The 41,655-nt window shown below is 68.4% G+C and carries 34 protein-coding genes and 1 pseudogene; 13 read left to right on the top strand and 22 right to left on the bottom strand.

All coding sequences use genetic code 11. The features are described from left to right. Positions 1 to 230: pseudogene (locus KDK95_RS21390) on the top strand (IS5/IS1182 family transposase); the annotation flags it as partial. Positions 231 to 253: 23 nt separating this feature from the next. On the opposite strand, the gene KDK95_RS21385 reads toward KDK95_RS21390, so the two are convergent. From KDK95_RS21385 to KDK95_RS21360, 6 genes are all read right to left on the bottom strand, one after another. Then, on the bottom strand, positions 254 to 640 hold the full coding sequence (locus KDK95_RS21385; RefSeq protein ID WP_212520015.1) for a 2Fe-2S iron-sulfur cluster-binding protein: 387 nt from the start codon (positions 638 to 640) through the stop codon (positions 254 to 256). 424 nt (positions 641 to 1,064) lie between these two features. Then, positions 1,065 to 2,261 (bottom strand): hypothetical protein, encoded by a 1,197-nt coding sequence (locus KDK95_RS21380; protein WP_212520014.1) that lies wholly within the window; start codon positions 2,259 to 2,261, stop codon positions 1,065 to 1,067. Further along, positions 2,209 to 3,681, bottom strand: coding sequence for a serine/threonine-protein kinase (locus KDK95_RS21375; RefSeq protein ID WP_212520013.1), 1,473 nt, complete (start codon positions 3,679 to 3,681; stop codon positions 2,209 to 2,211). Before KDK95_RS21375 ends, KDK95_RS21380 begins: the two co-directional genes overlap by 53 nt. Before the next feature lies 1 nt (position 3,682). Then, the gene (locus KDK95_RS21370; RefSeq protein WP_212520012.1) at positions 3,683 to 4,060 is read right to left on the bottom strand and encodes a DUF6375 family protein; all 378 of its coding nucleotides are present in this window, start codon (positions 4,058 to 4,060) and stop codon (positions 3,683 to 3,685) included. A 32-nt stretch (positions 4,061 to 4,092) separates the two neighbouring features. Continuing rightward, positions 4,093 to 5,088 (bottom strand): radical SAM protein, encoded by a 996-nt coding sequence (locus KDK95_RS21365; protein WP_212520011.1) that lies wholly within the window; start codon positions 5,086 to 5,088, stop codon positions 4,093 to 4,095. 308 nt (positions 5,089 to 5,396) lie between these two features. Beyond that, a complete protein-coding gene (locus KDK95_RS21360; protein WP_212520010.1) occupies positions 5,397 to 5,597 on the bottom strand; it encodes a hypothetical protein in 201 nt (66 codons plus the stop codon). 133 nt (positions 5,598 to 5,730) lie between these two features. Between KDK95_RS21360 and KDK95_RS21355 the strand changes: the two genes are divergently transcribed. The 3 genes from KDK95_RS21355 (at position 5,731) to KDK95_RS21345 (ending at position 7,894) form a co-directional block, all read left to right on the top strand. Continuing rightward, the gene (locus KDK95_RS21355) at positions 5,731 to 6,615 is read left to right on the top strand and encodes a hypothetical protein (protein WP_212520009.1); all 885 of its coding nucleotides are present in this window, start codon (positions 5,731 to 5,733) and stop codon (positions 6,613 to 6,615) included. Positions 6,616 to 6,840: 225 nt separating this feature from the next. Further along, positions 6,841 to 7,443, top strand: coding sequence for a site-specific integrase (locus KDK95_RS21350; RefSeq protein ID WP_212520008.1), 603 nt, complete (start codon positions 6,841 to 6,843; stop codon positions 7,441 to 7,443). Next, on the top strand, positions 7,364 to 7,894 hold the full coding sequence (locus KDK95_RS21345) for a site-specific integrase (RefSeq protein ID WP_212520007.1): 531 nt from the start codon (positions 7,364 to 7,366) through the stop codon (positions 7,892 to 7,894). The genes KDK95_RS21350 and KDK95_RS21345 overlap by 80 nt, the downstream gene beginning before the upstream one ends. A 292-nt stretch (positions 7,895 to 8,186) precedes the next feature. On the opposite strand, the gene KDK95_RS21340 is transcribed toward KDK95_RS21345, so the two are convergent. Continuing rightward, positions 8,187 to 9,734 carry a carboxylesterase/lipase family protein gene (locus KDK95_RS21340; protein ID WP_212520006.1) on the bottom strand — a complete coding sequence of 516 codons (1,548 nt, stop codon included), beginning with the start codon at positions 9,732 to 9,734 and terminating at the stop codon, positions 8,187 to 8,189. Between the two features lie 50 nt (positions 9,735 to 9,784). Next, the gene (locus KDK95_RS21335) at positions 9,785 to 10,306 is read right to left on the bottom strand and encodes a TetR family transcriptional regulator (RefSeq protein WP_212520005.1); all 522 of its coding nucleotides are present in this window, start codon (positions 10,304 to 10,306) and stop codon (positions 9,785 to 9,787) included. A gap of 897 nt (positions 10,307 to 11,203) precedes the next feature. On the opposite strand from KDK95_RS21335, the gene KDK95_RS37455 reads away from it, so the two are divergent. Together KDK95_RS37455 and KDK95_RS37790 are read left to right on the top strand one after the other, a co-directional pair. Next, positions 11,204 to 14,722, top strand: coding sequence for an Ig domain-containing protein (locus tag KDK95_RS37455; RefSeq protein WP_212520004.1), 3,519 nt, complete (start codon positions 11,204 to 11,206; stop codon positions 14,720 to 14,722). Between the two features lie 59 nt (positions 14,723 to 14,781). Next, a complete protein-coding gene (locus KDK95_RS37790) occupies positions 14,782 to 15,873 on the top strand; it encodes a LacI family DNA-binding transcriptional regulator (RefSeq protein ID WP_307844534.1) in 1,092 nt (363 codons plus the stop codon). Positions 15,874 to 15,916: 43 nt separating this feature from the next. On the opposite strand, the gene KDK95_RS21320 is transcribed toward KDK95_RS37790, so the two are convergent. The 3 genes from KDK95_RS21320 to KDK95_RS21310 form a co-directional block, all read right to left on the bottom strand. Continuing rightward, a complete protein-coding gene (locus tag KDK95_RS21320) occupies positions 15,917 to 17,617 on the bottom strand; it encodes an RICIN domain-containing protein (protein WP_212520002.1) in 1,701 nt (566 codons plus the stop codon). A 750-nt stretch (positions 17,618 to 18,367) separates the two neighbouring features. Beyond that, a complete protein-coding gene (locus KDK95_RS21315; protein WP_212520001.1) occupies positions 18,368 to 18,616 on the bottom strand; it encodes a hypothetical protein in 249 nt (82 codons plus the stop codon). After that, positions 18,617 to 20,581, bottom strand: coding sequence for a glycoside hydrolase family 36 protein (locus KDK95_RS21310; RefSeq protein WP_212520000.1), 1,965 nt, complete (start codon positions 20,579 to 20,581; stop codon positions 18,617 to 18,619). A gap of 100 nt (positions 20,582 to 20,681) precedes the next feature. Here KDK95_RS21310 and KDK95_RS21305 point away from each other — a divergent pair, with 100 nt between their 5' ends. Continuing rightward, positions 20,682 to 21,761 (top strand): LacI family DNA-binding transcriptional regulator, encoded by a 1,080-nt coding sequence (locus tag KDK95_RS21305; RefSeq protein ID WP_212519999.1) that lies wholly within the window; start codon positions 20,682 to 20,684, stop codon positions 21,759 to 21,761. A gap of 17 nt (positions 21,762 to 21,778) precedes the next feature. On the opposite strand, the gene KDK95_RS21300 is transcribed toward KDK95_RS21305, so the two are convergent. The 4 genes from KDK95_RS21300 to KDK95_RS21285 all read right to left on the bottom strand — a co-directional run bounded on the left by KDK95_RS21300 (position 21,779) and on the right by KDK95_RS21285 (position 27,593). Next, a complete protein-coding gene (locus KDK95_RS21300; protein WP_307844532.1) occupies positions 21,779 to 22,834 on the bottom strand; it encodes a LacI family DNA-binding transcriptional regulator in 1,056 nt (351 codons plus the stop codon). A gap of 122 nt (positions 22,835 to 22,956) precedes the next feature. Further along, a complete protein-coding gene (locus tag KDK95_RS21295; RefSeq protein WP_212519998.1) occupies positions 22,957 to 25,386 on the bottom strand; it encodes a glycoside hydrolase family 2 TIM barrel-domain containing protein in 2,430 nt (809 codons plus the stop codon). A gap of 25 nt (positions 25,387 to 25,411) precedes the next feature. Next, entirely contained in the window at positions 25,412 to 26,488 is a 1,077-nt protein-coding gene (locus KDK95_RS21290; RefSeq protein ID WP_212519997.1) for a LacI family DNA-binding transcriptional regulator, read from the bottom strand. A 112-nt stretch (positions 26,489 to 26,600) separates the two neighbouring features. Beyond that, positions 26,601 to 27,593, bottom strand: coding sequence for a hydroxyacid dehydrogenase (locus tag KDK95_RS21285; RefSeq protein ID WP_212519996.1), 993 nt, complete (start codon positions 27,591 to 27,593; stop codon positions 26,601 to 26,603). Between the two features lie 289 nt (positions 27,594 to 27,882). Here KDK95_RS21285 and KDK95_RS21280 point away from each other — a divergent pair, with 289 nt between their 5' ends. The 6 genes from KDK95_RS21280 to KDK95_RS21255 all read left to right on the top strand — a co-directional run bounded on the left by KDK95_RS21280 (position 27,883) and on the right by KDK95_RS21255 (position 35,135). Beyond that, complete coding sequence (locus KDK95_RS21280; protein WP_212519995.1) at positions 27,883 to 29,211, top strand: ABC transporter substrate-binding protein; 1,329 nt, start codon at positions 27,883 to 27,885, stop codon at positions 29,209 to 29,211. A gap of 5 nt (positions 29,212 to 29,216) precedes the next feature. Then, positions 29,217 to 30,101, top strand: a complete 885-nt coding sequence (locus KDK95_RS36030) for a carbohydrate ABC transporter permease (RefSeq protein WP_212519994.1) — start codon at positions 29,217 to 29,219, stop codon at positions 30,099 to 30,101. Next, complete coding sequence (locus tag KDK95_RS21270) at positions 30,101 to 31,024, top strand: carbohydrate ABC transporter permease (protein WP_212519993.1); 924 nt, start codon at positions 30,101 to 30,103, stop codon at positions 31,022 to 31,024. The genes KDK95_RS36030 and KDK95_RS21270 overlap by 1 nt, the downstream gene beginning before the upstream one ends. Next, entirely contained in the window at positions 31,021 to 32,655 is a 1,635-nt protein-coding gene (locus KDK95_RS21265; RefSeq protein ID WP_212519992.1) for a glycoside hydrolase family 43 protein, read from the top strand. The genes KDK95_RS21270 and KDK95_RS21265 overlap by 4 nt, the downstream gene beginning before the upstream one ends. A gap of 139 nt (positions 32,656 to 32,794) precedes the next feature. Next, positions 32,795 to 34,441 carry a subtype B tannase gene (locus KDK95_RS21260; RefSeq protein ID WP_212519991.1) on the top strand — a complete coding sequence of 549 codons (1,647 nt, stop codon included), beginning with the start codon at positions 32,795 to 32,797 and terminating at the stop codon, positions 34,439 to 34,441. 199 nt (positions 34,442 to 34,640) lie between these two features. Beyond that, complete coding sequence (locus KDK95_RS21255) at positions 34,641 to 35,135, top strand: hypothetical protein (RefSeq protein ID WP_212519990.1); 495 nt, start codon at positions 34,641 to 34,643, stop codon at positions 35,133 to 35,135. On the opposite strand, the gene KDK95_RS21250 is transcribed toward KDK95_RS21255, so the two are convergent. The 7 genes from KDK95_RS21250 to KDK95_RS21220 all read right to left on the bottom strand — a co-directional run bounded on the left by KDK95_RS21250 (position 35,132) and on the right by KDK95_RS21220 (position 41,445). Further along, entirely contained in the window at positions 35,132 to 35,416 is a 285-nt protein-coding gene (locus KDK95_RS21250) for a TMEM175 family protein (RefSeq protein ID WP_212519989.1), read from the bottom strand. The two genes, KDK95_RS21255 and KDK95_RS21250, sit on opposite strands and share 4 nt — an antisense overlap. Positions 35,417 to 35,468: 52 nt before the next feature. Next, positions 35,469 to 36,215: a sigma factor-like helix-turn-helix DNA-binding protein gene (locus KDK95_RS21245; RefSeq protein ID WP_212519988.1), complete on the bottom strand. Its 747-nt coding sequence runs from the start codon at positions 36,213 to 36,215 to the stop codon at positions 35,469 to 35,471. A gap of 1,528 nt (positions 36,216 to 37,743) precedes the next feature. Continuing rightward, positions 37,744 to 38,001: a hypothetical protein gene (locus KDK95_RS21240; protein ID WP_212519987.1), complete on the bottom strand. Its 258-nt coding sequence runs from the start codon at positions 37,999 to 38,001 to the stop codon at positions 37,744 to 37,746. Then, complete coding sequence (locus KDK95_RS21235) at positions 37,998 to 38,288, bottom strand: hypothetical protein (protein ID WP_212519986.1); 291 nt, start codon at positions 38,286 to 38,288, stop codon at positions 37,998 to 38,000. The genes KDK95_RS21240 and KDK95_RS21235 overlap by 4 nt, the downstream gene beginning before the upstream one ends. Before the next feature lie 142 nt (positions 38,289 to 38,430). After that, on the bottom strand, positions 38,431 to 39,594 hold the full coding sequence (locus KDK95_RS21230; RefSeq protein WP_212519985.1) for a PucR family transcriptional regulator: 1,164 nt from the start codon (positions 39,592 to 39,594) through the stop codon (positions 38,431 to 38,433). Positions 39,595 to 39,619: 25 nt separating this feature from the next. Beyond that, positions 39,620 to 40,591, bottom strand: a complete 972-nt coding sequence (locus KDK95_RS21225) for an alpha/beta hydrolase (protein ID WP_212519984.1) — start codon at positions 40,589 to 40,591, stop codon at positions 39,620 to 39,622. 35 nt (positions 40,592 to 40,626) lie between these two features. Further along, positions 40,627 to 41,445 (bottom strand): alpha/beta hydrolase, encoded by an 819-nt coding sequence (locus KDK95_RS21220; RefSeq protein WP_212519983.1) that lies wholly within the window; start codon positions 41,443 to 41,445, stop codon positions 40,627 to 40,629. Positions 41,446 to 41,655: the final 210 nt, after the last annotated feature.

Genomic DNA, 41,655 nt, shown 5'->3' with positions numbered 1-41,655 from the left:
AGGCCGACCAGCAGGCGAACCGGAAGAAGAAGGGCTCGAAGGGCGGACGGCCGATCTCCTACGACACCCGACGCTACAAGCAGCGCAACACCGTCGAACGCTGCTTCCAGAAGATCAAGACCTGGCGGGGCCTTGCCACCCGATACGACAAGAGCCCGGAAAGCTACGAAGCCGGACTCCACCTGCGAGGATCGATCATGTGGCTGAAGGCCCTCAACCCAGCCACATGATCCGAACTACGAACCGCTGGCGGCTAGGCGCGCCGCGGCAGGTCGATGCTGACCGAGCCGCCGGCGACGCGGGAGACGCAGAGCGCCATCGCATCATCCAGGCTCTTCTGCCGTCGGCTGAGGAAGACGTCACGATGGTCGAGCCGACCGTCGAGGGCCAGCACGGGAACGACGCAGAGTCCGCAGTCGCCGCGCAGGCAGTCGGTCATCACCTCCGCGCCGATCCTTTCGAGCGCTTCGACGGCACTGACGTCAGGGCCTACTACGGTTTGCAGGCCGAGCCGCGGCACCCGCAGCTCGAAGGGCAGAGAAGGCAGGCTGCCGCCGCTTCCGAAGCTTTCGAAGCGCAGCAGGCCCGCAGGTCGTCCTTGCTCGGTCCACCGCAAGGACGCGATATCCAAACTGGCCAAGCACACCTACCTGCTGGAGAGTTTGTCCGCTCCGGGGCAGGTACTCATCGACAGTGGCCCGACCCGGCTGCCCTATCCGGAATCTGCCGGCGGCGCGAACGACCTCCTCCGGGGATCACCGGCACCCGCCTCGCATTATGCTGCGATCCCGTGCGGTTCTCTGCAGATCTCTGCCATGTGCTGCCGGGTTTTGCGTCGGATCTTCCCCAGATTTTCCCCACTTCAGAGGTCTGATACACGGCACGCGGGCGATGCCGCCACCTGGGAAGTCGAGGGCGGCGCAGGGAGCTGATGCGGACTGTCCGCTGCAGCCCCGGCGCCTTCGACCTGTCCGCGGAACTTCCGCAGAGGGTTGGACGCAAGGCGTCCCTGCGGCCCACGGCTTGAGCTTGCTCGTATCAGGTGCGGTGACGGTCGGCTCGATCTACGCGGGGCGGGCAGGTTGGTCGAGCGTGTTGAGGCTGCGCCAGATGTGCTCGTAGCTCTCTTGCGCGGAGCGAACCCATGCGGGCACTGCGTTCCACTGGACGGTTACCTCCCGCTCACCCCAAGCGACCTGCACGACTCTACGATCTCCGGCGAATTCGAGTACGTGGGCGCGGCGTAGGAACAGCAGGTTTCCGCGCCAAGGTTCGTCCACGCGAAACGTGGCCGAGACCCGGCTGCCGTCCAGTCCGACAAGATCCAGCGTGCCAGGCAGTTGGCGAAGCCCGAACTGGTCGGCAAACTCATACGAAGGCACTGAGAATGCTTGATCGAGCTCTGTCTGCCCCTCGACCGGATAAAAATCAACGCCCAGTTGGGCGACGCTGATCCCCTCGTCGCGCCAGTTGCGGCGCAGAGCAGGGCGGGGCTGGAAGTCCGGATTTTCGTCGTCGTACTTCACCTCGAAGCGCGCGCTCCAGGGCATCTCGCCGGCGAACACGTCCCGGACTGCTGGCAGTTCGGGAAAGAAGTGGTTTCCGGGGTAGTTGATTTCCCCGGCCAGGTCCACAGCTCGCGCAAGATCGCCCGGGTCGAGCAGGATCGTGCGGAAGAACCCGAACACCTTCCTTCCGTCGAGACGGTGCTGCAGGTATCCCTCGACGAGCAGCCATCCGCCGGGGACGCCGTGAATCTCCTCGGGAGCCCAAAGATCAGCCGGGATGTTCACGGAGCCCGTCCGCAGCCAGGTTTGTTCGTTCACCTGACCCGCGGGTGCCCACTCCGGGAGCGGGAAGGGCGGTACAGGCGGGGCCTGGGGAAATGTCGGGTCGATGTCGGGCGAGATGTGTCGCCCCGCGGCGACCCACCAGGCGGGGAGGTTCCCGGCGTCGGCGAGGCGGCCGAGCAGTTCGTGGTAGCCGATCCATCCGTATTTCTTGCCGTAGCGCTCGACCCTTGCGCGTGTCGACGAGAGTTCGCCGCGTTCGGCAATTTGGCGGTCGACGCCGCCGAGGCTCGCCGCGCGCCAGCCGAGGTCCCAGACCCGTGCCATGACTTCGCCGCGGGCGCGGCGGTAGCCCTCGTGTTCGAAGTCGTAGTTGTCTCTGTCCGCGACAGCGAGTCCGATCACGTAGTTCTCGAAGTCAATACCGAAGGTGCTGGCGCACTCCGCGGCGTTCGGATCGTCGTCGTCCATCACCGGCGCGGACGAAGTAGCTTCGAAGGTGAGGGAGAAGGGATCCACGGTTTCCGGTACGGCGCCGGGGTGGTTGGTTCCGGCGAATTCGTAGGCGGACCGGATGTAGCTGCGCAGCATTTCGTGCGACGTAGGGCTGGATCCGGCGGCGAGGTACCGGTCGTGTAGCGCTTCCAGCCAGCCGGACAATGCTTGCTCGAACGCCGATGACGACCGGGATTCGAGAATTTGAACGGATACCAGCTGAGTTCAGCGCCTCGAGCAGGTCCTCGAATCGTTCGACCCTCGTCCCGGGGACTCGCCGCGCCAGATCATCGAGGGTGCCCCCGACGCGCAGCCAACCACCTGGAATGAACACTCCCGAAGTCGGCTCGCCCACCGCCGCCGTTAGCTGAGCGGCAAGGTGCGTCTTGCCCTGCCCGGCCGCAGCGACGATCGCCGTCAACGGAGCTTGCGCATTCGTCTTCGCATCCTCCAACCATTCGAGGATGTCGCGGATGTTCGCTCCGATACCGGTAGCTGCGGGAGCGGCCGAGAGGGCTCGCTTTCTAAGGCTCAAAACGACGGAGCGCAGCACGCGTGGCGTCGTGGCGGGAGGTCGCTGGTCGACGATGCGCTCGAGGGCCTCGATCGGCCTGCGGCTCTTGCCAGCATCCACGATCGCCGCCAGCGCATCGACGAACTGCTCCAGGTCATCGGCGACTGCACCGGCGGTCGCGCGCGCAACCTCATCATCGATCTCTCCGAGGGAGTCACGCAACGCAGCGGCGCGGGTCGCGACGATGCGCACCTGTTCGTCTAGGGCTTCAAACGATGCCGGCCGCAGCAGCGCACGATCGATGCGCTGTTCCACGTGATTCGAGGTGTGCAGCGAGGGTTCCCACCGCGCCTTGACCGGCGCCACAGACCGCTCGTGGACCTTGGCGAGAACGTTCGGTGTGAGCACGAGCTCGCCGAAGAAGGTGGAGCGCAGCTCATCGTGCCCCGCGAGCTGCTCGTCGAAATTCTCCGACGCCCACAGCCTGGTCGTGACGCCTGCTGCCTTGCCGAGGTCATTGATCCACTGCTCGTCGTTCTTCGCGGGACGCATTGGAAGACATAGCACGAAGTCGGTCAGCCCATCGACATTCTCGATCGCCTTGGCGAGAGACTCCTCGATCAGCGTGCGCTGCTTTGCGAAGAACTCGTTCTTGTTGTTGAGGACGAACCACTTGCACGACCATCCCCACACGCGTCCCGCGTCCCCGAGCTCACCGCGATGCTCGACACGGAGGTAGAACTCGACGCCCGGCTGGTTGCGCCGCTCGCGCAGGGCACCGAGCTTGCCGTAGCGGCGAGATACAACTGCTCGCGTGAGTGCCTCGAGGTTGGCGTCGGCGGCGCCCGGGAGCTGTTCCAAGCGAGTGAGATCCAAGGCCATCTCAGCTATCGGCTCCCGTGCGCGGCGTGCCGTCCTCGTTCCACTCGTGACGCGAGAACACTTGAACCCGCGCACCGAGCTGGAGCATTACCTTCAGGAAGCCCTGGATTTCGCTCTCCTCGGTAGCGATGCGAACAATCGTCGCATCGCGTTCAACCGAGTGCTCGAACGCGTAGTTGTCGACGTCGTAGCGACCCATGGTGGGAAGGTTCAATTTGATCAGCTCGTCGACGATTGCCTCGGGCATCCGTTCGACGCTGCTGTGCCAGGCGTCGTCGGACCACTCGGCTTCGGCGAGGGTCTTGAGAGCCTTCATCCGCTCTTCCGCCGCCTCCGCGCCTGAGGCGGTTTCGAACGTGCCGATCAGAACCAGATCCATCGAGTGCTCCGAGCCGTGGCTGTGCCAGATTCTCATACCAACTCCCGTAGGGCTTGCACGGCGTTCAATATGGAGCCCTCGATCAGTGTTCCCGCGCGCGCGTACGCATGAGGACGAAGGACTCCGGTAGCATCGACATGCATGTGAGCATCCAGCGGCAACTCACCCGGAATGGCGTTAGCCACCGGTACCTCAGATTCGAGCCCCGAACGCGAGATCGCGAGCCGCACCGGACACCGGGTGTCGCGCAGCCAGGCCAGCAGGCGCTGCGCGTCCGCGTCGGAGATGCCCGACGTGGCCTTGGTCGGCTGTTCCGGCAGCAGCAACAGCTCAGAGGCCCCGACGCCAACTGCGAACTCGGCCAAGTCATCGAGGTCGCCGACCGTGTCGCCGTTGACGACCACGTTGATGCCGATCGGAGTAATCGATCGCAGCAGATTGGCCGCCAAGACCACGGAGTCGAACGGCCGATGCCGCAGGCGCTCGTACGTTGCCCCGATCCCGTCGACTGACAGGCGCGCGAAGTGGACAGATCCGCGAAGCGCCTCGACCATCCCAGGGGTGAGCCGGTGGCCATGGGTAGTGAAGGTGACCGCCATCGAAGTCGATCTCGCAACGCTGGTGCAGAGCTCGACGAACTGACGGTGCGCGGTCGGCTCACCGCCGCCGAAGCCGATGCCGAGACAGCCCGCGCCGTCCAGTTCGGTCGACCACGCGATAACGCGACCGACGTCGAGAGCGGCGGCAGACTTCGGTGCGTAGCAGTAGGAGCATCGAAGCTCGCAGGCATTGGTCAACGCGATCGAGAGGTATCGAGGCGCCAGGGAGTACCGCTGCGGGGGCACGTCCACCTCATCAAGCAGGACGTTGAGCCCGGATCGACGGTCGAACAGATGTACGCCCGCCTCGGACAAACGAACTTTGCACGTCACTGGCATTATCATGCCACTTCTGTAGCTGGCGCGTGGCGCGATGCGGTGAAGCGGAGCCGCCCATTCGATGGCCTGCCAGGGCACCAGGAACTGCATGTGGCCTGAGTATGAGCGGGCGACAGCCCGCTGCGAACCCCCGCTCTCCCTTAGCGTCATTGGCCGCACTGCCGAACGCATAATGGCCAGATCCGGTGTCGTCTCCGCACCGATGCCGCACGCCGGCTCGCGGTCGGAAGCCCGGCAGCTACCGCACGGACGAGGGAAACCAGGGCACAGAAACCGACCTCGTGCCTCGTGCCGCATTAACTGGTGACCACGGATCAACCGGTGGCCTTACGCGAGCCGCGGGTGGAGGGCGGCCCGCTTCGTGGGCGGGCCGCCTCTCGCGGAGCCCGGGGCCCCACCTATCCGGCCAGCCCCAGATCCTTGATGAGGACTCCCTCGGCGACCACCACCCTGATCAGGTTCGCCATGCTCGGATTCGCGCCGAGGCGGCGCAGGTTCTTCAGGTAGGCCTCGGCGTCGGCCGCGAACGTGCACGCGTGGTACACGGCCGCGAGGAAGACCAGCACGGACGGGTTGATCATCGGAGACTTACCAGCCATCTTCATGCTCCCTCTGCTAGACCGGGCTCAGCCGGATCTGGACCGGGTGAGTGTCTTGTCTAACCCAGGGTCTTCCCAGTTCACACCCGGGCGCAACGGTTTAAGAACTCCAATCAGGTGTAATCTCCATAGCGTGGAGGACATCACCGGGCCGGGAACGATCGACCAGCTCGTCGCCGACGCCCGAACTCGCCAGCACGAGGCGAACCCCCGGCTGATCCGGGACTGGACCCAGGCAGGGCTGCTCGACTACCCCACCCGCCGGCCGGCGGGCAAAGGCCACGGCTCACTTCCCGCGCTCTATGCCGAGGAGCAGCGCAAACTCTTCCTCACCCTGCTCCACCACCGGCCGACCACCCGCATCCGGGGCCTGGCGAAGATCCCCGTCGGCCTGTGGCTCTACTTCGGCGACTCCTACGTCCCGCTGCGCCAGGCTCGGCTGGCGATGACAACCTGGCTCGGCGACAGCCGAACGAGCCTGCGCGGGGCGAGGGAGACCGCGCAGGAAATGCTCCTATCCCTCGACAATCCCGCAGCCAGCGAGGCGGCCCGCCGCCACCTGCGCACGGTGATCAGCGACTCCGCCTACACCGGGAAGGTCGACTTCAGGGAACTGGAGGCCGCCACCCGCGCGGTATTCGAACCCGGCCACCACCGGGTGCGCCGCGCCGTCGGGCACCCGGCCGCACCCCTCCTGGTCGACTCGGTCATCCAGAGCATCAAGGCCCGCGTACACGCCGTGAAGAAGCTCAACGCCGGCGAGATCAGCGACGAGCAGTTCAACCTCGCCCGCCACACCCACCTGGTGAGCTTCGCCGACTACATAGTCCTCCAACCGTTCCTCGCCGCCCAAGCCCCGGCAACCAACCCCGACATGTACGAGCCCGCCACCGCGGAGGCCACGCTCAACCGCGCCTGCGGAGACCTGCTGACCTCACTCGGCCTCGTGAGCATGTTCCCGCAGCGCGCCGCCGAGATCGCCAAGGCGCCCATCCCCAGTTTCAACTGGGCGACGTGATCCCCGCATAGGGGGACCACCGTCACGGCCGCCTCACCCGCCGTCGCCCCACCCCGGACCAAGCCGCGTAGAAATCCAGTTCAGGCACGGGCACTGCATGGCTAGACATCTACCTATTTCCAGATCACTATGAAAGCTCAGGCACGAAAAAAGGCTTTGAGCAGGTGTGATATGGCGATCGCTTCTGGCCAAACAGGACCCCGTAGGACTCGTGGTCTGCCGGGTATGACGGTGGGGCAGTGGTGGGCGCGGTGGTTCCCGGCAGTGGATCTGGCGCCGGGCACGCTGGAGTCGTACGCGCAGCAGTACCGGCGGCATGTCGGTCCGCGTTTCGCGCGGGTGCGGCTGGACGAGGTCGGCGCGCTGGACCTGTCGCAGTTCGCCCGGGGCCTGCGGGAGCGGGGTCTGGCGCCGTCGAGTGTGGGGGTCGTTCGGCGGCGGCGCGCCGGCCAGGGGCAGCCGGTGCGGGCGGGGATCGCCGTGGACCTTCGCACGGTGATGGCGGTGGCGCGGCGGCTGCCTGCGCAGGAGTCGCTGATGGTGGTCGTGGCGGGGTTCACCGGGATGCGGTGGGGGGAGGTGTGCGGGATGCGCACGGGATACCTGCGCCTGCAGCCGGCAGGGCTCGGCGTCGGCGGGGGAGTCTACGAGGTCGATGCGCGGTTTGGCGCGGTGCACGAGGACGTGCACGCCCGCAGGTACTTCGGTCCCCCCCAAGAACGGGTGCGGCCGGACTATCGACCTTCCGGTGTTCCTCGCCGACCTTCTGTCCGAGAGGGTCGAGGCGGTTGGCGGGCGGCCGCTGCTGTTCGCGAACCGGTGTGGTGAGCCGATCCGGCACAGCGACTTCTGGCATGCGTGGCGGGCGGCGTGCGACGGCAGGCTGCCGCGCTACGCCCGCGACGGGAGCCTGCGCGAGCCGGGAACTGGGCCGGTCTACCGCGGGCTGCGCTTCCAGGACCTGCGCCACACGCACAAGACGATTCTGACGGAACTCGCCGTCCCGGAGATCTTGCAAGACGAGCGGCTCGGACACCGCCCGCCCGGCATGCGCCGCGTCTACGACCACACCACCCTGCCGATGCGCGAAGCCATGGCTGACGGGCTTCAGACACTGTGGGAGTCACGACCTGATGCGCGGGACGGGCTTTCCCAGCGGCAAGCTCTGTCCGATCCTTGCCCGGCTCGAGGCGGCCGGGTGGTTGATCAAAGAGTTCGAGCAGGTGGATCCCGCGAGCATCGGATGCCCGGTTCGCGGCAACTATTGGCTGATCGGTAAGGGTGCGAAGGCGGCCCGCGGGAAACTCGCCCTTGTCAACGCCCAGCTACCACCCCACGCCAAGGGCAGTGCCGCCCAGCGACCGGTGGCAGGTCATGACGTGGCCGTGGAGGTCGTTTCCCTCCACGGTGAGATCCATTAGCACGGGGATCGTCTTCGCGGTCGAAGGCTTTTCGCCTTGCCCGGGGAGGAGGGCCGCTCTGACGAGGAAAATTTCGCATCCGCCCCGTGATCGCCACGATCTCAGGCAGCGCTGTCACCGCTGTCAGGCCGTCACGCTGCACGGCTGTGCCTAGCGGGTGAGTAGCGGGAGCGCGGAGAAGGTGTGGTGCTGCCAGATGAGACGGGATGCGTCCTCGGGGTAGGCGGTGGCGACTGGTTCGTCGTCGAAGACCTGGGTGGTGCGTCGGTCGGCGTTGTAGGGCGGCCAGCCGGGATCGCCGGTGGCGGCGAACGCGGTCCACGCGTGGCGCATCCGTTCGCCCAGGACTACCGCCTGTCCGGTGGGTTCGGGACCGAGCAGCATCGGGCCGAGGTGGGCTTCGAAGGTTCCGAAGAGCAGCGGGCCGTCCAGGCCGTGCGGCGCGCCGAAGATGCCGCCGCTGCCGGGCGTGGCCCACGTCAGTTCGTAGAGGTGGGCCCGGCCGCCGCCTGCGGCCTGGGCTTCGGCCAGGTGCAATGTGGGCATGCGGAAGAGCCAGTCCGTCTGCACGAGTTCGTAGAGATCACCGGGTGTGGCGTTCGGGAAGGCCTTGCGGTACGCGTCAGCTCCGTGCGGCTGCGGGGCGAAGGCCTCGAGCGCGGCTTCGGCGTCCTGCTCGCCGATCTTGCCCAGCTGCCCGGCCATGGCGATGAACAGGCGGTATTCGTCCTTCGTATGACCGACGATCAGATCCACATCACGGCCTGCGCCCGCGGAGAGCGCCTGCCACGGATCGGTCGGCAGGATCTCGCCGTCGACGACCGGAGAGAACGGGGTGATCGTGCGAGCGAAGATGCCCCACCGGTGCTCATGGCGCGCCATCGTCGCGGCTGCGGCAGCTCCCGCATCGGGCAACCGCAACGGGTCGATCGCCGCCAGGTCGGCGGCGGTGGGGCGGGTCCCGGCCTCGGCGGCGATGACGGCCGCTACGTCCACGGCGAGTTCGTCCGACAGGAACGTGCCCGGCACGCTCTGCAGGATCGCGCGATGGAACAGGCCCCTGGCGCTCGGCATGGCCAGCAGGGCGGCGATCGAACCGGCTCCGGCCGATTCGCCGAACACGGTGACCTGGTCCGGGTCCCCGCCGAAGGCCGCGATGTTCTCCTGAACCCAGGTGAGGGCTGCCACCTGGTCCAGGAGCCCGCGGTTGGCCGGTGCGCCCTCGATGCGGGCGAAGCCCTCGACACCCAGGCGGTAGTTGAGGCTGACCACCACGACGTTCCCGGCGGACGCGATCCGGCGGGCGTCGTATCCGGGGCTGCCGGAGTAGCCGAGCTTGTAGGCGCCGCCGTGGATCCCGACCATGACCGGCCAGCGGGCGCCCGGATCCGGTTCAGGGCTCCAGACGTTGACCGTCAGCCACTCGTCGCCCTCGGGGAAGGCGGCCGCCGAGTGCTGTGCGCCAGGCGGCAGTTCCTGCGGGCAGGGCGGTCCGAAACAGTATGCCGGCCTGACTCCGTTCCAGGCGCGCGCGGGGTGGGGAGCGGCGAACCGCCTCTCGCCGACCGGCGGCTCGGCGAACGGGATGCCGCGGAAGACGGCGAGACCGTCCTCGCTGCGTCCGCGTACCAGGCCGGCGGTCGTGCGCACCTCGGGCTCGGTCGGATCGGCGAGAGTGGGAGAAGACGGCGTCGTCATGGATCGGAACCTCCCGGATGAAAAACGGACTTGTCGGCTGCGACGGATGGTCAGGGAAGTTGGAGTAGCACCTGAGCGGTGCGCAGAACCCGGTCGGTGTAATCCTGCGGATCGAGCGGGTCCGGCGCCTCGATCAGCCAGTCCTGCAGAAGGCTGCCCCATCCGCCGGTCAGCACCCTGGCGATGTCGTCGGCGGCGCGCTCGTCCAGGCCGTCGCCGTACCTCTCGCGGACTGCGGCCAGGTTGACCGGAAGGAACAGGCTGTGCAGCGCTTTGCTCAGCTCGTACGCGCACGGGCTCAGGAGTAACGCGCGGTAGAAGACCCGGTGCTCGGCCATGTGCCGGGCCACCGCCAACGCCCTGACACGCCCCGAGGCAACGGCGCCGCTGTCCGCGATCTGCGGCAGAACCTCGCGCCGCGCGAGATCGAGCGCCGCCTCCAGCAGCAGCGTCTCGCGGTCCGCGTACTGCTGGTAGACCAGACGCCGACTCACGTCGGCCACCTCGGCGATCTCAGAGACCGGTACGTCGGCCGTGCCCCGCGCGGTGACCACCGCGATCGCGGCACCCATGAGCGCTGCGCGGGACCGGCGAACCCGCCGATCACGGGCCGGGGCCACCGTTGTCGATTCGAACATCACGCCGCCACTTTTGCACGAGTGAGAAATAACGGTCAAGTGTTACTTGGCCTCGAGGCGGGCGCGCCTCGGCTGCCGGCGATCGGGGACCGGCTCGCCAGGTGGAAACTTATTGACACGGCAGCCGAGCGGGTGGATCTTCTTGACCTGCCCGCGGCGATCGCCTGGCGCCGTTCGCGAGTTTCGGCGTCCGGCGCCCGGCCCGGAAAGGCAAGCCGCCGGCCCGTTAGACACTGAGGAGCCCGCACCGTCGACCGCCCGAGCAGAAGGGCCGCGCGTTGGCGGAGTCGGCCACGCGGCCACGCTTTGAGGAGGCATTTGTGAATACGGTTTCTTCTCCACCAGTGCCATGATGCCCCGTGGGCGCCGCCAACTGCTCGGGGCCGGGCCGGATGGAAGTTGAGGTGGATGCCCACGTCCGCGTCGCTTCGGGGCGCGCATGGCCGATGATCAGTGGATGCGCGGCCGGTTCGCCGTATTGAGTCCGTGTTACCTCTTGCGCAACCGAACGCTCTGGTCCTAGCTTGCCTTGTAACCGTTTTCGAAAAGCTCATGCGATGGAGGTCGTGCTGCCGCCGCTCACGTTCGGCGGCCGGAACCGCGTCCCGTTCGTCCTCGGGCTCTACTCCCGGAGAGAGGCGGTCCCGCTTTCGGGACGCGGCCGCTCTCGCCATCACCGGCCCTGCTGCTGCCGGTGAGCCTGCCGCCTGTCCGCGCGGGTGCGCCGCCGCTCCGGCCGGCGAACTCGCGTTGGGCGCCGTCGAGCAACTCCCGCCCCCGGATCGGCCCGGGGACGGCTAAGTAAATGTATTGTTTTCGAGAGGATAGACAGTGACGTCTGCATCTTCGCCTGCCGCAAAGTCGCAGGAGAACAACATCCCGCGGTCGTTCAGCCGCCGGCACATACTGCTCGGCACCGCGGCGGCCACCGTCGCGGGTCTGACCTGGCGGGCCGCACCGGCTCGCGCCGCCACCGCCTCGGCCAGCGGCTATGCGGCGCCCACCCTGACCAGGTCGACCTCGAGCGCCGGGTTCGTTCACCCCGGCCTGTCCGTCAGCGCGGACTCGCTGGAGAACGCGCGCACGCAGGTGCTCGCGGGGGTCGAGCCGTGGGCGTCCTACTACGCGGCCATGACCAGCACCAAGTACGCCTCCCAGACCTTCAGCTCGCAGAACCAGGGCTCGACCCTGGACACGCCCAAGTACTCCGCGTTCAACTCGTCGGGCGTGCAGTCGGAGTTCATCGACGACGCGTTCCGGGCGTACACCCAGGCGATCATGTACTTCGTGACCGGCAACCCCGTCTACCGCGAGAACGCCATGAAGCTGATCCGGATCTGGAGCAACATGGATCCGAACGGCTACGTGGTCTACGCGGACGCGCACATCCACACCGGCGTGCCGCTGATGCGGATGCTGGCGGCCGCCGAGATCATGCGCTATTCGAGCGTGAACGCGGGCACGGACAGCTACGACCTCACGTGGGAGGACGCCGACACGACCAAACTCTCGGACAACCTGGTCGTGCCGCTGACGAACACGTTCCTGTACAGCAACACGTTCTTCATGAACCAGCACAACTACGCGCTCGTCGGCGCGCTCGCCGGCTACATCTTCACCGACAACGCGACGCGCTACCAGGAGGCGGTCGAGTGGTTCTCGGTCAACTCCACCAACACGGACGACGCCACCAACGGCGCGCTCATCAAGATCATGCCGTTGATCGCCAAGAACGACCCGCTCAACACCTTCAAGAAGTCGTTCGTCCAGGTGAACGAGATGTGGCGCGACCAGGCACATGCCTGGGACGACGTCAGCCAGCTCAGCCAGCTGGCGCGCCTGATCGACGTGCAGGGCACGCTCCTGGACCCGGTCAAGGGAACCGTGTCCACCGCGAGCAACGCCGTCTCGCCGTACCGGTTCGGCGACGACCGGCTGCTGCACGGCTCGGAGCAGTTCTTCTCCTACATGCTGGGCAAGGAAATCCCCTGGATCGACGTCACCGGACACGGAGGGGTGCCAGTCCAGGCCTTCCGGGGCCGGATCTTCGACCCGACCAATGAGCTGTACGACGTGTACAAGTACCGGTTCGGTCTCGGCGTCGAAGGGCTCGCGCCGAGCATCACCCAGGTGGCGACGACGCAGGACGACGGCCCGCAGTTCTACTGGGGCACCACCGCGTACAACTTCTGGAACAGCAACCCCGACTGGACCCCGGACGCATGGCTGTCGTTCCCGGCCGCCCTGGCTGGAACGACCCCGCCGACGCAGAGCAGCGCGCTGATCCAGGCCGCCACGCGGTCCGCCGCGATCACCGGCGGGATCTCGATCGGGCAGGACAGCGGCACCAGCTACGTACGGATGACGGCGTGCCCCAAGGGCGTCACGCTCGCGATCCGCACGCTGCTCTACCCGAGCCAGTCCGGCTACAGCCCGGTCGGCGTGCTGCTGCGCACCAACGGCACGGCCACGCTGCAGATCCGCAAGACGATGTCCAGCCAGCCCTACTACTCGCTCACCCTGCCCGACACCCAAGGCGCCTGGCGGTACATCACCTACGACGTGGACAACACCAAGATCCGCGGCGGCTTGGGCAACATCGACATCGCGTACTACACGGTCGTCGGCTCGGGCGGCGTCTACGTGGACATCGAGGCCGTCAACCTCGACGCCGTCAACGAGCTCACGCCCCCGCAGTTCCCCGCGGGAAGCGACACCACCCTGATCGCGATCGTCGGAGAATCCCTCTCGGCCGATCTCGCGGCGACGTACTCCGGAAGCGGCACGGTGACCTACAGCGCGGGCCTCGGCCTGCCGCAGGGGGTCACCCTCGACGCGAGTACCGGCGCGCTCACCTGGACTCCGACCGCAAGCCAGGTAGGAACCAGCCACACTTACGTCGTGGCCTCGGACGGCACGACCGACACGGTGCTGCGCGTCGCGCTCGTGGCCGCCGCCAACCGCACGGACGCCGTGAACGCGGCGCTGGCGGGCTACGACCCGAGCACCGTGTACGTCAGCGCCACGGCGACCGCGGTCAAGACCAAGCAGGCGGCGGCCACGGCCGACATCGCCTCCGCCGACTCCGCCACCTTCGCCGCCGACCTCGTCGCGCTGCAGGAGGCCGTCGCCGGGCTGCAATTGCTCAACCCGCGGCTGGCCGACGGATCCTTCGACTACTGGGGCCTGGCGACCTCCGCGCAGTGGTCGCAGGTCGACATGGCCGCCCTGACCGACGGCGACAACAACACCAACGCCGGCGGCTCGGTCACCACTCCCGACGTCTTCGACTTCGGCATCGGTTTCCGGGTGCAGGCCGACGCGTTCGGGCTCCAGGCGTACTACGACTTCGCCAACCGTTCCCAGGGAGCGAATGTCTACGGAGCCGAGGACGGCAGGAACTGGACGCTGCTGACGTCCCGGGAGACCACGGACACCACGGACGAGGGCTTCGCCATGGAGAAGATCCCGGTGCTGTCCTCGGTACAGGGCAAGGCGTACCGGTTCCTGAAGATCCAGGTCGACAACCCCGGTACTGCGACCGACCCGAACTACCCCGGCATCACGAGCTTTGGCGAGTTCCACATCTACGGCCAGCGCGTCGAGATGTCCACGGCCATGAACTCGGTGTCCGTCTCCTCGAACGACAGCAACTCCGCCATGGCCGAGAACGGCGACACCGTCACCCTCACCATGAGCGCCACCGAAGCCCTGCAGTCCGTCACCGCCACGATCGAGGGGGTCACCGCGCAGGTGACCAGCACCGACAGCGAGCACTGGACAGCCTCGGTGGTGCTGCCCGCCGACGTCGCCTACGGGCGCGCCCTGCAGTTCGAGATCGACTACACGACCGCCGCCGGCGCCACCGGAGGCACGATCATCGCCACGACGGACGGCTCCTCGCTGCAGCTGTGGAACACGAACGCGACGCAGCTGACCATCGAGGAGAGCTGGGTGACCGCGTCCACGCCGCAATACCCCGGAACGGGCACGGCCGCGGCCAACGGGTGGCGCATGTTCGACGGCGACACCACCACCTTCACCGACACGACGACCGCCAACGGATGGGTCACCGTCACGCCCCCGAGCGGAACGGATCTGACGTTCGACGTCGTGCGCATCCGCCCCCGGGCCAACCTGCCCCTGCGCGGCAACGGCGACCTGATCCAGGGGTCCAGCGACGGCGGCAGCACCTGGACGACGCTGGTCACGATCAGCGGCATCACCGTCGGCACGCAGTGGTACGCGTTCGCCCTCGGCTCGTCGACGACACAGCCGATGATCCGGGTCTACGACGGACACGGCGGCCACACCAACCTCGCTGAGGTGCAGCTGTACTCGCTCGGCTAGTCGGAGCGACACACCGGTGATCGGCCCGGCGCGTTGCCCGGCCGATCACCGCGGCGAAGGTGCGGCGAGGAGGCACCGGCCGCGTATTCAACGCCCTCTGCAAGGTGATCGAAGTGGCACAGAGCACAAGTCGGCCTCCGACGCTCGGAGCGGTAGCCCGCATCGCCGGGGTCTCCATCTCGACCGTGTCGAAGGTGCTCAACGGGCGACCCGATGTCGCCCCGGACACGCGGGTGCGCGTGGCCGCGCTGCTGGGCCGAGCGGGATATCCCATCGCGGACGGCCAGGCGGTTCGGCGCCGAGAGACGGGAGGCCTGGTCGAGGTCGTCGCGAACCGGCTCGACGGCCCGACGACGTCGAGGCTTCTGCGAGCCGTGTGCCTGGAGGCGTGCGCCCGCGGGTTCGGCGTCGTCGTGACCGACGTCGAACCAGACGGCGGGCCGTCGGGCCGTCGGCCTCCGCGCCGATGGCTCGAGGCCATGAGCGCCCGAAGCGCCGGTGCGGTCATCAGTCTTCTGCTGGAGTTCTCAGACGCGCAGCTGGCTTACTTCGACGCCCACGCCATCGCGGCGTGTGCCGTTGGGGCCGGGCGGCCGCAGGCTCGGGAGTGCGCGGTGCTCGTGGACGAGCGGACCCGTGGCCATACCGCGGTGCGCCACCTCCTCGACCTCGGCCACACGCGGATCGCCGTGGTCGCCGGACCCGCGAACGTACCGGGGCAGCAGCGGCTGGTCGACGGCTGCATCGATGCGCTGCAGGCCGCTGAGGTCCGGACTGACGACGAGTACGTGCTGCGTATCGGCCGAACCGCCGAGGACTACAGCCGGGCCGCGCTCGGCTTGCTTTCGCTGCGCACCCCGCCCACCGCGATCGCGTTCGCGGACCATTGCGCCGCGCTCGGCGCCTGTGCGGCATTCGCGTCCAAGGGCTTACGCATCCCCGGTGACATATCGGTGATCTGCTGCGATGGGCTGCAGTACGAGCGTGCGAACGCGACCGATCCGCCGCTCACGAGGCTGGTACAGCCGCTCGACGAGATGGCCCGGGCCGCGATGGACCTGATGTCGGCGCACCGGGCGGCCGCGGTCCTCGACGTGCCGGCGCGGCTGGTGGTGCGCGGGTCGACGGCGGCGCCCGGCCGGGCGGCGTAATGCCGACCGGCCGGAGGTGCCGCGTCGCTGATCGGATCTGCGCTCAATATCCGGACTCGAACGGTCCGACCCAGGTTGGCAGCCAGTTCTGAGAACTGGCTCCGTCGATGGTCCACTGCACGACGGTGCTGCCGCTGGTGGTCACGCTGTCGTTGTCCAGGTTCTTCCCGCTCAGGTGGTTCGTCAGCGTGAAGTAACCGTCGCCCGCGGCCGCCGCTTTCCACTGCTGTGCGGTGTCCCCGTTGGCGGTCCACTGCACGACGGCGTGGCCGTTGGTGGTCGAGCTGTCGCTGTCCAGGTTCTTGCCGCTCATCTGGTTGGTCAACGTGTAGTTCCCGCCGCTCAGCGGTATCGCAGCCCACTGTTGCGAGCTGTCGCCGTTGGCGGTCCACTGCACGACGTCGCTGCCGTCGGCGGTCGCGCTGTCGTTGTCCAGATTCAGGCCGCTCATCTGGTTCGTCAGCGTGTATATCCCGTGCGGTAGCGGCCCGGAGTCCAGGGTGTAGGCCAGCGTGCCGAAGCCGAGCTGGTCGAAGCCGCCGCTCGTGCTGCCGTAGTCGCCACCGCCACCCTCGGGGCCGACGAGGGTGGCGTAGGCCGCGGTGTAGGGCGCGGACAGGCCCTTGAGCGCGACGTAGTGGTTGTAGATCAGGGCCCAGCACGGGCGGATGTTCCCGCGGCCGCTGGAGGAGATCGTCGTCTGCGAGTTCAACGTGGCGCAGTCGGTGCCGTCGTACCAGCTGTAGGTGGTGTAGGACACGTCGTTGCCGAGGTTGTACTTGGCCACGTACTCGCACATCTGCAGAACCCGGTTGCTCTCATAGCCGAACAGATCGACGCCCTGGTTCCACGCCATCTGGCAGAACGCGCCGACCAGGGCGACGTCCAGCATGGTGTGCGCCTGGTCGCGCCCGCTCTCCTGGCACTGCGCCAGCCCGCCCGAGTAGGTGAAAGGCGTCAGGTTGTTGATCGATCCGTTGCCGGCGCCGCTGTAGAAGTAGTCGATCGCCTGGTTGACCTTCGCGCTGTCATCGCAGAGTATCCCGATCGCCAGGATCGAGCACATGTTGCACAGGTCCCAGTTCGCCCAGTAGTGGTGAACGCATGCGTCGTTGTGGTTGACGAGGAATTCGTAGTTCACCGGATAGAAGACGTTGAGCATCATGTCCTGGAACGCGGCCAGGTCGAACCCGGAGTAGTCGCGCATGATCTCGGCCGCGTTGGCGAACTGGTAGCCGTACAGGCCGGCCGCCAGGTACCCGTCGGAGCTGCACAGGCTGATGGACTCCAGCGTGGACGCCCAGCCGTTGAGGATGGCTGCCGCGGTGTCCGCGTGCGCGGTGTCGCCGGTGACCTTCCAGTACAGGGCGTTCTGATAGGCCGCGGCGATGTCGTTGTAGGCGGTGCCGTAGTTTTCGCTGCAGCCCGAGCCGCGGACGATGGAGGTCTGCGGGCTCGCCGTCCAGCTACTGGAGGCGTGGGAGTTGCGCGCCAGTCGGTCCCATCCGGCTTTCCACGGTTGGGCCCCGGCGCTGACCTGGGTGGCCATCCGGTCGAAGTCGGCCTGCGTGTGCAGCAGACCGGGGTGGGCGTACGTGGTGGCAGCGGCCGCGGTCGCGCCGACGCGGACAAAGGCCGGGGCGGCGGCCGCAGCGGCGGAGGCGATACCCAGGCCGAGCGTGGCGAGCACGGCGCGTCTGCTGACCGGGGTGGTGGAGGCGGGATCCTCGTGTGGAGGCGTCATCGTTGATCGATCTCCATTCGGATGTGCGTCGGGCCGCCCGGCGCGTGACAGCGATGTCAGCACCTGTAGTCGGGATGGCCCGTTGAAAACGTTTGCTCAATGGTCGAGGTGAGCGCGGTGTTGCGCAATAATCACACGCCCGGCGAAATTTTCGACGATCGTCAGGCAAGCGACCACGCGTGACGGCCGCTTATCTGTATTCATCAGCAGTGAAGCCACAAGCTCGGCATACAGGCGCTGTCGTTCCGGCCCTTGCGCAACCGGCCGCGCACGCCCGAACGTGTGTGTAACCGTTTTCGAAAAGAAGACGGCCGTGAGCCGCCAGAGGGGTATCGGAAGCCCTTGACCGGTACTCCCTGGCGCGGGGGACGGTGAGGGAGGTTTGGGTGGCCTCGCGCACCCGGAGAGCGCTTCAGGCGGCGGTTTCAGTGACTGTGCCCCACTGGCTCCGCTCGCGCGCGGGTACGCGCGCACGCTCCGGGCCCGACCGTCATCGGCTCCGGGGGCCGCGGGGATTTGGAGCACCCCGCGGCCCCCGGAGCCGCCCGATCAGAACCTTCCAGGAGCGCGCTGTCCGGGGTGGTGCCCGCCGATCGTCGGCGGGCACCACCCCGGACGCGTTCGGCGACCCGGACGGGGGCGCCGCACGCTACGCGCGGGCGTGCGGACCAGCGCGTAGCGGTCACTGCGCGCACCTGGGGAGGGGGAGTGCGCGCGAGCTTCGATGCAGCGGTCAGGCTCGTCTGCGGCTCAGGCGACGGGCCTGTACTGCGCAGGCACCGCACCGGAGACGTCGACGCGGCGGGACAGGCGCACCAGTACCGAGTCGAGCTTGCCCAGGTCCATCTCGAGTACGCCGTCCTGCACGTCCCACGCGGGTCTCGGGTCCGCGGCGTCGCCGGCGAACAGGACCTCAACGTGCGCGGGTCCCAGGTCCGGCAGCGGAATCGCGATCCGGTGCACGCCGCCGATCCGCTCCTCCCGGCGCCAGGTGAGCACTTACCAGTCACCGTCGGCGGCCTCAAGGGCGAGGCAGACGAGTCCGTCGTCCCAGGCGGGCAGCCCGAGCGGCCAGCGAGGGATCGCGGTGGGCAGGACGTGCCGGTAGGACTTGTAGACATCCATCGCGCGCTTGACCAGTGCCGCCCGCGCGGGGTCGAGCAGGTCGATTCGGCCGCTCAGGTGCACCCTGCCAAGCAGCGCGCTGGCAAGGGTGAACGTGTTCTCCGCGTCGGTGAACTCAGGCTGCGGATACGCCCACACCGCGCCCTGTTCCGGCGGCACGGCCAAGGGCGCGGCGGCGGCGATCGGGGGCATGAGCCGGTGGTCCTGCTGGTCGGTGAGCGACTGGATCGGCAGCCGTGAGAGCAGCGCCTGGTCCGTGCGGCTGCCGCCGGCCGCGCAGTTCTCGATCGTCAAACCGGGGTGGCGTTCGAGGAGCTTCTCAAGCCACACCAGGTACGCGCGGTTGTGCGAGAGCAGTCCGTCTCCCGCGCTGTCGGAGTTCAGGTCGGTGCCGATGCCCGCGTCGATGTTGTAGTCGAATTTCAGGTATCCGAGGCCGTACCGCGCGATCAGCTCGTCGATCCGCTCGTCCACGAACGCCCGCGCGCTCGCGTTGCCGAAGTCGAGCTGATGCCGGCCCCATTCGGAAACGCGCCGCCAGTCGCGGTGGAAGAACGCCGCCGAGGGCAGCGCGTCCGCGGTCGGGCTGTGCACGCCCACGCACTCCGGTTCCAGCCACAGACCCGGCACCATCCCGAGATCCCGGATCCGGTCGATCACCTCGGCCAGGCCCCGTTCGCCGGGGAAGCGCTTCGCGGACTCGCGCCATGCGCCGATCGAGTCCCACCAGCCCGGCACGCCGCCGGGTCCGGGCTCTGATCCGGGATCGTCGTCGAACCAGCCGGCGTCGATGCAGAACACCTCGGCGCCGGCCGCAGCCGCGGCCTCGACCAGGGGTAGCAGTTTCTCCGTGTCCGGGTCGGCCATCAGGCAGTTCATGAAGTCGTTGAAGACCACCGGCAGCGTCTCGTGGTCCTGATGCGGACGCCGCAGTGCTCTGCGGTGCGCGGTGGCCTGCGCCGCCGCGCCCTCGATCCCGGTGTCGCTGAGCACGACAGTCACCGGCACGGTCGCGAAGGTCTCACCGGGCCCGAGGTAGTGGTGCCACTGGTGTTCGGGATCGCTCGGGCCCGCGACGCTCAGGTAGAGTCCGCCGACCCGGTCGCCGATCTCGAACTGCCAGGCGCCGTTGTGCTCGACCTCCCACAGCAGCACGCGCTCGCCCTCGCCGTACTCGAGCGCGCCCATGGGCAGGTATTCGGAGCTCGACCAGGCGCCCGCCGAGCCGATCGCGATCCGGTTCTTCGTGCCGCGCTGGCCGTAGCGGTGCATGCCGGAGTCGTGCAGGCCGTACCCGGACAGCGGGGCCGCGCGCCAGCGGTGCTCCGCGCTCCACGGGTTGGCCGCCGTCCACAGGCGCGCATCGCTCGTCCACGGCAGTCCCGCGAGCGCGAACGAGGATATGTAGGCGAGCGGCGTCGGCTGCTTCGCGGCCGCGTCCAACGTGAGCTCGTGCCGGAAGCGGAACGCGTCGATCCCGTCGCGGTGCTCGATGATGCTGCGTACGCTCAGCCCGGCCTCGTCGTCCGCCTGCTCGATTTCGAGGCGGTGCACGTCGCCACTTGCGGACTGCCGGTGTGAGCGATAGCGCAGACGCTGGCCCGCGACGCCGTCGACGTGCCGCTTGCCGGCCGTGCCGACCTTCCCGCCGCCGAGCGTCTCGATCCCGACCAGCGCGACGCACCGCTCCTCGCCCTCGCCGCCACCGGCGAAGCTCGAGCGGCCGACGCCCAATTCAGCGATGCGCACCGGCGCGTCGGCAGGCGCCTGCCAATCGATCCAGGCCCGCGTCCCGGCCAGGCGCGTGGTCCGCTCGGCGGCGGGGGCGATCGGATGCACGGGAGGCTCCTTCTTGTGTGTAACCGTTTTCGAAAACATACTATGTGTTGCGCGGCGACGCCAGATGCTCCGCCCGCGGTGAGACTGAGAGGATGGAGCGGTGACAGGTGACCGGAACCACGAGGCGAACGGCGCGAAAGCCCGGCGCAGCACCATCCGTGACGTCGCGGCCCAGGCGGGGGTGTCGGTGGCCACCGTCTCCCGGGTGCTGGCCGGCAGCCATCCTGTCTCCGAGCAGTTGCGCGCCAAGGTGCTGCGGGTGGTGCGGGAGGTGGACTACGTCACCAACGCGCACGCCAAGTCGCTGGCCGGGGCCGGCCAGTTGTCGATCGCGATGCTGATCGGCGACATCACCGGCGCATCGTTCGCGCACGCGGCCAAGGGCGTGGAGCAGGAGGCCGCCTCCCGCGGCAGCCTCACCCTGGTGGGAAGCACGGATCTCGATCCGGCACGGGAGGCGGCCATGGTCAACCTGATGCGCGAGCAGGGCGCGGGCGCGGTAATCCTCATCGGCGGCGCCTCCGACCTCGCCGAACACCAGCAGCGGATGGCCCGCTACGCCAAGTCCCTCAACGCGGCGGGCTCGCACCTGGTCCTCTGCGGGCGCCCGCCGCTGCCTCCCGAGGTTCCGGCGATCACGGTCGACTACGACAACGAGGGCGGCGCCTTCGCGATGACCAGCCACCTGCTCTCGGCCGGGCATCGCAGGATCCTGATCTTGCCGGGCGTCGAGGGCTACACCACCGCCTCGATCCGGCTGGCCGGATACACGCGGGCGCTCGAGGCTTACGGTATGAGCGTCGAGCCGGACCTGGTCGTGCACACCACCTACGAATACGGCGAGGGCGCGCGCGCGGTACGCCAGGCGCTCGAGCGCGGGGTCGAGTTCACTGCGGTCTTCGCCGGCTCGGACGTGGTCGCCGCCGGCGCGCTCGAGGCGCTGCGGTCCGCCGGGCTGCGCGTGCCCGAGGACGTCTCCCTCGCCGGCTACGACGACATCCCGCTCGCGCGGGACCTGACGCCGAAGCTGACCACGGTGCATGTGCCCTACGAGGAGATCGGCCGGTCCGCCGCGCGGCTCGCCCTGGAACGTGAGCCGGGTGTGCGCGGGGAGCACAAGCACGTCGTTCTGGGTACGCACGTGGTCGTGCGGCAGTCGGTGGCCCCGCCGCCGCGCTGACCGAAGCGCCCCCGCCGCTACAACGCGTGCGGTGCGGCGACCGAGGCACGCACCTTCAGGTGCGTGCCGAGCACCACACGATCCTCGGCGCCGGCGCCGAACCGTTCTAGGGCCAGGCGCACCGCCGTGCGCCCCATCTGCTCGTAGGGCACGTGGACCGTCGTCAGCTTGGGGAAGACCGCCCCGGCTGCGGGGACATCGTCGTATCCGACGATCGAGAGGCGGTCGGGCAGGCTGGTCCCGGCCTCGCGCGCGACGTCCATCAGGCCGAGCGCGACCTCGTCGGAGCCGGCGAACACGGCGGTCACCTCCGGGTGTTCGGCCAGCAGTCGCCGCGCCGCCTGCTCGCCGGAGGCGCGCGTGTAGTCCCCGCGGATCACGAGCTTGGGGTCGAACCCGACGCCGTGCGCCTCCAGGGCCCTGCGGTACCCGGCCAGCCGTCCCTCGGCGGTCGAGTAGTGCTCGGCGCCGGGCAGCGCCAGGATCTTGCGGTGCCCGGCGGACAGCAGGTGGCTGACGGCGGCGAAGGCCCCGTTCTCGTTGTCGTACTCGACGACGGTGGCCGGAATCCCCTCCTCCAGAGGCGGTCGCCCGCACAGCACCAGGCGCGAGCCGACTGAGTCGAGCGAGCGGGCGTACCGGGCCGTGCGCACCCGGTAGTACTCCGAGTCCTGGGCCGCGCCGACCAGGATGACGGCGGCCGCGTGCTGGCGGTGCATCAGATCCACCATCCGCAGTTCCTGCTCCGGGTCGCCGTGTGTGGCGCAGATCAGGCTCAGGCGCCCGCGGGCGGCCGCCTCCTGCTCCACGCCGCGCGCCACCGCTGCGAACGAGGGCCCGGTGATGTCCTCGAGGACGATCGCCACCATCTCGATAGCCGTCCCGGACAGCGATCGCGCGTGCGAGTTGACGACGTAGTCGAGGTCGTCGACGGCGCGCAGCACCCGCGCGCGCCGGTCGGCGGAGACCGGCTGGCTGCCGGTCATCACCCGGGAGACCGTCGCCATCGACACCCCCGCCCGGTCCGCAACGTCGCGGATCGTCGCCTGAACCGCCTCCTGGCCGTCCGCCACGCCGCCCTCCTCACGGTGAGCGGGCGCCGGGGCCCGACTCGATCATCGCCTTCATGAAGCGTACCGTGTGACAGTAGCGTCTGAAAACGTTTACTACCGCAAAGGTTCGGGGGCGGCCGTGCTCAGATGGCGCTCAACCGCACCAGGACCGGCTCCTGACCGTCGGTTTCGACGCTCACGGTGATCGATCCTGCTCCGGTCGGTCGCACGACGGCGAGGGCGCGGCCGTGGAACGTGGTGTGTTCCGCGCTGTCGTAGCGTTCGGTGTTGTCCGGGCGCGCGCTGCCGAGGCCCTGGAGGATTCCGGCGCCCTCGACCGTGACGCGGACCCGGCGGTCGTCGCAGGTGACCAGGGTGCCGTTCGCGTCGCGCAGTTCGATGGCGATGTAGGCGAGGTCGGAGTCGGAGGCTTCCAGCGCGGCCCGCTCCGCAGTCGCCGTCAGCCGGGTCGCGCCGTCGGCGGAGCGCAGCGCGCGCCGGCCGGTCTCGCGCCCGTCGCGGTAGGCGACGGCGGCCAGTTCGCCGGGCTGGTACGCGATATCGAACAGCGCGGTCAGCGCCTCCTTCTCGCCGACCGGGCGTCGAGCGATGATCTCGCCGTCCAGGAGCAGTTCGATCTCGTCGGCGTCGCTGTAGACCTCGACGCGGATCGGGGTGCCGGGCTTGGCCGCCCAGGTCCAGCTCGCGATCGACTCGCTCCACGACCACGGCGCGTCCGTCCGGGTCCGCTCGAAGCTGTCCGGGTCCTGCACGGCGATGTACGGCTCGGTGCTCAGGCCGAAGACGATCTCGCGGAAGTACGAGGCGGGCCGGCGGTATCCGGTGATGTCGAGGTCGCCGCACCACGCGGTGATCCAGGGGAACGAGGCCTCGAAGCGGTGCGGGGTGTCGGTGTACTGGGCGCGCCCGACGCCGACCTCGCCGAGGTAGTCGAGCCCCGTCCACGTGAAGTCGCCGATCACGTGGGGGTTGGCGAGCACGATCGGCCAGGCCTCGGCTATGCGGCGCGGGAAGGTCTCGGAGCCGACGATGACGCGGTTGGGGAACAGCTTCTTGTCGAGTTCGTAGCGCGAGTCGCCGTAGTTGATGCCGGCGATGTCCAGGACACTGAAGGATTCGGCAGTGCGGTCGGTGACCACCTGGGACATGTTGTGCTCATGCTGCATCTGCCGCTCCGCGGCCATGAGTTCGTTGACGCCCGCGTCGGGGTTGGCATCGTTCGCGCGGCGGGTCTCCCGCACGAGTTTCGCGACTTCATCGAAGGTCGAGACCATGCCGTTGATGCCGTTGGTGACGAACCGGGTCGAGTCGAGCGATCGGATCTTCTCGGCGAGGCGTCGGCCGAGTTCGGCTCCGAGCCGGTCGCCGGTCTCGGGTATCTCGTTGCCGATCGAGTACATGATGACGCTGGGGTGGTTGAGGTCCTTGGCGACCATCGCCTCGATGTCGCGCTCCCACCATTCGGGGAAGGCAAGCGTGTAGTCGTTCTGCGACTTCGGCACGGTCCACACGTCGAACGCCTCGTCCATCACGAGCATCCCGACGCGGTCGCAGGCTTCGAGCATCGCGTCACTCAGCGGGTTGTGCGCTGAGCGGATCGCGTTGAAGCCGGCCTGCTTGAGCAGTTCGACTTTGCGCTGCTCGGCCCGCCCGATCGCGGCCGCGCCGAGGATGCCGTTGTCGTGGTGGACGCAGGCTCCGCGCAGCTTCACGCTTTCGCCATTGATACGCAGTCCGTGGCGCGGGTCGACCTGCAGCGTGCGCACGCCGAATCCGGTGCGCCGCGTGTCGATCGGGATCTCGCCCGCCCGCAGAGTCGCGGTGGCCGTGTAGAGGTGCGGTGTGTCGGGGCTCCACAGCTTCGGCTCGTAGACATAGGTGCGCACGCGGGCCGTCGTCGAGTGCCCGGCCCGCGTGGTCACCGGGGCCGATCCGGCCGCCACCACGGCGCCGGTCTCGTCGCTGATCTGCACCGTCAGCTCGACGGTTTCGGTGCTCAGCCCGTCGTTGCGCACCTCGACGGCCGTTTCGACCACGGCGCGTTCGGCGTCGATGTCCGGCGTGGTCACCCGCAGACCGTGGGAGGCAATGTGGACGAGTTCGCAGACGATCAGGCGTGTGTCGCGGTAAATGCCCGCGCCGGTGTACCAGCGCGAGTCCAAGTGCGATCGCGCCTCGACCCGGATCGTATTCGTCTGGCCGTAGCGCAGGTAGGGGTCGAGCTCGACCTGGAACCAGGAGTAGCCGTACGGACGGTGGTAGGCGGCAACGTCGTTGACGAAGACGGCTGCGTCGCGGTACACGCCCTGGAACTCGACCGCGACGCGCTTGGTGCGCCATTCTTCCGGCGCCTCGAACGCCTTCTCGTACAGGAAGCAGCCGCTGGGGAAGAAGGCGCGGCCCGGCCCGTTCTCCGGTGCACGCTCCTGGGAGATCAGCGCGTCGTGCGGCAGGGTGACGGGCGGCGGCTCGACGCTGGGGCCCGCGACCTGCTCGAAGACGCTCGCTTGCGTCCGGACGGTCCAGCCGGTGTTGAACGACTCGATGGTCATCGAGTTGACTCTCTTCCGCGTGTGGTCATCCGCGGCTCGGGCCGGGCGCCGGTCCGGCCGAGCCGCGGATGACGATATGGGTGCCCAGCACGAGGTGCTGGGGCTCTTCGGGGTGCAGGGCCAGGCGCACCGCGGCGCGCCCGAGCTCCTCGGTCGGCACGTGCACGGTGGTCAGCGGCGGCCAGAGGTCGAGTGCCAGGGGGATGTCGTCGTATCCGACGAGGGAGACGTCCTCGGGTACCCGCAGGCCGGCCTCGCGCAGCACGGCGAGCACCCCGGCGGCGACCATGTCGGTGGCGGCGAACACGGCGGTGAACTCCCGGCCCGTGGCCAGCAGCCGCTTGGTGGCGCGCGCGCCCATCTCGCGGGTGAACTCCGACGGCACGACGAGCTCGGGGTCGTGCTCGACGCCGTGCGCCTCGTGCGCGCGCACGAAGCCGCCGAGGCGCCCGGCCTTGGTGGTACTCGGCGCCTCGTCCGGGCGGTCGGCGCCGACGAAGGCGATGCGGCGGTGTCCGAGGGAGAGCAGGTAGCTGGAGATGGCGTAGGCGCCGCCGGTGTTGTCGTATTCGACGACCGTCGCCGGCACGTCGGGGCCCAACTGGGGCTGGCCGGCCAGCACCAGGCGGGATCCGGACTTGTCCAGGGCGTGCGCGAAGGAGACGAGCCTGGACCGGTGCGCCTCGTCGAGCCAGCCGCTGCCGACGAGGATGACCGCGTCGGCGCTGTGCTCGCGCATCGTTTCCAGGATCGCCAGTTCGCGGGCCGGGTCGCCGTGGGTGGTGCAGACCATGCACAGTCTTCCCTCGGCTGCGGCCTGCTCCTCGACGGCCTTGGCGACATAGGCGAACGACGGGCCGGTGATGTCGTCCACCAGGAACGCGACCGTCTTGGTTCCGCCCTTGGCCAGGGCACGGGCCTGCGCGTTCGGCACGTAGTCGAGCTCGCGCATCGCCCGCTGGACCTTCGCGCGGGTCGCCGCGGCGACCGGATAGTCGCCGGCGACGACGCGGGCGGCGGTCGCCGGCGAGACTCCGGCCCGCGCGGCGACATCGCGGATCGTCGCGCGCTCGGTCTCGGTGCTGCTCACTCTTCTGGCCACGTTGGATCTTCCTCGCCGCTGCTCGTCCCCGGGAACGCAATGGCCTGCGTCTGACGCGGCAAACTTAGCGCGCGCGTTGCGCGGGCCCCAACGCCCGCGCCGGTCGGAGGGGTCACGCGGCCCGCCCGAGCGTCTCGAGGTCTACCCGGTGCGCCAGGGGCAGGTTCGCGGCCAGCCGCTCGACCTCGTCGACCGCCGCGGTGCCGAGCCGGGCCAGTTCGTTGCCCTGCGACCCGGCGATGTGCGGGGTCAGGAACACGTTCGGCAGGTCGAACAGGACCGAGTCGGCCGGCAGCGGCTCGGGATGGGTCACATCCAGCAGCGCCGAGATGCGGCCGGTCTCAAGCTGCGCGATGAGCGCTACGGTGTCCACCAGTTCGCCGCGTGCCGTGTTGATCAGGACGGCGCCGTCGCGGATCCGGGCGAGCTCGTCCGCGCCGATCATGTGCCGGGTCTCGGCGGTCAGCGGCGCGTGCAGGCTGACCACGTCGCAGGTCTCGAGCAGCTCGCCCAACGAGACCTGCCGGACGTCGTCGAGTTGGACGTAGGGATCGTAGACGCACACCTCGAGGTCGTGCGGTCGGAGCAGTTCGATCACCCGGCGGCCGATGCGCGAGGCGCCGACGATGCCCACGCGCCGCCCGTAGTTGCCCACGCCCGGCTCGACCTGCGCGATGACGAACCCGCGGTTGCGCGCGTAGCTCTCCCTCAGTTCGAAGGCGCCCTTGCCGGCCAGCAGGATCGCTCCGAGCGTGTACTCGGCGACCGGGACGGCGTTGGCGTCCGCGGCTGAGGAGATGGCCAGGTTCCGCTCGCGCGCGGCGAGGTTGGCCAGGTACTTCACGGAGCCGGCGGCGTGCACGAGCGTGGTGAGCCTCGGCGCTCTGGCCAGCACGTCGGCTTCGAGCGGCGGGCAGCCCCAGCTGGTGATCAGCACATCGGCGTCGGCGAGCGCGGCGGCGGACGCGGCGTCGGCGAAGGAGTGGGCGACCAGGCCCGGGTCTATGTCCACCAGAGAGGTCAGGCGCGCCATCACCGGCTCGGGGAAGAGCAGGGGGAGGTGCTCCGGGCTCATGGCGAACAACGCCTTCAGGCGTGCAGGCATCGACAGTCCTTCAATCCGACGACACAAAAAGAAACCGGTCTCTACCGTAAGGAGCACTCCCGGGCGCGGTCAAGAGCCTCGGCCTCTCATGAAAAAGGCCACCAAAGGCTCCCGGCTGACACCTTTGGTAACGCATCCGTAACGGCGTCTTGTGGCGCACGCCACTCATCTTCTACCTTCGCAGAGACCGGTCTCTATCGCTTTCCTGGGCTCAACCTGTTGCCGCCGAACGCGTCGGCCGCTCTGGAGACGCCTGGGCCCTCTTCTTCCTACAGACAGGATTCCGAGCATGATCCCTAAGACATGCCGCACGGCAGCAGCGTTGCTCGCGGTCGGCATCGGGCTGATCAGCGGGTGCAGCAGCACATCGAGCCCGTCGAGCAGCCAGACGGGCTCCGCGGCGAAGCCCGCCGTGCTGAACTTCTGGGGTTGGGCCAACGGCCAGCCGGCCGTGGTCGCCGCGTTCAACGCGAGCCACAAGAACATCCAGGTCAAGTACACGACGGTCACCTCCGCCGCGTACCTGCAGCAGCTGAGCAACGCCGTTAAGGCCGGCAACGCCCCGTGCCTCGTGCAGAGCACCGCCGAGAACCTGACGACGCTGGTCTCCCAGGGCGAAGTCCAGGACATCAGCCAGTACGTGGCCTCCCACCAGTCCGAGTTCAACGCCGGCGCGTGGGCCGGGGCGAACGTCGGCGGCAAGGTCTACGGCGTGCCGACCAGTTCGGCGCCCGCGTTCACGATCTACCGTACCGACGTGTTCGCGAAGTACGGGCTGACCCCGCCGACCACGTGGGACCAGTTCATCGCCGACGGCGAGGTGCTCAAGGCGCACGGGATCTACATCACCAACTACGCCGGCGAGGACCCGAGCACGCTGGAGACTCTCGCCATGCAGGCCGGCGGGCACTGGTACAGCATCGACGGCAACTCCTGGAAGGTGAACTTCCAGGACGCCGGCACCGAGAAGGCGGCCGCGGTCATCCAGAAGATCGTCGACGACGGCCTCGACTCACAGCTCTCCTTCGCGGACTACGCGGCGGTGCAGCGCAACTTCGACAACGGCGGCACGGTCACCCGGCAGATCTCCACCTGGCAGATGGGCGGGATGGTCAAGAACTTCACGAAGTCCGACGGGCAGTGGGCGCTGTCGGTGTGGCCGGAGTTCGCCGGTGAGGGCGCGAAGACCCCGGCGGGCACCAACTCGAGCGGCGGGCTGACCCTCGTCACCTCCGGGTGCAAGGACGCCGCCGACGCCGCCACCTTCGCGCTGTACCTGTCGACCGACACCAGCGCCGTGAACACGATGGCCAGCCCGACCACCGGCGACGCCCTGATGCCCGCGCTCGCAGGCACCGCCTCGCTGGTCGGCGAGACCATCTCGCAGAAGCTGCTCGGCACGAACTACGACGCCGCCAAGACCGTGGTGGTCAACAGCCTCTCCACCGTGACCACCGACTGGACCTTCGGCCCAGACTGGACGGCGATGTACGCCGAGCTCGCCGACGGGTGGGCGAAGGTGCTGACCAAGCAGGAGACCCTCACCGCCCTGCTCGCGCACATGCAGCAGTGGACGGTAGCGGACCTGAAGTCCCGCGGAATCAACGTCGAAGGCTAAAACCAGTGACCCGCTCACTCCGCTGGAAGGGCGCGGCCTTCTCCGCGCCCTTCCTGGTCGGCTTCATCTTCCTGTTCCTGATCCCGATCGGCTACGCCGTCTACCAGTCCCTGTACTCGGTGCAGCAGTCCGGGCTCGGCCTCGGCGGCTCCACGACCGAGTTCGTGGGCCTGCGCAACTACGGCCAAGGCCTGACCGATCCGGACTTCCGCAGCGCGCTCATCCGGGTGTTCCTGTTCGCCTGCATCCAGATCCCGCTGATGCTCGCCGTCGCCCTGCTGATGGCGCTGCTGCTGGACGCGGCCAGCGCCCGGGTCGCCGCCCGGTTCCGGCCGATGCTGCTGGTGCCCTACATGATCCCCGGCATCGTGGCCGCCATCGTCTGGGTCAACCTCTACAGCCCCGACGTCGGCCCCCTCACCCCGTTCGGGCGCCTGTTCGGCTTCGCCTGGAACTTCTTCTCGCCCGCGATGGTCTGGCCGTCCATCGGCAACCTGCTGACCTGGCACGGCATCGGCTACAATATGCTGATCATCTACGCCGCCCTGCAAGGCGTGCCGCGCGAACTGTTCGACGCCGCGCGCGTGGACGGCGCCGGAGAGCTGCGCCTGGCGACGAAGATCAAGATTCCGGCGGTGCGTCCGGCCCTCGTGCTGACCGGCATGCTCTCGATCATCGGGATGCTGCAGATCTTCAACGAGCCCATGATCTTCCGCGAGGTCACGCCGCAGACCGTCACCAGCGCCTTCACGCCCATCATGGCCATCTACAACGAGGCGTTCAACGCGGGCAACTACAACTACGCCGCCGCCCTGTCCGTCATCCTTGCGCTGATCCTCGGCGTGGCCTCGTTCCTGTTTTACAAGCTCACGTCCAGGGAGGTCGCCTGATGCCGACGAACACCGCGGCGCGGCCCAAGGGTCCGGTGATCCGCAAGGCCGCCCCGGCCCCAGCCCAGACGCGCCCGCCGAGCCGGAGCAACCGGAAGCGCTCGGACCGGTTCGTGCTCGCCGGTCTTGCGCTGTTCGCGCTCTACAGCGTCTTCCCGGTCTGGTGGCTGATCGTCGCCTCGACCAAGGACGAGGCCGGGCTGTACCAGACCAACGGCCTGTGGTTCTCCGGCATGCACCTGTGGCAGAACGTGCACATCCTGTTCACCTATGACGGCGGAATCTTCCTGCGCTGGATGGCGAACTCGTTCCTCTACGCGGGCGTCGGATCCCTCGGCGGCACCATCGTGGCGATGGCGGCCGGATACTCGCTCGCGCGGTTCGAGTTCCCCGGCAAGAAGGCGGTGTTCGCGTGCGTGGTCGGCTCGTTCCTGGTGCCGTCCGCGATGCTCGCCCTCCCGCTCTACCTGCTGTTCTCCTCCTGGGGGCTGGTCGACACCCCGTGGGCGATACTTCTGCCGTGCCTGGTCAACCCGTTCAGCGTCTACCTCGCGAAGATCTACACCGAGTCCGCGATCCCCCGGGAGCTGCTGGAAGCCGCGCGCCTGGACGGCGCGGGCGAACTGCGGATCTTCGTCAGCATCGTGCTGCGCATGATGACCACCGGCGCCGCCACCGTGTTCCTGCTCGCCTTCGTGGGAACCTGGAACAGCTTCTTCCTGCCGCTGACGATGCTGCGCAGCGAGCAGAACTGGACGCTGACCCTCGGGTTGTTCGACTGGACCGGCCTGCGCCTGGAGGGCCAGGACCTGACCGGTCTCGTGCTCACCGGCGCGCTGTTCTCGATCATCCCGCTCGCCATCGTGATGATCGCGATGCGGCGCTACTGGAAGACCGGCGTGGCGATGGGCAGCATCAAGTGAGCACGCTGACCAACCCGGTCATCCGCGGCTTCGCCCCCGACCCCTCGATGATTCGGGCGGGGGCGTGGTACTACGTCGCCACCAGCTCCTTCGAGTGGTTTCCGACCATCCCGATCCACCGCTCCCGCGACCTGGTCAACTGGGAGTTCGCCGGGCACGTGCAGCACGCCGTGCCCGGCGGCTCCCTGTCGGGGGTTCCGGACTCCGGCGGCATCTGGGCGCCCGCGCTCAGCTGGGACGGGCGCCGGTTCTTCATCGTCTACGCGGTCGTCCGTTCCTTGCAGATGTCGTACTTCAACCTCGAGACATACATCTGCACCGCGGACGACCCGGCAGGCGAATGGAGCGAGCCGCGCCGCGTCGCGGGGCACGGCTTCGACCCCTCGCTCTTCCACCACGAGGGCCGGCTGTGGCTGCTGAACCTGCAGAACGACCACCGCCCCGGCGGCAACCGCTTCGACGGCATCGTCCTAACCGAGCTCGACCACGACACCTTCCGCCCGATCGGCGAGACCCGGATGGTCTTCCAGCGCGACATGGAGCACGAGCGCTTCGTCGAAGGACCCAAGCTGCTCCACCACGACGGCTGGTTCTACCTGCTGCTCGCCGAAGGCGGCACCGGCTACGAACACGGCGTCCTGGTCGCGCGCAGCCGCAGGATCACCGGACCCTACGAGGCCGATCACAGACCTCTGCTGACCTCCCGGGACGACCCGTCCCAGCCGCTGCAGAAAGCCGGACACGGCGAACTGGTCCGGGCACCCGACGGCCAGTGGTTCCTGAGCCACCTCGCCTCGCGCCCGGTGCAAACCGCCCGCGGCCCGCGCTGCACACTCGGCCGGGAAACCGCGATCCAGCCGGTGGCCTGGGCCGCCGACGGCTGGCCGCGCCTGAAGCACGGAGGCTGGCACCCCGCGGTTCACGTCGAGGTGCCCGACCCGCCCGGCGACCGCGACGGCGCCGCCGACCCGCCGCCTGTGCACGCTGCCGACGAGGAACTGCCGGGCTGGCCGTGGAGCACGTTGCGCGAACCCGTCGACAAGACGTGGTCCGACACGTCCGCGCGTCCCGGATGGATCCGGCTGCGCGGCAGGCACGGCCCGGAGTCCCTGTGGGGCCAGAGCCTGCTCGCGCAGAGAATCACTGAGCACCGAAGCCGGGTCGAGGTGACTGTCGACGCCGCGCCCACGACCTACACTCAGGCCGCCGGACTGGTGCTCTGGTACAACACAGAGGCCTACTTCACCCTCGACCTCACCTGGACCGAACCCGCGACCGAGCGACAGAACGGCCAGCAGTGGCGCAACCAGGGTCGCACCGTGCTGACGCTAACCACCCGCGACCGCCACGGCACGCGCATCGAGGCCACCCGCCAGATACCGGCCGGTGAACCGGTCACGATCGGCGCGGACATCGACGGCGCCGACGCCCGGTTCTGGATGCGCCGCAACGGAAGCGAGTGCCCGATCGGCCCGGTCCTCGACTTCAGCGAACTGTCCGACGAAGCCGGCACCAGACTGCGCTTCACCGGCGCGTTCGCCGCGATCCACGCCGTGGACCTCGTCGACGGCGCCTTCACCGCCGATTTCACCGACTTCCGCCTCACCGCCTCACACGCGTCTGACGATTGAGCAGCGTCCTGTCGCAAATCCAAATTTAATGGAGACCTAAGAGGTCGCAGAAGCCTCGTTCATGGGATACGAACCGGTCCCCGCTGATATAGAGCACGCGCGAGATCGATACAGGCGAGTGCCAGAGAAAGGCATACTAATGCAGCGCAGGACAGTGCTCAAGACCATGATCGGCGCGGCGTTCATCCCGGTGGCCGCTGGATGTAGCTCCAGTTCAGCGTCATCCTCGTCGTCGACTTCGAGTTCAAGTTCCGCCAAGACCTATTCGCTGACCTTCGACGCCAGCTCTCCCACGACCCTGTCGAAGACGGTGAGTGTGGGCGGCAGGTCGGTGACGGTCAAGTACAAGTTCTACCCGAACAACGTCTACGTGAAGAACCCGGTCGACTACAAATACCAGTCCCTCAACGTCAGCGTTCCAGTCGAGATCGACGGGAAGTCCATCGACGCGTCGAACGCGCCGATCATGTTCGCGATCAACGTGGGCGGATACACCTCCTCCTCGACGTACGGAGCGACCGCGCAAGGCGGCGGCACTTCCAGTGGCAACTACGGCGGCGGATTCAGTAGCGGCTCGTCCGGGAGTTCCTCCGGCGCGCCCAGCGGCTCAGGCGCGCCGAGCGGTTCCTCGGGCGCGGCGTCCGGTGCCTCGTCGGTGGGCCTGGGCAGCTCGATGGGCAGCTCCTGGACCAGCTACGACAATGGTGAATACGCGCTGGCCAGCGGATACGTCGTCATCGAGCCCGGCTGCCGGGGACGGGACCTGAAGAACTCAAGTGGCGACTACTACGGCAAGGCCCCCGCGGCGATCGTCGACCTCAAGGCCGCGCTGCGCTACGTGCGCCACAACACGAACATCCCGGGCAACAAGGACTGGATCATCACCTCAGGCGGCAGCGCGGGTGGCGCACTGTCCGCGCTCGTCGGCGCCTCCGGCAACAGCGCGCTCTACGAGGCGAGCCTGACCGCCCTCGGCGCGGCCAGCGCGGACGACAACGTGTTCCTGTCCGCCTGCTACTCGCCGATCACCGACCTGGAGCACGCAGACGGGCAGTACGAGTGGATGTGGAGCACGCTGAGCCTGCAGTCCGGCAGCCTCAACAAGACCGTCTCCGCGACCCTCAAGGAGCAGTTCGCCACGTATCAGAGCTCGCTCGCACTGTCCGGGATCAACGGCTACGGCACGCTCAGCGCCGACAACTACTCCGCGTACATGATGAAGGAGTACCTGATCCCGGGCGCCACCAACGCATTGACGAACACACTGACGTCCTCCGAAAGATCGTCGTACCTCGCGAAGAACACCTGGATCACCTGGTCCGGCAGCGAGGCATCCTTCACCTGGGCCGACTTCCTCGAGCACGTCGGCACCCGGATGAAGAGCGCCCCCGCCTTCGACACCTTCGACCTGTCGGCGGCCGAGAACATCGAGTTCGGCAGCGCCACGGCCAACGCGCGCCACTTCACCCTCTACAGCCTGCGCCACCAGAGCGGCAACTCCTCCTCCGAGCTCGACAGCGACCTGCCGGCCAAGCTCAACCAGATGAACCCGATGTACCACCTGGCGAACAAGAACTCCTCCCGCGCCAGGCACTGGTGGCTGCGCACCGGAACCCTCGACACCAACACGTCGCACACCGTGGTCTGCAATCTGGCCGCCGCCACCAGCGGACTCGGCGATTCGGTCGACTCCGCGCTCTACTGGGACGGCGGTCACGCGGTCAACTACGACGCACCCGACCTGTTCGCCTGGATCAAGAAGCTGACCGGCTACTCGGCGAGCTGACGGCAATAGTCGCGCAAGAACGCTGAGATAGAACTGCCTCGTCATCGCTGGCCGCCGCGAGCAGATCCTGCGATCAGGGGAACGCACATGAAACGCTCCCGACTATTCAGTCCGAGACGCCGCCGGGCGCGGCCCCACAAAAGCGTGGACCAGGCGAAGCGTCTGCCAAGAATCGCGTATCAAGTATCGAGGAGGAAGAATGGCCGACCGCAGTTCGGCGCACGTGGAGTTCCGCCAACGGCTGGCCAGGCAGATCCACGCGTCGGTCCGGGCAGCGGTCGAGTGCGCGCTGTGTCCCGAGATCACGCCCGAGCGCGGCATTGAGATCATTTTGACGAGCTCGGTGACGGACCTGAGCCGCACGTATAAGCTCACGCACGCCGCGAGGGAGCGCGTCGACGCCACGGTCACGGACGAGGCCTGGCGCGGCGCGGCCCTCGGTTGGATCACCGCGTTCCGGGCCGAGCACAGCCATGGGCCGACCTGGTCGAAGTTCCTGCACGCCGAGACGATCTGGCCGGCCGAAACCTCCGTCTACCTCCGCCGCGTCGTGATGGCCAAGCTCTACCAGCGCGGTTATCTCGACGGGACCAAGACCCCCTTCGGCCTGACAGCTTGTGAGCAACCCCTCTCGCGTTCCGTGCCCGCGCAGCACATCGGCGCCGCGCATGCCTCCCGGAGCATCACCACCTAAGTGCTCGGAACTTCCGGCGCCCCCGACGGCGGCACCAGCGCGCCCGAGATCGTCGGCAACCAGTCCAGCCTCTGCCTGGACATGCCGCGCAGCTCGGACGCCAACGGCACCGCGAACGCGATGGCCATCGCGAGGAAGGTGGCCAGCAGCCGTGTGGGAAAGAGGATGATGGTCACGGTCGCCAGGAGGAAGAGGTTGGCGAACAGGGTCACGTGGTCGACCCGACCCGCGAGAGCGCGCACGACATGGTGGTAGGCGAAGTAGGAGCGCGCGATGGCCACGGTTCCAGCGAACCAGCCGTAAGGCACACGAGCCGCAACCGAACCAGCCCTCTCAGGACGGCGACTGACTCGGCGCGACGTGGTGCGTTCCCGAATGGTGGCTGGCCGACGCAGCGACGGGAGGCGCACTAGGGCTGGCCGCAAGCAGCGCCACGGCAATAGCGCCAGCGGCGGCCAGCGCCCCAATGCTGCCGAGCGTCATGTTCTGGCGTTTGCGTCCTCGCCGGTCGCCGCGCTCGCGGACGCCGTGCGCCGAAAGGCGCGCGTGCGCGTGCAGGTTGGCGAAGTCGTAGAGCTCCTCGACGAGTTCGTCGTGCGGGTGCGCGCTCGTGCGCCCAAAGTCCAACGCTGCGCGGCCGCGGATCACTCGTGCCCGCGCTTTGCGGAGCGTCACGCCGGTCTCGGCCGCGATGTCCTCGTAGTCCTGATCGCAAAGGTAGTGCAGCACCGTGGCGCGGCGCTGATCCTCGTTGAGCCCACGCAGCGCGTCAACGAACCCAAGCCGCCCGGCCCCCGCCGGCGTGCCCCCGGCAGGGCGCGCCCACTCCTGGCGCCACTGCAAACCCGTCAGATTCCAGGCGACGATCCGGACCCACGAATCCGGCGCCGTCTCGAGATCGAACTGCGACCGGTAGTCCCAGGCGCGGATGAACGCCTCCAAGACGACCGCCTGAGCCTCCTCCCAGTCACCGGTCATCGCGTACAGCTGGCCGACGATACGGGAGTAGGACACTGCGAAGAAGGCGTCGAAATCCTCTTCCCCTATCACGGGCGCCCCTTGCGCGAGGGCCTGCGGCATCCGGCCGGGGAGAAGCGGATGCTTCTGTTCACGCGGTGAGCGCCTCTGGTGTTGCCTAGGGTGCTGCGGCCTGCGCACTCGTCTACCGCCGGCGCGGAGTCGAGGAGACTGTGCGGGCTGATTTGGACTTGGGCGAGGTGTTTGGGAGATGCCGTAGGCCGCAGCGGGCTCCAATTTCCTGCGACCTCCGGCATTGTCGGTCGCTCGACCTGGGAGTGTGCGGACGGCCGCAGTGACGGGGCCGGTGGGGCACAGTCACTGGACCCGCTGGGTGCAGCCCTCGCCTGGATCCGCGAGACCACCCGACCTCGCTCCAAACGACCCTGCTGGATCGCCGTCTCCGGTCCCGGCGTGTGCCGGGCGATCGCCTGCTGGCCCGCGCCGGGGGTCTGGCGTGCCGCGGGCCCATCTGCCGCCGGGGTCCGGGCGCGACGAGTCGAGTCGGCTGTCGGGATCGCGGGGAGATGGCGATGATGCCTACGTCGCCGCTTGCCCGTCGGCGCAGGCGAGCCCAGCGGCGGCGTGCCGTGCATGACCGCGCCTGCGTGCTCGCCGGGCATGGGCATCTCCTTGTCGATGTTGCGCACTGCCGTCGTGGCGTTGTGGCAGACCACGACTGTGCTCATTGGTGTCAGGCGGATCGACCGGCCGAGGTGGAGAGTGCAACTGCCGTCGAACTCAATCTCGGTGTCCAAGCCGAAGGCGTGGAAGGTGAAGTGCTGTTCGCCGATGGGTGTCCATCACGGTCAAGAAGAAGGCGGCCTGGTAGTAGTCGGCCTAGTGGAGTGCAATGCTTCGATGCCGATAACCTCCGCGCCGAACAAGGGCGTATGACGTTCGAGGCAAGTCTGGCGATCGGTCAGTTCTCCCCAGCCAGGGCTTGGGCCGGCATCGCTCCGGAACCCCAACGGATGACATCCTTTCGAAAACGGTTACAGAAGAAGACTGAACCCCCGCGCAGCGCCCCGCAACAGGCGTCCGGCCATCGAGACACGGATATTCCCGCACAGACCTCCGCTCAGAGCGGCAGGCGACCGACCTGCGCAAAAGCCGGCCAGGCGAACAGCAGGAGCCGGCCGTCGGCACGGATCTGCGCTGCCCCGTGGGAGAAGCGAAGCGGATCGGCCAGACTCACCCGGCCAGGGTGTTTCAGAATCTCCGCGCGACGATGCCGCCGATCACCAGCTCGCCGAAAGACGCGGCGCCTGCTCCAGGACGGGACCACCGGGATCGAGCAACAAGTACGCCGCCGCCCGCTTCAACGTCGGCCTCAAGCCCCTCGGGCGCGGGCCGTATCAAACACCAGCCCACTAAGATCGCGGCATCATTCCAGGCGGAGGAGCGGCGCGACAGTCTCAACCACGCTGGCTGCCGCACGGCCGGTAGAAACACGAACCGTGGACACGCAGCCGACGATCATCGCGGAGCCCACGCGTGGACCGCGACCCGAACCGGTGGATGAACTGCGCGGACGAGATTTTCGGCAAGTACAGCCTCTACAGCGGCCCCGGTTACGGCTGGACGCCGGTTAGCCGAGCCAGGTCACGCGCAGCACCAGGACCAGCAGGTCCGGTTCGTAGATGAGGATGCTGACCTGTCCGCGGCCGCCGGGTAGGGCCAGGTGGCGCACGTTCTTGCCGGTCGGCTCGGTGGGGGAGCGGGCGTAGTCCATGGGGTCGAAGACCACCGCGTCCATCAGCGCGTCCAGTGCGGCTACGGCCTCGGGCGGCAGGCCCTCGGTGGCCGGGTGTTGCGGATCCTCGTGTTCCCAGCGGTAGAGGCTCACCGGTGCAGGTACTCGGGGTGCGCTGTGATCCATGCGTCCACCGCGGCTTCGCGCTCGCTGCCACGCACCAGGCGGCCCTCGGCCGCCCACTGCGCCTGCAGCGCGATACCGAGCCAGGTGCGCAGCGTCTGGGCGAGGTCATCAAGCGAGCCGGTTCGCGCGCTGCGACGGATGGATGCCTCCACGTCGTGCTCGAAGGGCGCGAGATCGCTGAACGGCGCGAGCTGGTCGCGCACGGCCAGGATGGACAGCAGCGGGGTCTCGTGCTCAAGCGCCGAGGTCGTCATGCCCCCACACGCTACCGGCTCAGACTGACAATCGACGAACCTGAGCCTGAACGCGGCAACGACACATCGACGTTCCATGCTTCGAGGTGCTCAGGCCACAATGCCGCACCGGCCAAACTCGAGGCTTGTCAGTCTGTCCAGGTCAGTTGCCGAGTCGCCGGTCTGCTTCGAAGGCGAGGGTGAGTTCGGCGAGGCTGCGCGGGTCGGTCAGGGAACGTCCGGTGCGTTCTTCCAGGCGGCGTAGCCGGTGCCGAATCGTGTTGGGGTGCACGAACAGCCTGCTTGCCGCCTGGTCGGCGGAGCCGCCGGCGTCGAGCCAGGCGCCGAGCGTTGTCAGCAGCAGTTCGCGGTCGGCCACCGGGAGCGAGTCGAGGCCCTCCAGAGTCGTATGCGCGAGCCGTGCGCCGACCTCGGGGGCGGTGGCTGCCGCGATCGCGAGCGGGTGGCGGTCGAAGACGACCACCCGATGCCCTTCGTACGCGCTGTGCTGGGCGATGCGGGCGAGTCGGTGCGCGTCGGGCGTCTCGCGCAGGTCCTGATATTGAGGGCTGATTCCGACGCGGCCGGTCGTGGCCGATTCGATCTTCGCGACCAGGTCGTCGAAGCGCGGCCGGTTCGATTTCAGGTTCGCGACGCCGACGTACACGTCGTGCTCGAGTCGCCAGGCTGAGGTGATTCCCAGGTCTTTAAGATCGTGCTCGATGCGCGGCAGCGGATGTCGGCCGGTCTCGGTGGCCGAGGCCAGGACGACGGCATAGGGCCCCTTCCGCGGTAGCCGTAGGATCTCGGCGGCATCCCAGATGCTGGTCTCGGCGAGGCGGCCCTGGATCAGCGCTTGGACCAGGGCCGACCGCTCCTGCTCGCGCACGAGGACCTGGGAGGTGATCTCCTCCCGGTAGCCCTCGGACATCGCGGCCGTGTACTCGTCGAGCACCCGCCACATCTCGGAGGCCGCCGCCAGCGCCGCATGAGTACCGACTTCGGTGCGCGCGGCGGCGAGGGCCAGTTCGTCCCACAGGTAGCGCGCGGCGACCCGGTAGGCGTCCATGACCGCGGCGAGCGGCAATCCGGCCTGGGCGCGCGCCCTGCCGTACTGCCGGGACGAGAGCGCGGGCCGCGCGGAGCGGCCGGCCATCGGGGAGAAGATCAGGAGCACGTTGTCGAGGCACGCTGCGCGCAAGTCCTCCGGATTGACGGTGTCCGTCTGGTAGACGGGGACCGCCTTCCGGATCTGCTCGGCCATGGCGTCCGCCAGCTGATCGGCCCGTCCGAGCAGTTCGGAGCCGAGGCGCGCGACGTCGTCCACAAGCCCTGATCGTACGCCGGACCCGTCACTGCGCATGAAGCGCGTTGCGGAGCGTGTCGACGGCGAGGCTGATCGCCAGCTGCGCGCCGTTGGTCTCGCGCAGGGCGTTGAGCATGACGAAGTCGTGGATAACGCCCAGCACGCGAACCGCAGTGACCTCGACACCGGCCGCGCGCAGTTTCGCGGCGTAGGCCTCGCCCTCGTCGCGCAGCACGTCGGCCTCAGCGGTGATCACCAGTGCGGGCGGCAGGCCGGCCAGCTGCTCCGGGTCCGCACGCAGCGGGCTCGCGGTGACGGCGAAGCGCCGGTCCGGGTCGGTGGTGTACTGGTCCCGGAACCACTGCATCGCGTCGCGGCGCAGGAAGTAGCCGGTGGCGAACTGGTGGTAGGAGCCGGTGTCGAACGAGGCGCCGGTGACCGGGTAGAACAGCACCTGGTGCCTCAGCGGGACATCACCGCGCTCGGCCGCCATCAAGGTGAGCGCTGCGGCCATGTTGCCGCCGACCGAGTCGCCGGCCACGGCGATGCGCGTGCCGTCCAGTCCGTGGTGCGCGCCGTCGGTGACGACCCAGCGGGCGACGGCGTAATTCTGCTCGATCGCCACCCGGTACCGGGACTCGGGGGAGAGAGCGTACTCGGGGAAGACCACGGCGATCCCGGCTCCGGCGACGAGTTCGCGTACCAGCCGGTCGTGCGTGTGCGCGTTGCCGAACACCCAGCCCGCGCCGTGGATGTAGATGACGACCGGGAGCTCGCCGACGGTGCCGACGGGCCGGATCACGCGGACGTTCACCGAGCCGGTCGGGCCGCCCTGGATGTTGACCCAGTGCTCGTCGACCGGCTGCTTGAGGATCTGGCCGGACTGCACCTCGTCTACGGCCTTGCGGCCCTCGGTTGGACCGAGGTCGAACAGGTACGGCGGATTCGCGGTCGCCGCGGCGAAGTCGGCGGCGGCCTTCTCGAGAACCGGAATGACCGGCTCGGTGGCGTCGGACATGGAATCCTCCTTGATCCTTCTCGGTGGCGACCAGGTCATCCGTGCTCTTTGATGAAGGCGAGCGCGGGATCGGCCACGTCGCGCCAGCCGTGGTCGAATACGAGGGAGTGGCCGCGGCCGGGGATCTCCAGGTAGCGCGTGACGGCCTTGTTCCTCTTCTGCTTGCGGTAGGCGGCCTTGGCGATCGCGGGGGCGGCGATGTGGTCCTTCTCGCCGGTGATCAGCAGCAGCGGCCCGCGCCGTGGCGTGCGTGAGTCGGTTTTGGCCTCGGTGAACGGGTTGACGTTGGCGGTTGCGGCCTGGAAAAGCGGCACCCCTGAAGCCGGAACGACCAGCTCGTCGTACAGGCGCTGGGACTCGTTCGCGCCGAGTTCGTTGGCGAACGAGTAGCGGAACTGTTCGAGCGTGAGCATCACCGAGCGTCGGTAGTTCGCCGGGTTCCCGATCACCGGCCAAGCGCTCTTCAGCGCCGGGAACGGCAGTGGCAGGACCCCGCGGAACGGTGCGGGATCAATCGCGACGGTCGCGGCCGCGATGCCGCGCCCGGCCAGCTGCTGCACGAGCAGTCCGCCGAACGAGTGACCCACCAGCGCCGGGCGCACATTGAGCCGTTCGAGGACATCCTGAAGATGGTCGGCGACCTGCTTGATCCGCTTGCGTGCGAACAGTTCGGGATGCGCGCGGCCCTCGGCCACCGTCGCCGGGTCATCGGGCCAGCCCGGCGCCAGCGTCGCGTATCCAGCGGCCTCGAACATCTCCCGCCACGGCTGCCACGAGCTGGGCAGCAGCCACAGCCCGTGCACGAACGCGACCGGCTTGAGACCCGATGCGTTCACCCGTCCGACCTCGCTCATTTCACGCTCAGTGACACTCACCGCAGACCGCCTCCGATCCCCACAGCGGGGCTCTCACCTGTACCGACGGTCACGATCATGAGGCTGGGAAGCAGCAGCGTCATTGTCACGGGATACACGGCGAACAGTCCCAGAATGTCGCCCCGAACAACGCCGAACCATGAGAAGGGACGCGGTGGGGGGGGGGGAGGTGTGCGGGATGCGCACGGG

The sequence above is a fragment of the Actinospica acidithermotolerans genome, assembly GCF_018139625.1.
Lineage (GTDB): Bacteria > Actinomycetota > Actinomycetes > Streptomycetales > Catenulisporaceae > Actinospica > Actinospica acidithermotolerans.
This window is presented reverse-complemented; position numbering and strand designations above follow the sequence as displayed.

Coding starts and splice junctions, on each gene's coding strand:
- KDK95_RS21365 (WP_212520011.1), bottom strand. CDS start 5,088: ATGCAGTTCCTGGTGCCCTGGCAGGCCATCGAATGGGCGGCTCCGCTT.
- KDK95_RS21235 (WP_212519986.1), bottom strand. CDS start 38,288: ATGACGACCTCGGCGCTTGAGCACGAGACCCCGCTGCTGTCCATCCTG.
- KDK95_RS21260 (WP_212519991.1), top strand. CDS start 32,795: ATGCAGCGCAGGACAGTGCTCAAGACCATGATCGGCGCGGCGTTCATC.
- KDK95_RS21295 (WP_212519998.1), bottom strand. CDS start 25,386: ATGACCATCGAGTCGTTCAACACCGGCTGGACCGTCCGGACGCAAGCG.
- KDK95_RS21280 (WP_212519995.1), top strand. CDS start 27,883: ATGATCCCTAAGACATGCCGCACGGCAGCAGCGTTGCTCGCGGTCGGC.
- KDK95_RS21340 (WP_212520006.1), bottom strand. CDS start 9,734: ATGACGACGCCGTCTTCTCCCACTCTCGCCGATCCGACCGAGCCCGAG.
- KDK95_RS21380 (WP_212520014.1), bottom strand. CDS start 2,261: ATGGACGACGACGATCCGAACGCCGCGGAGTGCGCCAGCACCTTCGGT.
- KDK95_RS21360 (WP_212520010.1), bottom strand. CDS start 5,597: ATGGCTGGTAAGTCTCCGATGATCAACCCGTCCGTGCTGGTCTTCCTC.
- KDK95_RS21285 (WP_212519996.1), bottom strand. CDS start 27,593: ATGCCTGCACGCCTGAAGGCGTTGTTCGCCATGAGCCCGGAGCACCTC.
- KDK95_RS21370 (WP_212520012.1), bottom strand. CDS start 4,060: ATGGATCTGGTTCTGATCGGCACGTTCGAAACCGCCTCAGGCGCGGAG.
- KDK95_RS21335 (WP_212520005.1), bottom strand. CDS start 10,306: ATGGGTGCCGCGATCGCGGTGGTCACCGCGCGGGGCACGGCCGACGTA.
- KDK95_RS21350 (WP_212520008.1), top strand. CDS start 6,841: ATGACGGTGGGGCAGTGGTGGGCGCGGTGGTTCCCGGCAGTGGATCTG.
- KDK95_RS21320 (WP_212520002.1), bottom strand. CDS start 17,617: ATGACGCCTCCACACGAGGATCCCGCCTCCACCACCCCGGTCAGCAGA.
- KDK95_RS21270 (WP_212519993.1), top strand. CDS start 30,101: ATGCCGACGAACACCGCGGCGCGGCCCAAGGGTCCGGTGATCCGCAAG.
- KDK95_RS21220 (WP_212519983.1), bottom strand. CDS start 41,445: ATGAGCGAGGTCGGACGGGTGAACGCATCGGGTCTCAAGCCGGTCGCG.
- KDK95_RS21255 (WP_212519990.1), top strand. CDS start 34,641: ATGGCCGACCGCAGTTCGGCGCACGTGGAGTTCCGCCAACGGCTGGCC.
- KDK95_RS21225 (WP_212519984.1), bottom strand. CDS start 40,591: ATGTCCGACGCCACCGAGCCGGTCATTCCGGTTCTCGAGAAGGCCGCC.
- KDK95_RS21375 (WP_212520013.1), bottom strand. CDS start 3,681: ATGGCCTTGGATCTCACTCGCTTGGAACAGCTCCCGGGCGCCGCCGAC.
- KDK95_RS21245 (WP_212519988.1), bottom strand. CDS start 36,215: ATGCCGCAGGCCCTCGCGCAAGGGGCGCCCGTGATAGGGGAAGAGGAT.